We start from the raw sequence: 53,803 nt of genomic DNA, 5'->3' as shown, positions 1-53,803 counted from the left end.
GCTGTATCAATGGCGGGGGGTGGCGGAGACCGTGGGCATGCAGCACATCGTGCGCCATTACTACTACAGCCACGACACCATCAACCCGCACCGGATCATCCCCATCAATCCGGACATCGATTGGCTGGAGCCGCACCGCCGCGGCTGACCTGCCGCAAGATGACGCCAATCAGCGTCACATCGGTAAACACCGCGTCAAATTGGGAGTTCACGCACGGGCCAGGTTGCTTTATTAACCACCTTGTCTCATACGGCATCCGACCTGTTCGGAGAGAATGTTTCACCGGTGGCTACCGAGATGCTTGAACCCCTGCCCGACAATGCAACTGTGCCCCGGGATCACGGCGGCAATCTGAGCGCCGCCATGGATGAATTCGGCGGCGCCCGCAGCGATTGGATGGATCTGTCCACCGGGATCAATCCGCATCCCTATCCGCTGCCTGAGTTCACCGCCGCCGATTGGGGCGCCCTGCCCGACGCGGCTGCTTTGGCCGGTTTGGAACAGGCGGCGCGGTCGTTCTGGAGCATTCCGGATGAGGCTGCCGTGCTCGCGGCCCCCGGCGCCTCGGCCCTGATTGCTGCCATCCCCGCCCTGGCCGAGCCGCGCTGGGTGCAGATCACCAAGCCGACCTATAACGAGCACGCCGCCGCCTTTGAGGCCCGCGGCTGGATCATCCGCGTTGACGGCCCGGCTGAGGCGCGCGTTGCGGTGCATCCGAACAACCCCGATGGCCGCATGTGGAGTGAAGACCAGCTCAACGCGCCGCTCACCGTGATTGACGAGAGCTTCTGCGACGTCTGCCCCGGTGAAAGCCTGATCCGCATGGCGGCCCGCCCCGGCGTTGTCGTGCTGAAGAGTTTCGGCAAATTCTGGGGCCTTGCAGGTATGCGGCTGGGGTTTGCTATCGGTGACCCGAAGCTGATCAGGGAACTCTCAACGTGGCAAGGCCCGTGGGCCGTTTCCGGCCCGGCGCTGCGCACCGGCGCGCAGGCCCTGCAGGATCAGGCCTGGGCTGAAGACACCCGCAACCGCCTGCGGCAGGATGCGGCCCGGCTGGACGAACTGGTGCTGGCCAAAGGTGCCAGCCTGGCGGGGGGCACCGATCTGTTCCGGCTTTACAGCGTGGACGATGCCGCCGCCTGGCAGGAGAGACTGGCCCGCGCCCATATCTGGAGCCGCATCTTTCCCTATTCCAAAACTTTCCTGCGCCTCGGCCTGCCGCCCGCCAGCGGCTGGGAGCGGCTGGAGGCCGCGCTATGACCGCCGCAGCAATGCTGGCGCTTGCATTACTGCTGGACGCCGTTCTCGGCGAGCCGAAATGGCTGTGGTCCCGCATTACCCACCCGGCGGTGCTGATGGGCAGGCTAGTCGGCTTTCTCGACCGCAAGCTAAACACCGGCCCCAGCCGCCGCACCAATGGTGTGATCGCCGCCGCGGTGCTGATCCTGTGCGGTTTCGTTGCTGGCAAGCTGCTGTCGCTGCCCGGCGCGCTGGTGGAGATCCTGGCGGCCGCCTTCCTGATCGCCCAGCGGTCGCTGACCGAGCATGTGGCCGCCGTCGCCAAGGGGCTGCAGCGCAGCCTAGCTGAAGGACGCGGTGCGGTAGCGATGATTGTCAGCCGCGACACGGCAGAGATGACGGCGCCGCAGGCTGCCCGTTCGGCCATAGAAAGCGGTGCCGAGAATATGTCGGACGGCGTCATTGCCCCCGCCTTCTGGTTCCTGATTGCCGGCCTGCCGGGGCTGATCATCTACAAGATGGTCAACACCGCCGACAGCATGATCGGCTACCGCAATGACCGGTATGAGGACTTCGGCTGGGCCTCTGCGCGGCTGGATGACCTGCTGAACCTGATCCCCGCCCGTCTGACCGGGCTGCTGATCGCCCTGGCAGGCGGCCAGCTGCGCCACTGGGGCGCCATTGCCGCCGACGCCCGCCAGCACCGCTCGCCCAATGCCGGCTGGCCCGAGGCCGCCATGGCCCGTGCCCTGGGCACGTCTCTGGCGGGCCCGCGCTCCTATGACGGGCAGATGCGGGACTTTCCTTGGGTCAACGCAGGCGGCACCAAAAGCGCAAATGCCGAGACCATCACCCGGTCAGTCGCCATTCTTTGGCAGGCCTGGGCGCTGGCCTTGGCTCTGACAGTTGCCATCGCCGCAGTTTTCTAGCACATAAGGTGCTGTGGGAGCGGTAAGACCAAGGAGCGCCAGAACCATGCGCCTATTGCCCTTCGTCCTCGCAGCTGGATTGCTGCCAGCGGCGGCAGCAGCCCAATGCGGCGGCGGTTTTCAGAATTTCGTCAAGCTGATGAAGGATGAGGCGGTTCAGGCCGGCTACGACACCGCGACGGTCAACGCCTTCTTCGCAGGGACCCGGCAGGACAGCCGCGTGCTCAAGGCCGACCGCGGCCAGGGCGTGTTCCAAAAACCCTTCATCGAGTTTTCCCGCCGCCTGATCTCGCAGAACCGCCTGACCCGCGGCCGCCAGATGGCCCAGAAACACGACGGCACTTTCCAGCGGATTGAAAGCACCTATGGCATCGACCGCGGCGTGCTGCTGGCCTTCTGGGCGTTTGAGACGGATTACGGCGGCTATCAGGGCGATTTCAACACCCGCGATGCGCTGGTCACCCTGGCACATGACTGCCGCCGCCCGGAGCTGTTCCGCCCGCAGGTGTTCTCGGCGCTGGAACTGTTCAGCCAGGGCAATTTCGACCCCAAGCGGACCACCGGCGCCTGGGCGGGTGAAATCGGCATGGTACAGATGCTGCCCGGCGACATTCTGGAGCATGGCGTCGATGCTGATGGCGACGGCAAGGTCAGCCTCAAAACATCCGCTCCGGACGCGCTGATGTCCGGTGCAAGGATGCTGTCGCATCTGGGCTGGCAGCCGGGACAGCCCTGGCTGCAGGAAGTCACTATCCCGCAGGACCTGGACCTGTCTCTGACTGGCACCGCCCGCAAGAAATCCGTGGCGCAGTGGCGAGACTTGGGTGTTGCTGCCCGGGACGGGCACTTGCCTGACAAATCCATGCGCGCCTCACTGCTGCTGCCGCAGGGCCACAAAGGGCCGGCATTCCTCGCCTACCCGAATTTCGACGTCTACTTCGAGTGGAACCAGAGCTTCACCTATGTGCTGACGGCAGCCTATTTCGCCAACCGGCTGCAGGGCGCCGAAGTCTATGACGCCGGCAAGCCCGAAGGCGGCCTCTCCGGCACCCAGATGAAACAACTGCAGCAGAAATTGCAGGCCCTGGGCCATAACGTCGGCAAGATCGACGGCATCCTCGGCGCCCGCACCCGGCTGGCAGTGCAGAAGGAACAGGCCCGGCTTGGTCTGCCCGCTGACGCCTGGCCGACACCGGCACTGCTGCAGAGGCTTTAACGCACCGGGAACCGCTCGCCCTTCTCAGTAATCAGGATCACGCGGCTGCCGTTGCGGACATAGAGATCGCAACGGGCAAAGCCGTTGGCGAAGTCGACGCAAATGCTGCCGTCGGCAGCAATCCGGTAGGTGCCCCAGGCGGTGCCGCCGCCATTCTCAGGCGCGTAGGTATAGGAATAAACCCCATCGCTGCCATAGAGGGACTCGCCGCCGTCAAAAAAGCGGAAGGACTGCCCCGGCAGCGCCTCAAGCTCGTTCTGCGCAAAGGGGGTATCGCCAGGCTTCAGAGGCCACTCTCCGGCCAGCGCATGGCTTGCCATCAGGCATAGAAAAAGGGGCATGATCTGTTTCATGCCCCTTACACTAACGGCTGATCCTGCAACGCGCTGTCACGTTCCGGTGACGGCTGGGATTACCAGCCGATGAACTCCTCAAAGTCCTGCATGGCGCGGTTCCATTTGCCCACGGCCTGGGCAAAATCGTCTGGCGTCATACCCTGGTTGCCCAGGTAAATGTCCATTTCGATCCGGGCTGACCCCTCGTCGGAAATATACCCTCGGGCGAAACGGTTGTTGTTGTTCCACTCGTTGATCTTGGCCAGCCGCACGCCGCCATCGGTCTGATACCCCGAGAAAAATTGGATCTCGCTGCAATTCGCATTGTTGCTGCAGCCATAATAGTAGACCGAGAAATCATTGCCGTAATATTCGACCTTCAAGTTCGGATCGCCTACGCTGTCAGTCGTCACCTCAACCTGTGCGCCTTCATCCCTGAAGAAGCTGGCCACACTGTCGCCGGTCTTGGCCACCACATTCTGGGCCTCAGCGGCCACCGGCATCATCAGCGCCGCAGAGGCGGCAATTGCTTTCAGCATATTCATTTGTCACTCCACCAAATTTATCACTTTTCTAGGCCGCAGCGCCGATCCCCGCGGCGCTGCCCCTTCAAGCTACCATCGCCTCTGCTTTCTTCAGGTCAACTGAAACCAGCTGGCTCACGCCTTTTTCCTGCATGGTGACGCCAAACAGCCGGTCCATCCGCGCCATCGTCACCGCATGGTGGGTGATGATCAGGAAGCGGGTGTCGGTCTGGCGGCACATCTCGTCCAAGAGGTCGCAGAAGCGGGTGACATTGGCATCATCCAGCGGCGCGTCGACCTCGTCCAGCACACAGATCGGCGCCGGGTTCGACAGGAACACCGCAAAGATCAGCGCCATTGCGGTCAGCGTCTGCTCGCCGCCGGAGAGCAGCGACAGGGTCGACAGCTTCTTGCCCGGCGGCTGGCACATGATTTCCAGGCCTGCATCCAGCGGGTCGTCGCTTTCGACCATCACCAGATTGGCCTCGCCGCCGCCGAACAGATGGGTGAACAGCATGGCAAAGCTGTTGTTGACCTGTTCAAACGCGGTCAGCAGCCGTTCGCGGCCCTCGCGGTTGAGGCTGGCAATACCGTCGCGCAGGGTCTTCACCGCGCCTTCCAGGTCGAGCTTCTCAGCCACCAGCGTGTCGTGTTCGTTCTGTACGCCGCGGGCGTCTTCCTCGGCGCGCAGGTTCACCGCACCCAGGGCATCGCGCTGACGCTTGTAGCGGTCCACGTCGTGCTCCAGATCGTCCGAGGCAGGCATTTCGTCCGGCGACACGCCAAGCTTTTCCAGCAGTGCCTGCGGTGTGATCTGCTGCGCTTCGATGATCCGGCCCGCCGCCTGGGTCACCGCATCCTTGGCGGCATCGCTGCGTGCTTCGGAGCGCGCCCTTGCCTCACGTGCCTCGGAGGCCAGCCGCTCGCATTCGCGTTCCTTGTGGACCGCTTCGCGCAGTTCGGCCTCGGCTGCAATCAGTGCTTCGGTTGCGGCGGATTTGCGCGCCTCGGCTTCCGAGATCGCCCCGTTCAGCTCTTCCCGCTTTTCGGCAATCTCCGCCGGAACCGCATTGGCCTCTTCCAGCTCCTCCTGCGAGGCTTCGCGGCGCTCGGCCAGTTCCTCGATCCGCGCTTCGGCGCTTTCCAGACGGTGGCGCCAGCCCGAAAGCTCCTTGGTCACTTCCTGCGCGCGCTTGGTGCGGGCCTCGCCCTCGCGGCGCAGCTCGTCATGGCTGGAGCGGTGCGTCAGCATGGTGATCCGCGCTGCCTCAACCGCCTGTTTGATGTCCTCAACCGCAGTGCGGGCCTGATCCAGATCGCCCAGATCCCCCAGCGCCTTTTCGGCCTCTTTCAGCTGCAGGCTGGCGTTCAGCGCGTCTTCCGCATGGCGGGAGACGGCAATTCCTAAGGTCTCAAGTTTGGCTTCAGCCAAGTTGCGGTCGGCCTCCGCGCGGCTGAGGGCACGGGCTGCATCCGCCACGCGCTGGTCCGCCACCCGGCGCGCCTGGCGGGCGTTCTGGTCAGCCAGCGTCACCTCTTCCAGCTTGCGCAGCAGCATCTCATGCGCGGCGCGGGCACCGTCAGCCTTGGCGCTGACCCGCTCCATTTCCTGCTTCAGCGCTTCCAGCTTGTTGAGCTGCTCCAGCCGCAGCGCTGCTGCGCTTGGCGCATCCTCGGCCCAGGCCCGGTAACCGTCCCAGCGCCACAGGTCGCCCTCAGCCGTCACCAGCCGCTGGCCCGGGCGCAGCTGTGCCTGCAGACCTGCAGCGGCGTCGCCGTCCACCAAGCCGATCTGCGCCACCCGGCGCGACAGGGCATCGGGGCCGGAGACAAACAGCGCAAGCGGCTGCACGCCCTCCGGCAAGGGCGCATCGCGGTCATAGCCTGACAGGGCCACCCAGCCGGTCGGCCCATCCCTGTCTGCCAAAGGCGCCCGCAAGTCATCAGCCAGCGCAGCGCCCAGGGCCTTCTCATAGCCAGGTGCCACGCTCAGCTCATCCAGGACCTGGCCGCCTTCGGCTGTGTCGCGCTCCACCAGTTTGGCCAGAGCCGTCACTTCGGCCCGCAACGCGCCCAGTTCGCCTTCAGCCTCCGAGCGCTGCGAGCGTGCCTCGGCCTCGCGGGCCTGGGTCTCGGTGCGGGCTTCATCAGCCGCCGCCAGCGCCTCTTCGGCCATTTCCGAGGCTTCGCGGGCCTCTTCCTCAGCCGTCACAGCCGCATCGAATTTCTCTTCGGCCAGCTCCAACGCTTCCTGCGCCTCGGCTTGGGCACCGCGGGCTTTCTCCGCCTCGCCTTCCGAGCGGCCCAAAGCGCGCTGGCAATCCTCGACCGCCCGGCGGGCTGATTGATGCCGGGCCGCAAGGCGCGCCACATCCTCGGTCACCTGCGCCAGATGGTCTTCGCGCGCCTGCAGGACCGAACCTGCATCGCGGGCCAGTTCCGCCGCTTCCGCCAGTTTACCGTCATGCCCATCGCCAGCCTTGGACAGCTCGCGCTGCTCCCATTCCAGCCGTTCGATGGTTTCGCCCGCGTCCTTGTTCAGGCCCGCTTCGCGCTCGATGTCGTTGCCGAGCTGCACAATCCGGTTGCTGAGCCGTTCAATGGTCTGGCGCGCCTGCGCCTCCTGATCGCCCAGCGAATCCCGCTGTACAACCAGCCGCTGCAGAATGGCCGCGGCAATGGCCTCTTCCTCGCGCAGCGGCGGCAGTTTTTCCTCAAAGGTGCCGCGCTGCGCCGCTGCGGCGCGCACCAGCGCCTCCGCCTTGGCGGCCTGCTCAACCCGCACCCGCAGCTCATCTTCAGAGGCCAGCCGTGCCTCATCCGCTTCGCGCCAGCGGCGGTACAGCAGCATGCCTTCCGCCAGCCGCAGCTTCTCGCCGATCTCGCGGTAGCGTTGCGCCTGCCGCGCCTGCTTGGCCAGCTGTGCCAGCTGCGCCGCCAGCTGCTCGATCACGTCATCGACGCGCAGCAGGTTGGCCTCGGTGTTCTTCAGCTTCAGCTCGGCCTCGTGACGGCGCTGATAAAGGCCGGAGATCCCCGCCGCCTCTTCCAGAATGCGCCTCCGCGCCTTGGGCTTGGCATTGATCAGCTCGGCAATCTGCCCCTGCCGCACCAATGCCGGCGAGTGCGCCCCGGTCGAGGCATCGGCAAACAGCATCTGAACGTCGCGCGCGCGCACATCCTTGCCGTTGGACTTATAGGCGCTGCCCACATCGCGGGTGATCCGGCGCACGATCTCAAGCGCATCCGCTTCGTTGAAGCCCGAGGGCGCCAGCCGTTCGGAGTTGTCGATGTTGAGGCTCACCTCAGCAAAGTTGCGCGCGGGCCGCGAGGACGTGCCGGCAAAGATCACATCTTCCATGCCGCCGCCGCGCATCGCCTTGGCGCGGGTCTCGCCCATCACCCAGCGCAGCGCCTCGAGAAGATTGGATTTGCCGCAACCGTTTGGACCCACAACCCCTGTCAGCCCGTCGGCGATGACCAGTTCGGTAGGATCAACAAAGCTTTTGAAGCCGTTCAGCCTGAGCTTGGAAAACCGCAAAGCTGCCCCTTCGTGATTCCGTATCGAGAAAGTTCAGCGGTTCCTACCCTGCGAGTCAACGCTCCGCACCCCCAAATCGGGGCGAATTCGCCTCAATCGCCACCATATCTTGTGGATAACCCGGATGGAGCGGCGATGTTCCGCCAAGCTGCCCCGGTTCTGCCTTCACGCCGGGCTGAGCAACCGTCCCAGCCGGGCAATCCCCTCTTCAATCGCCGCATGGTTCGAATTGGAAAAGCTCAGCCGGATCGTATTGGCGCCGCTGCCATCGGCGAAAAACGCCTGACCGGGAACAAAGGCCACCCGTTCTGTCTCCAGCGAACGGGCCAGCAAAGCGGCACCGTCCGTACCCGCCGCCAGGGTCATCCAGACAAACATGCCGCCCTCGGGCCGGGTCCACTCAACGCCCTCAGGCATGTGGTCCTCCAGGGCCGCCAGCATCACGTCGCGGCGGCGCTGATAGACCGCGTGCAGCTGCTCGACGTGTTCATCGAAACAGGCCTCGGCAACTGCGTGCACCGCCATCTGGTTGATGGTCGACGTGTGCAGATCAGCCGCCTGCTTCAGCAGCACCATCTGCGAGATCACCGGTTTGGCCGCCACCGCCCAGCCCAGCCGCAGCCCCGGCGACAAGGTTTTGCTGAAAGAGCCGCAATAGATGGTGCGGCAGTCCTCGATCGAGCCCTTCTGCTTCAGTTCCAGCGCCAGCACCGGCGGCACTGGCTCGCCATCGTAACGCAGCGACTGATAGGCGGCGTCTTCGATCACAGCGCAATCCAGCGCCTCGGCCAGCTCCAGCAGCCGCAGCCGCCCGGCCCGCTCCAGGGTTTCGCCGGTCGGATTGGCGAAATCCGGTGAGAGATAGGCAAATTTCACCCTGCTGCCCGCCTCTGCCGCAGCCTCAGCATAGCTTTCGGCCAAACGGTTGGTTTTCAAGGCCAGCCGGTCATAACGCGGCTCATAAGCGTTGAAGGCCGCCAGCGCGCCCAAATAGGTTGGCCAGCCGACCAGCGCCGTGTCGCCGGGCGACAGGAACAGCTTGCCCAGATAGTCCAGCGCCTGCTGCGAGCCGGAGGTGATCAGCACGTTGTCCGCATCGCAAGTGATGCCGATCTTCGCCATCTCGCCGACGATCCATTCCCGCAGCGGCAGGTAGCCCTCGCTGACCGAGTACTGCAGCGCCAGCGCCTGCCGTTCGGGCGTCAGCGCGTTCTTGAACGCCTCGGCAAATTCATCCGCCGGAAACAGCGCCGGGTCCGGGATCCCGCCGGCAAAGGAGATGATATCCGGCTGATCCAGCAGTTTCAGCAGCTCGCGGATTTCCGACGCCTTCATCCGGTTGTTCCGGGCGGCAAAGATCTGATCTAGCTGCATGGCTCTCTCCCCGCTCATGATCTAGCGTCACGGTACGGGCACGCAAATTAATGTCAATAATACTGACCTATTGTTACAGCCTTCGTGAACGCCCCGCCTTGCGGCGCCCTGGCAAGCGTGGTCATATGATTTGACCAATTTTAACGAGCCCGCCTATGCCGTTCCAGAAAGTCCAGCCCGAGAAACTCTCCGCCTCCGTCGTCAAGCAGATCGAGCAGCTGATCCTGCGCGGCATCCTGACACCGGGCGAGCGCCTGCCGTCCGAACGCGAACTGGCCGAGCGCCTGGGCGTCTCCCGTCCCTCCCTGCGCGAGGCCATCGGGGAGCTGCAAGAGCGCGGGCTATTGACCTCCAAGGCAGGCTCCGGCGTGTTTGTGGGGGATGTGCTGGGCTCGGCTTTTTCCCCTTCGCTGATCCAGCTCTTTGCCACCCATGACGAGGCGGTGTTCGACTACCTCTCCTTCCGCCGCGACATGGAGGGGCTGGCGGCCGAGCGCGCTGCCCGCTTTGGGTCGGATTATGATCTGCAGGTGATCCAGACGATCTTCGAAAAGATGGAAGCAGCCGGCAACCCGGCAACTTCTGAGGAAGCAGCCAGGCTCGACGCCCAGTTCCACTCTGCCATCATGGACGCCAGCCACAACGTCATCATGCTGCATATGATGCGCTCGATGTTCGACCTGCTGCAGCAGGGCGTGTTCTACAACCGCCGCATCATGTTTCAGCAGCACACGACATATGAGGCGATCCTGGAGCAGCACCGGGCCATCAACACTGCTCTGCAGGCCCGTGACCCGCAAGCGGCCCGCTCCGCGGTCGAGAGGCACCTGGACTATGTGAAACAGGCCCTCACCGACCATCAGCGCGCCGAACGCAACGCCGAAGTGGCAAGGCAGCGGCTGGAGCATGAGACCGGGAAAGGGTGACGATGCAGGTTTATGACCGACAAGCGGATTTAGTTGCCATGGTTTGAGAAAACTCCAATGACTGCTTTGAAGGTTAACCTATGCAGGCTTCAGGTTGAGCGCGTTGTTCTGGGTTAGTCCGTCGCTTACACCCAGATTTCAGTTGTTGGCGCCAAGAAGACAGCCTCGCGCAAATCATCGTCCGCAAGGAACTCGCGCGGTTTTTTGTTGCCCTCAAAAATTGGTCGATTTTCTGCAGCCTCATCAATGGCAAACGACATACCATTAGAGAAAGAAATCCGCATCGAACGTTGATGTAATTCTAGCGACGTTATCTTTGAGCCGACCAGATTAGGACTGAGGTTATCAACGTCGCCGGTTATCCAAGGTTGCGGTCTTCCATAGTCCTCGAAGAAAGGGTCTTGGATGAGAATACCGTCGGCGACCATCCATTCACCGGCACCCCAAATTGCGACAACCAGCCACTCTTCTCCCAATCGTAAGCCAAAAAAACCAGGGCCACCCATGCCGTAAGTACCGACGTACGTCAGTAACTCATCAACCTGACGACCTGTAACTTGCTCAACTGAGAGAGCATTGGGAACAAACGGTATCAAATGTCCGCTTGGGCCAACTGCCCCGCGTTCGTCGTCCGGTATCGGCTGAGATGGATCGGGTATCTCAAATTCGTAGCGCATCGACGACATTGGTCCCATATCTGCCAACTGACGTTTAGAGCTCCAAGCCAAGAACTGCCGTGAAAATGGCAGTTTTCCACCAATGGCGAGACGGACCAAATATTTTCCGAAGCCTGTCACCTGATTGCTCCAATAACCAAGAAGCCGACATTTGCGCAGGTCGAAGCATTTGTCAAAATGTGCTAAAAACGCCCCCTTCCCCAAACAAAAAAACCCGGCCACTAGGACCGGGTTCTTTTAACTTGTCTGTATCAGCTCAAGCTTAGTGCAGCTTGGCGTCCACATCCGCGATGGCGGCGTCGATCAGCTTGTTGGCCTCGGTCGCGGTCATCTGCTTGGAGATCACCTGATCCGCGGCGGCAACAGCGATGGAGATCGCCTGGTCGCGCACTTCCTTCACAGCCGAAGCTTCTGCCGAAGCGATCTGCTCCTGAGCAGCCGCCAGACGGCGGGCGATGGAGGTTTCCAGATCCGCTTTGGCCTGCTCGGCTGCGCGGGCAGCTTCGTCACGGGCCGCAGCCACGATCTGATCGGCCTGGGCCTGAACTTCCTGCTGCTTGCGCTCGTAGGACGCCAGAACGGTCTGGGCCTCTTCACGCAGGGCGCGGGCTTCGTCCAGTTCCTTCTGGATGCCTTCGGCGCGGTTGTCGAGCTGGCCAGCCAGCAGCGACGGCACCTTGGCAAACAGCAGAATGCCGATGAACAGCAGGAATGCCAGCGCAACAACCAGGTTGGTGTTGGACAGGTCCATGCCGCCGCCGGCCGCAAATGCGGGCGATGCTGCGCCAAGGGTCAGGGCAAGAGCGAGAATATTGCGCATGTCCTTATCCTTTCGTCCGCTCGGCAACTGCCGCGGCAATTGCGTCTGCGTCTGCGGCACCGCCCAGCGCGGTCACCAGCTCAGCAGCGGTATCGGTGGCAACAGCCTTCACGCTTTCCAGCGCGCCGGCCTTGATGTCGGCGATAGCCTTTTCAGACTCGGCCGCCTTGGCAGCGATCTGCTCGTCTGCTTTGGCAATTGCCTCGTCCAGCCCGGCCTGGATTTCTGCGCGGGTCTCAGCAGCGATGCGCTGAGCCTCGGCACGGGCATCCGCCAGAGCTTTGTTATATGCGTTTTCGGCCTCGACAGCCTTGGCTTTCAGGTCTTCAGCCGCGGCGAGGTCGTTGGTGATGGTCCCCTGACGCTCGGCCAGCACCGCTGCAATGCGGGGCAGCGCGACGCGCGACAGGATGAGGTAGATCACGACCAGGGCGACCACGAGCCAGAAGATCTGGTTCCCGAAGGTCGAGAAGTCCAGCTGCGGCATTGCGGAACCGCCGCCGTGTGCTGCCTCTTGCGTATTTGATGCCATGTCGTCCTCCCAGGAACTTGCCGTTACACCGGGCAGCGCAGGATCTGCACTGCCCGGCCGTAAGGAAATAGGTTCCTAAGGTCTTAGACGGCGAACATCAGCAGCAGAGCGACCAGGAACGAGAAGATGCCCAGTGCTTCTGCAAACGCGATGCCGATGAACAGGGTTGCGGTCTGGCCGGCTGCTGCCGACGGGTTGCGCAGAGCGCCTGCCAGGAAGTTGCCAGCCACGTGGCCCACACCGATTGCGGCTGCGCCGGAACCGATTGCTGCCAGGCCTGCGCCGACGAACTGACCGAGTTGTGCGATATCGCCTTCCATGATTTCTCTCCTTACGATGGAATGTGGTGATTTCTAGTTTGGGCAGCCCCTTGGGGGCGCTGCCCGGTAAGCTTCCGGATCCTGGCCTTAGTGGCTCGGGTGCAGTGCGTCCTTCAGGTACACGCAGGTCAGGATGGTGAAGACGTAGGCCTGGATGAAGGCCACCAGAACTTCGAGTGCGTAAACCGCGGTGATGGCAAAGATCGGCAGGAAGCTGAACATGCCCAGTGCTGCGGCAAAGCCTGCGAACACTTTCAGAACCGCGTGGCCGGCCATCACGTTGCCAGCCAGACGGATGGAGTGGCTGACGGGGCGCACGAAGTAGGAAATCAGTTCGATGATGGCCAGGATCGGGCGGAGCGCCAGCGGCGCGCTCGACACCCAGAACAGGCCCAGGAAGCCAACGCCGTTCTTGACAAAGCCGACCACGGTCACAGTCACGAACACCAGCGCCGCCAGAACCGCGGTGACTGCGATGTGCGAGGTGGTGGTAAAGGAGCCAGGGATCAGGCCCAGGAAGTTGGCCATCACGATGAACATGAACAGGGTCATGATGTAGGGGAAGAACTTGACGCCGTCCTTGCCGGCCACGTCCTCAACCATCTTGTAGATGAAGCCATAGGCCAGTTCCGCAACCGACTGGGCGCGGCCCGGCACGATGGCGCGGCGGGAGGAGCCCAGGACCAGCAAGGCGAACACGGCGGCAACGGCCAGCGCCATCCACAGGGTCACATTGGTCGGGGTGTACCAGGAGATGTGATCGCCGAACAGCGCGCTCACCTGGAACTGATCCATCGGGTGGATCGCCAGCTTGGCTTCCGCCGGAGCGAAAATCAGACCCGACACAACTACCAGTGCCAGAGCTGCGAAAAAGAAAATTTTGCCCATCGGTCCGCTTCTCCTGTCGCCGGTGCCGGATCCCGTCGGATCAGTCCCGGTCTTGCGCATTTTTTTCGGCCTCTTCGGCCAGTTTCTCTTTCTGGATCTCTTGCGCGGTGCGAAGCATTGTCTTCACCCCAGCCGCCAGGCCCAGCATTATAAACAGCACCATGAAGATGGGCAGGGTTCCAAACAGGTGGTCCAGCCCGTATCCGATGCCAAAGCCGATCCCCAGACCGGCCACCAATTCAATCACCATCCGCCAGGCCTGATTGGCCAATGAATAGTGCTCATCCACGCGCGGCTTGGGCTCCTGGGCCTTACGCGCCGCCGCCAACTTCTCCTCCAGCTGCGCCATGCGCTGCTTTTGGTCGTCATCGGTCACGGGCGCCATCCTCACGCGAATTTCTGAGAGGTTGCTAAGGCCCTGAGGCCTAGGAGTCAATTACAAGGATTGAAGATTCAATTTCCATATAACAAGCTGAATTATAACAGTTTAATTATCATCACCGGCAAGCGCGCGGATCTGCCGCGCCAGCTGTTAGCGCCAAATCCCGGTGAATCCCATATTCAACCGAAAGGTTGATTTTGCCTGACACCGGCACTGACAAGCACTTACCCGGCTTTCCTTTACCGGCGCGGACGCATAATCTGCGCCGCGATGTCCAGCGAACTCGATACCGTCTTTGCCGCCCTGGCCGACCCGACCCGCCGCGCGATCCTGACCATGCTCCTTGAGGATGACATGGCAGTGACCGATGTGGCAGAGCCGTTCGAGATGTCGCTGGCGGCGATCTCCAAGCATCTGACCATCCTGACCCGCGCAGGCCTTATCGCCCAGGAAAAGCGCGGACGGGTGAAATGGTGCAAGCTGCAGCCCGACGCCATGCGCGCGGCCAGCGTCTGGATGCAGGGGTTCGGCCAGTTCGAACCAGTCAATCTGGATGCGTTTGAGCGCTTTCTTGAAACCGAACTGGCGGCGCAGGACAGCGACCTTCAGGGGTCTTAGCGCACGACAAACACTGATGCCTTGGAATGCCGCACCAAATAGTTGCCGTGCGATGAGAAGATGTAGTCCATAAGACGAGGCGCATGGCTGCCCACCACCACCAGGTCGGCGCCGATGTCCTCGACCGTCCGGGCCAGGATGGTGTCCACCTCCGCCGCCACGTCGTTGGAGTGCACGGAGATGCCTTCGACCCTCACTCCCTCTGTCCGTTCGGCGATCTTTTCCCCGACCCGGCGGGCGAGCGAGACAACAGCATCCGAAGCCGCCCTGCCATCCAGGGTTTCGTCTGTATGGCCGCCTGTCACGTTGACCAATGTCAGCCGCGCGCCCTCGATCCTGGCCATTTCCATTGCCACATCCATGGCCTTTGGCACCGGATCCGGCAGCCGCAGGTCAATTGGCACCATGATGTGCTTGAACATATCACGCTCCTCGCTATCCGAGCGCGTTCCCTGTCCCTGACGGTAGCAGGCACCGGGCCGTTTGCCTTGATGTCCGTCAAAGCAGAGGTTCAGGCTTTGGCACGCTGCGGCTTGGCATCTCCTTCCAGCAGCATTGCCAGGGCCACCACCGACATCGCGACCCCGATCAGCACCATGCCCGGAGGCGCGCCGCGGCCCAGCGCAATCTCCCACAGGATCACCCAGCTGGGAGTCAGGTAGGTATAGGCCATCACCTTGGCCGAGGGCAGCCGCAAGGTCGCGTATTGCAGCAGCACAAAGGTCGCTGAACTGGCGCAGACGGCCAGATAGAACAGCCCGATCCACACGATGAATGGCAGGCCGGACCAGTCTGTTGCAGTGATATCGCTCCAGCCAAAGACCAGCAGCACTGCTGCACCCGCAACCAGCATGCCAAAGGTAAAGGGCAGCGCCGGTTCGCCGCGGTTCAGCTTGCGCACCATCGGCGTATAGATGGCGTGCAGAACGCAGCCCCAGAAATAGATGATTTCGCCCTTGCCGATTTCAAAGGCCAGGAGGGTTCCGAAATCCCCGCGCACGATCACCCAGACCGCGCCCGCCGCCCCAATGGCCAGCGCCAAGGCCATCCAGCCGGAAGTGATCTGCCGCAGCAGCAGCCAGCCGAAGGCCGCGCTCATCACCGGAACCAGGGTAAAGACAGCTGCCGCGCTCACCGGAGCCGCCGTCTGCAGCCCGTAGAACATCAGCACAAAGTACCCCGCAAACAGCCCGCCCAGGACGGCAAAGCGCCAGGGCGCGCGGTAATCCTCGCGGCGAAAGCCCCGCGTGGCCAGCACTGCAGCACCGATGACGCCTCCGGCAATCAGAAACCGCGCAGCGTTCAATGCAGCCGGGGCGATTTCGTTGGCGACCATCACACCGAGCGAAAACGACCCGGCCACCAGCGCTGAAAAGGCCAGCATCGCCAGATGGCCGCGCAGCGCCTCGCTCACAGCTGCCATTCCTTGACCTGCTCCTTCAGGAACTTCAGGAAAGTCTGCACCTTGGTTGTGCGGTGCAGATCCACATGCGTCACCAGCCACAAGGTGCCGGCCCATTCCTCCAGCGGCTCCATCATCTCAACCAGGTCCGGCTGCTGGCGCGCTTCCCAGCCCGACATAAAGCCGATGCCCGCTCCGCTGCGCACAGCTTCCTGCATAGTAAACCCGTTGGTGCACAGAAATGAGATGGCTTCCTTAGGCGCGTAAGTCCGCAGCCAGCGCGAAAACGGGGCCCGGCTGGCTTCGTCATCATGGCCGATAAAACGGTGGTTGCCGAAATCCTCCACCCCTTTCAAGGTTCCGTATTTCTCCACATACGCCTTGGAGGCAAACAGTCCCACCTCCTGTGTCATGAACGGCTGCACCACATTGTCGGGCTGGTCAGGCGCGTTGCCTGCGCGGATCGCCACATGCGCCTCGCCGTATTCCAGCCGGAACAGCCGGTCGCCCGTCAGATAGCGGATGACCAGATCCGGGTGCATGTCCTGGAACTCTTTCAGCGCGGGCACCATCATCGGCGCAAAGGAGGCCAGCGATGTCACCACCAGCTCGCCCGAGACATCATCGCCCTGCCCTTTCAGCCGCCCGACCAGCTGGCTGAACTGATCATCGGTTGCCTGCGCCACCCGCAGAAGATCCTGCCCGGCCTCTGTCGGCGTGTAACCGCGGGCATGGCGCTGGAACAGCTTCACGCCCAGCCGCGCCTCGATTGCATCGATGTGGCGGATCACCGTGGCATGGTGCACGCCCAGCACCTCGGCAGCGCCGCTCACCGTGCCCATCCGGGCCACTTGATAGGCGGTGCGGACTTCATCCCAGTTTTCCATTGCGGCCTCCTAGGTATTTCCAATGGGGTATGCGCGCTGGCGCACAATTCATGTGACCAAAGCGGCGTTGCGTTCGAAAATGCAATACCCCAAATCTCTCCCAGCAACAATGCACAGGAACACGACAATGACCAGTACCGTCCTCCATATCGACTCCTCCGCCCGCGCCGAAGGCTCGGTCACCCGCAGCCTCTCCGCACAGATCGTCTCCCGCCTTGGCGCGGCAAACGTGATCCGCCGCGACCTCGCATCGCCGCTGCCGCTGCTGGACGGCGCCTGGGTCGGCGCCAACTTTACCCCGGCTGACCAGCGCAGCGACGAACAAAAGCAGCTGCTGGCATTGTCGGACTCGCTGGTTGAAGAGCTGAAGCAGGCCGACACCATCGTGATCGGTTCGCCGATCTATAACTTCTCGGTTCCCTCCACCCTGAAGGCCTGGATTGACCTGGTGGCCCGCGTCGGCGTTACTTTCCGCTACGAAGAAACCGGCCCTATCGGCCTGCTCGAAGGCAAGCGCGCCATCATCGCGGTGGCCTCCGGCGGCACCCAGGCAGGGTCCGACATCGATTTTGCCACCACCTACCTGCGCCATGTGCTGGGCTTCATCGGCATCACCGATGTCGAGGTTGTTGCGGCAGACGCCATGTCGATCGACGCGGACGGGGCACTTGCCAAGGCGCAAGGCCAGATCGAAGCCCTGGCCGCCTGACACTATCCGGACTGCGGCTCAACTCAGCACCGCCGGCCTTCCTTCCAGGGGCTGGCGGTGTTTTTACGTTTGGCCTGCCGGGGCCCGCCATGCAACTCTGCCTGAAACAGCAGATCATGGGCAGGCAGGGCGATGAAGAAAATTGGCATTCTCGGTGGTGTCGGCTGGGCCTCGACCATCGACTACTACCGCGCAATCTGCGCAGGCGCCGGGCATTTCTTTGCGGAACGCGGCGCATCCGCGCCGCTGCCGGTTCCGCCGATAACCATCGAATCCGTTGTTCAGGCGCAGACCCGGGCCTTGCGCGGCCGCCCGGGGGATGAGGCCAGCTGGGCCGCTTTTGACGCCGTCTTCCGCGAGGCCATGCTGACACTGGAACGCGCGGGCTGCGACTTTGCAGTCATCGCCTCCAACACGCCGCATGCCCGGCTGCACGCCATCCGCGACGGGGTGATGATGCCGATCCTCAGCATATTCGACGCAACGGCCAAGGCGGCAGCGCAGACCGGCGCGGCGAACGCCCTGGTGCTGGGCACCACCGTAACGATGCAGGCCCGCAACTACGCCGCTGTCCTGGCAGAGCATGGGATCACCGCCAATGAAACCCTGCCGGAAGCGGAGGTTGCCGAAATGCAGGCCATGATCGACGAGGACTTCCACGGCGGTGCCTCAGCCGGCGCCCAGGCCCGCCTGCTGCGCTTTTGCAGCAAACACGCGCAGCCCGGCACCGCCGTACTGCTGGCCTGCACCGAACTGCCGCTGGCCTTCCCCGAACACGTTGACGACGTGAGTTTTGAGGCCGGCGGCTTTCTGTTTGTGAACCCGTCAGCCGCCCATGTTGCCGCGGCGCTGGATCTGGCGCTGGAAGAGGAACGGGGCGGTTAAACCCAGCGCACCTCAACACCTGCCTTCTCAAAGAACGCCATCACATCGGCGCGCTTCATCGAGACCGTGCGGTCATTGACCAGCGGGTGCATATAGATCACGTCCGCCTCCTGCGCCGCAGCATCCATATAGAAGGCCACGCCCTTCTGCGCCCCTGTGATCATCGCCAGCGGGCTGACCGCACCGGGGCGGATACCGAGGTTCTCCAGCAGCCGGTCTGCCGAGCCGAAGGACAGATTGCCGATGCCCAGCTCCGCGCCCAGCGCCTTGAGGTCGATCTCCCGGTCCTGCTGCAGCGTCACCAGGTAGTTCCGCTTCTTCTTGTCCCGCAGGTACAGGTTTTTCAGCCGCAGCGCGTTTTCGCCCGGCACCATGAACTGGTCCTCGACCCCTTTGGCATCTTCAACCGTGCGCAGCGGCACATGGGTGTGCAGGATATAGGGGATGCCCCAGCCGTCCAGCTGCGCCAGCAGCGCGTCAGAGGAGACAGGCAGGCTGTCCTGATAAGCAGATGAGGCGTCCATGATCTTGCTCCGCAAACCGTTTTGAAGTTGCTGAGCAGATCGCGCGGAACTGCAGGGAAATGCAAGGGGCCGGGCGCCCCTTGCAAGCTGTTTTGCGTCAGGCGGGGCCTTACGCCTCGGCGAAATCGGCCCGCCGGGCTTCTTCGTAGTGGTCAAAGCCGGTGCTGAACCAGCCGGTGCCGCGGGTGTGGCTGGCCAGCGTATTGCACAGCTCATCCTGCGCCGCCATCGGCAGAAGCGTCTCAAACACATCCCAGCCGGCCACGCCGTCTTCGGCTTCAAACCCCAGGATCTGCCCCTTCATGCCGCTCACCACCGGCACCAGCCCGCCGGTGAATACGGAAGGCACATGGATCTGCACCCGCATGATCGGCTGCAGCAGCGTGGCGCCGGCTTCGGCCATGGCTTCGCGCACCGCATTCTTGCCTGCCGTGCGGAAGGCATAATCGGAACTGTCCACCGAATGGTGCTTGCCGTCCTTCAGCGTCACGCAGACATCCACCACCGGATGGCCGTTCAAGCCCTGCGCCAGCGCTTCGCGCGCACCGGCTTCGACCGAGGGGATGTAGTTCTTGGGCACTGCGCCGCCCTTCACGGTTTCCTCGAACACAAAACCGCTGCCGCGCGGCAAGGGTTTCACCTCGATCACCACATCTGCGAACTGCCCGGCGCCGCCCGACTGCTTGCGGTGGCGGTGATGGATCTGCACCGGCTTGTTGATCGTCTCGCGCAGGGCTGGCGGCACCATTTCCTCTTCGACCTCAACCCCGAACTCCTCTTTCAGCGTGTGCTTGATGCGGCGCATGTGCAGCGGCCCCTGCAGGCTCAGCAGAGCATGGCCGCTGGCTTCGTCCTGGCTCACATCCAGCGCCGGGTCGATCTCCGCCAGCCGTTCCAAGGCGCCCGACAGCCGTGCATCGTCGCGCTCATGCACCGGGGTGATCACCCGCCGGAACGTCGAAGGCCGCGGCTGCGCCCAGTCCGGCAAAGGCGCGGCACCGTCCGGCCCGTAGGCATAGCCCAGGTTCAGATGGTCCGATTTCACCGCCTGCCCCACATCGCCGGCATCGAGGTGGCCATTGGAGCCGTCGGCCACGCCGCTGAGAGAGCCCAGCGCAGCACCGCCGACCGGCACCCCGTTGTCCACTTCTGAACCCATGGCGCGCACCAGCACCGTCTTGCCCAGATGCTTGACCAGATCCGCCATGCAGCCAACCGCAACCACTTTGCCGTCCTGCGAGAGCCGCTCCAGCGCAACCCCCACATCCGGCGCCTCGTGGCGCAGCGACTTCATCAGCCGCAGGATGCCGTTCCTGTGCTCGCCAGAGCCCATCAGCGCCGGGATCAGGTCGTTGTGCTGCAGCACCCGCGTGGCCACGTCATAAACCTCCTCGGCCATCACCTGCTGATCCTCGATCAGCTCTTCCAGCAGCGCATCGTCAAAATCCGCCAGCGCCTCCAGCAGTTCGGTCCGCGCCTCCTGCTCGCGGGCATACATCGCCACCGGCAGCTCAATCAGCGCCGAGGGTTCGCCCTCCTGATACTGCCAGGCGCGCTCGGAAATCAGATCCACAGCACCCACAACCTGGCCGCCTTCGCGGATCGGCACCTGCCGCAGAATGATGTTGTGGCTGCAATAGGCCTGAAGCGCGGCTACAATCTCGGCCACCCGGTCCGTGGCCTGGTCCATGCGGTTGACAAAAATAAAGGCGGGGATGCCCGCCTCCTCCAGCTTGCGCAGATACGGCGCGCTCAGCACCGCAGCGCCGGCGTCGGCCGGAACGCAGAGGACGGCAGCGTCGCTGGCGGCCAGCGCCGGCCCCGCCTGCGAAAGATTGTCGGCCCCGCCCGCGATGTCGATCGCGGCCCAGTCCTCGCCCATGAATGAAAAAGGCTGCAAAGCGGCGACGCCTGCAACCTCCTGCCGCTTGCCCGCAGCGCTGTCCAGATTGGCCAGCGCCGTTGCAAGCGTAGATTTGCCGGACTGCGACGGTCCCAGAATAGTGAAAACGCGCATGTTCTCAGATCCTCCCATGACTGATACGGCTGCCCGGAGAGGTGCGCGGACACTGCGGTTCGCGTGATATGCCTGTGCTGAAGATCTGCCTCGGATGCTCTTCCAAGCGGCCCGGCCGGTGAGTGGACGGCAAGGGGCCAGAGTCCCGATGCTGCCCAAGCTACCCCCTTTGAGTCAAGCGTCCAGACGGCTTAGTTGCGTCACTACGTGTTCATATTTGACGCCAAAACCGCCAGTTTCCCCTCACCGGGCTTCCGCGGCCCGTTAAGCTGGCTCCATGAAGATCACGCGCAACACCCCAAAGCAGCTGATCCTCGCCGACACGCCATGGCTCATCGGGATCATGCTTGTCTTTTTCATCCTCGTCTTTGCGGGCGCAGGCCTCGGCATGCTCAGCCAAGGCGGCGATCTGATCTGGCCAGGCCTGATGTTTTCCCTGTTCGGCGGCGGCCTGGGGGCCGGCGCCTTCTGCGCCTTTGTGCGCCGGGTGCAGGTAATCTTCGACCGCCCCGCCGGTTCCATCGTGATCCGCCGCCAGTCGGTTTTTGGCTACACAGAGGTGGAGCACCGGCTGGCCGATCTCTCCCACGCCGAGCTGGAAGCCACCACCAGCCGCAGCGAGGGCCGCACGCGCACCCTCTACCGCCCGGTACTGGTGCTGGATGGCGGCATGAGTGCCGGCCGCCACCCGGTGGTCGAAGCCTTCACCAACACCCGCGGCCCGCAACGGCTGGTGGATGCCATCAACGCATGGCTGCCTGCCGATGACCCTGCAAAGGTTGACTCCGGCCCCCAATCCGCGTAACGCCTGCCCAACATCCGGAAGCAGTGAGTCTTCCGGTCCCTGCCCGTGCCAGGGATCGCCCCCCACCAGCGTGTTACGCCCGTGGGGGCATTTGCGCATGGACCGCATGTCCCCTACATACGGGGGCGCCATACAACGTAACCGGCATCAGGAGGCCGCAGGCATGTTTGAAAATCTATCCGAACGCCTTTCCGGCGTCTTTGACCGGCTGACCAAACAGGGCGCCCTGAACGAAGAGGACGTCAAATCCGCCCTGCGCGAAGTCCGCGTTGCCCTGCTGGAAGCCGACGTCTCGCTGCCGGTTGCCCGCGACTTCGTCAAGAAGGTGCAGGAACAGGCCACTGGCCAGGCCGTCACCAAATCGGTGACCCCGGGCCAGCAGGTGGTGAAGATCGTCCACGACGCGCTGGTCGACGTGCTGCGCGGCGAGGAAGACCCCGGCAAGCTGAAGGTCGACAACCCGCCGGCACCCGTCTTGATGGTCGGTCTGCAGGGCTCGGGCAAGACCACCACCACCGGTAAGCTGGCGAAACGGCTGAAAGAAAAAGAGGGCAAGAAGGTCCTGATGGCCTCGCTCGACGTCTACCGCCCGGCGGCGATGGACCAGTTGGCCGTGCTCGGCACCCAGATCGGCGTTGACACCCTGCCCATCGTGCCCGGCCAGAAACCCGTCGACATCGCCAAACGCGCCAAGCAGCAGGCGACGCTGGGCGGCTATGACGTCTATATGCTCGACACCGCCGGCCGCCTGCACATCGACGAAGTGCTGATGCAGGAGGTCGAGGACGTCCGCAACGTGGTCTCCCCCCGCGAGACCCTGCTGGTTGTCGATGGCCTGACCGGCCAGGTTGCCGTTGAGGTGGCCGAAGAATTTGACGCCAAGATCGGCATCTCCGGCGTGGTGCTGACCCGGATGGACGGCGACGGCCGCGGCGGTGCCGCCCTGTCGATGCGCGCGGTCACCGGCAAGCCGATCCGCTTTGTCGGCCTGGGCGAGAAGATGGACGCCCTGGAAACCTTCGAGGCCGACCGGATCGCCGGCCGCATCCTGGGCATGGGCGACATCGTCGCGCTGGTCGAAAAAGCACAGGAAACCATCGAGGCCGAACAGGCCGAGAAGATGATGAAGCGCATGATGAAGGGTCATTTCAATATGAATGACCTGAAGATGCAGCTTGAGCAGATGCTTCAGATGGGCGGCATGGAGGGCATGATGCAGATGATGCCCGGCATGGGCAAAATGGCCAAGCAGGTGCAGGACGCCGGCATGGACGACAAGGTGCTGAAGCGCCAGATCGCCATGATCCAGTCGATGACCAAGAAAGAGCGCGCCAACCCCGCGCTGCTGCAGGCCTCCCGCAAGAAACGCATCGCAGCCGGATCCGGCATGGAGGTTTCCGACCTCAACAAGCTTCTGAAAATGCACCGGCAGATGGCCGATGTGATGAAGAAGATGGGCAAGATGGGCAAAGGCAAGATGCTGAAGCAGGCCATGAAAGGCATGTTCGGCAAAGGCGGCATGCCGGATATGGGCGGCATGGACCCCAGCCAAATGGATCCCAAGGCGATGGAAGCAGCCGCCAAAGCGATGGGCGGCAAAGGCGGCCTGCCCGGCGGGCTCCCCGGCCTCGGCGGCGGCATGGGCCTGCCCGCAGGCCTCAGCGGTTTTGGCAAGAAGAAGTGATCTGACCCGTGGCCTCCATCCCAACCCTTCAAACCGAGCGCCTGACGCTGCGCGCACCCAAGCTTGAGGATTTCGAGCATTGGGCCGCCTTCTTTGCGTCCGAACGCGCCCGCTTTGAACGCGGTATCCTGCCCCGGGATGAGGCCTGGCGGGTCTGGGCAGCAGATGCGGCCTTATGGACGCTGCGCGGCTACGGCCCCTTCGGGCTGGAAGTCCGTGAAACCGGCGCATACGCTGGTGAAGTGGGCATCTATCAGCCTGATGGCTACCCAGGCCCGGAACTGGGCTGGTTTGTGATCCCCGAAGCCGAAGGCAAAGGCTATGCCGCCGAAGCCGCGCGCGCTGTCATGGCCTGGGCGCGCCGCGCATTCGGATGGGAGAGCCTGATTAACATCATTGATCCAAGGAATGAACGCTCTATCGCCCTGGGCCAGCGCCTGGGCGGAGTGATCGACCCCAATGCCAAAGGCGAATGCCCCGGCGATGTAGTAATCCTGCATGATCTGCGGGGGTTGGCATGATGCAAATCCCTGCCATTCCTCAGCTCGAAACCGAACGCCTGGTCCTGCGCGCCCCGGCGCTGGCGGATTTCGAGGCGCTCTGCGCGTTCTATGCATCCGAACGCGCCGCTTTCGTGGGCGGGCAGATGGACGCAGAGCAGGTCTGGCGCCACCTGGCTCTGGAGATCGGCCACTGGCAGATGCTGGGCTATGGCCGCTGGGCCGTCGAAGAGAAGTCCTCAGGCAAAACCGCAGGTATCATCGGGTTGTGGAACCCGCACGGCTGGCCGGAGCCGGAAATCGGCTGGGACCTGTTCGAGGGCTTTGGCGGCAAGGGCTATGCCACCGAGGCAGCCACCGCTGCGCGCACCTATGCATATGACACCCTTGGCTGGACCACCGCGATCAGCCTGGTGGCTCCGGAAAACCACGCTTCCGCCGCGGTGGCCAAGCGCATGGGTGCAGCCTTGGACGGCAGCTTCACCCATGACCGGTTCGGCGAACTGCAGGTCTGGCGCCATCTGAGCCCGGACGACCTGAGCGCCGGCGGGATGGAGGCTTACGCATGAGCTTTCATCAAATTGGCCCTAAGCAGGCATTTCCAGCGGCCGTTGCTGCGCCCCGCTTAACTGAAAATTACACCCTCGCCCCGATACTCCTTCATTGGATGGGTGAAATTCATGCCGGGCGGTGCGCTGCCCGGGCAAAGGGGTGTACAATGACTGACGAGCGGAAGCCGTATCCACGGCTTGTATCCAAACGGCTTATGCTGATTTCTCCGGCAGACCCGGAGTTCGACGCAAATGCAGCTTTCCTGAATCCGGGTTCGCCGCGCTTTATCGACGCGGCAGAGGATCCGGATTCGCTGTGGTGGTCGATTGCCACCATCATCGGCCACTGGCACCTGCACGGCTATGGCCTGTTTGCTGTGGTTGAGCGCAGCACCGGCACAACCGTGGGCCTGGTCGGCCCCTGGTTCCCCAAGGGCTGGCCGGAACCCGAACTGTCCTGGCACCTGATGGAGCCGGGCAAGGGCAAGGGCTATGCCAGCGAAGCGGCGCAATGCGTGCTCGACTGGCTGTTTGGCGAAGCAGGCTGGGACTCGATTGTCTCCTACGTGCCGGAGGAAAACGACGCCTCCATCGCGCTGGCCCGCCGTGTCGGCGCTCAGCCGGAGAAACCTATCTCCTTCCGCCTGCAGCCGGCGCCCAACATCCGCGCCTGGCGCCACATGCCGCCGCCGCGCGTGTCCGGCCCCCAGGCTGCTAGGGGCCTGCTCCACTGATGCGCTTCAGCGGGATCATATCCCGGCTCTGCCGCGCCCTTCCGCCGGAAGGAGCGCGCTGATGCCGTTTGATATCCCGGTGATCGAAACCGAACGCCTGGTGCTGCGCGGCCCCGAGGCGCAGGACTACCCCGACTTCAAGGCCACCTTCAGCTCCTACCGCTCGCGTTTCATGGGCGGCCCGCTGAACACTTATGAAGCCTGGATGCTTTATGCTGCCGAGATCGGTCACTGGCAGGTGCGCGGCTTCGGCATGTGGATGATCCACGACAAAGCCTCGGACGAAACCTACGGCATGGCCGGCGGCTGGCAGCCTGCAGGCTGGCCCGAACAGGAAATCGCCTGGATCATCTGGCCCGGTGCCGCCGGCAAGGGCTATGCCCTGGAGGCTTCGCACGCCGCACGCGGACATTTTTATTCAAATCTGGGCTGGGAGACCGCGGTCAGCTATATCGACCCGAAGAATCTCGACTCGATCCGGCTCGCGGAACGGCTCGGCGCCCGCAAAGACCACGAAGCTGCCACCATCGACGGCAACGACGCGGTCTACCGCCACCCCGCACCGGACGCCCTGAAGGACAGCCAGATTGCCCATGGCATCGAAATGGAAATCAGCCATTACGCCGACCCGCTCTTCAAACCGGAGGGCTGGGCTCTTGACTGATTTGCGACCGGCCACATCTGTGCACCGCCCTGAGTTTGCTGCATTGCGGAGAACCCGATGACGATTGACCACCAAGACCCCGTCGCCCGCGCAGCCGAGCTGCTCAAGGGCCACCGCGAAAGCATTGACCGCCTGGATGCGATCCTCGTCTACACTCTGGGCGAGCGGTTCAAGCACACCCAGGCGGTAGGCAGGCTCAAGGCTGAACACGACCTTCCCCCGTCCGATCCGACCCGCGAAGCGGCGCAGATCGCACGGCTTGAAGACCTGGCGGATCAGGCAGATCTGGACCCCGAATTCGCCAAGGCATTCTTGAACTTCATCATCGGTGAAGTCATCCGCCACCATAAGAAACACCAAGAATAACACAGACAACAGGAACAACCGGGGCATACCCCGGAAACGCCATCAAAGGAGATGTACCCATGGCAATGAAAATCCGTTTGGCCCGCGGCGGCTCTAAAAAGCGTCCCTTCTACCGCATCGTGGCTGCTGACAGCCGCATGCCGCGCGACGGCCGCTTCATCGAGAAGCTGGGCACCTACAACCCGCTGCTGCCGAAAGATTCGGAAGAGCGCGTCAAAATGGACATGGAGCGCGTGCAGTACTGGCTGAGCCAGGGCGCCCAGCCGACCGACCGTATCGCCCGCATGCTGGAAGCAGCAGGCGTCCGCGAGAAGGCCGAGCGCAACAACCCGAACAAAGGCACCCCGGGCAAGAAAGCTCAGGAACGCGCCGAAGAGAAAGCTGCAAAGGCTGCTGAAGCTGCCGAAGCAGCTGCAGACGCGGAATAATTCCGTGGAGCTGCGGGGCGCTTTTCCCGAAGGTTTCCGCAGCCAGCTTGATCTGCTGATGCGGCTCCGGCGCGACGTGCGCCGGTTCCGCACCGATCCGGTGGACGAGGCAGTGCTGACGCGCTGCCTCTCTGCCATTCAGCTCGCCCCCTCAGTGGGGCTGAGCGAACCCTGGCGCATTCTGCGGGTGGAAAGCGAAGCTGCCCGCGCCGCCGCCTTGAAAAATTTCGAAGCTGCCAATGCCGAAGCCCTGAAAGGCTATTCCGGCGAACGCGCCGAACGCTATGCCGGGCTGAAGCTCTCGGGCATGCGCGATGCGCCAGTGCAGCTTGCCATCTACTGCGACGATGAAACCGCCCAGGGCCACGGTCTTGGTGCGGCAACCATGCCTGAGATGCGCCGCTATTCGGTGGTCACCGCCATCACCCTGTTCTGGCTGGCCTTGCGCGCCGAGGGGCTGGGCCTGGGCTGGGTGTCCGTCCTCGACCCGGAGCAGCTGAACCGCGATCTGAACGCGCCGGAAGCCTGGCAGCTGATCGGTTATTTCTGCATCGGCTACCCGGAGCGGCTGTCGGAAACGCCGGAGCTGGAGGAACAGGGCTGGGAAAGCCGGATGGCGGACCTGCCGCTGGAAACCCGCTGAGCTGCCATGGGACGGTTGATCCGGCTTGTGTTTTTTGTTGCAGTGGCCTTTACCGCGGGCATCTTCTTTGAACGCAACCACCAAAGCGAACTCTGCGAACAATCCGGCGGCCAATGGCTGCGCGCGGGGTTTTGTGCAAAGGAAATGACACAATGAGCGACCTGATCTGCGTAGGCGCAATTGCCGGATCTTTCGGGGTGCGCGGTGAAGTGCGCCTCAAGAGCTTCTGCGCCATTCCCGAAGAGATCGAAGACTACTCGCCGCTCAGCAATGAGGACGGCAGCCAGAGCTTTTCGCTGACCATCACCCGCCCGATCAAAAATGGGTTTGCAGCCCTTCTGGGCGGTATCGAAACCAAGGAAGACGCCGACGCCGTAAAGGGCCTGCGCCTGTTTGCCCGCCGCGACCAGCTGCCCAAACTTCCGGATGACGAGTTTTACCACACCGACCTGATCGGGCTGGAGGTTTATGACACCGGCGGCACCCTGCTGGGCACGGTGAAATCGGTGCAAAACCACGGCGCTGCCGATCTTCTGGAAGTGCATGGGCCAGGAATGAAGGACGCGGTCCTGCTGCCCTTCACCCTGGCGGCGGTTCCAACTGTCGATCTGGATCAGGGCCGCATCATCGCGGACCCGCCGGACGGGCTGTTCTGAACAGAGCCTTCAGAAAAGGGGGCTTTGCCCCCTCGCGCCCCAGGCGCTCACCCCCAGAGTATTTGAAACCAGAAAGAAGCCGGCTTCCTCTGGCTGGAAATATCCCGGAGCGCGCGGCAGAGCCTCGCATTTATCCGGCTTCCCTCCGCCGCGCCCTTTGCTTAATACGATGCCATGACCGACATGCCTGCCCGCTCCCATGGCCGCAAGGCCATCCGCCCAGCCTTGAAACCGCGTGAGCTGATGACGCCGACGCCGGACCTGGCAGGCGTGTGGAAAGCCAAGATCATCACCTTGTTTCCCGGGGCCTTTCCCGGTGTGCTGGGAGAAAGCCTGACCGGCAAGGCGCTGCAGGAGGGCCTGTGGCAGCTGGAAACTGTTGACCTGCGGGAATTCGGCATTGGCAAGCACCGCAATGTGGACGACACGCCTGCTGGCGGCGGCGCCGGCATGGTGCTGCGCCCGGATGTGCTGGGCGAGGCAATCGAACACACAATGGCCGGAACAAAGGGCAACTGGCCGCTGGTTTACCTGTCTCCGCGCGGGCGGCGGATGGACCAGCAGATGATGCAGAATTTTGCCCAATGCGACGGTATCACCCTGCTGTGCGGGCGGTTCGAAGGTGTGGATGAACGGGTGCTGGAGCACTACGGCATCCAGGAAGTCAGCCTTGGCGATTTTGTCATGACCGGCGGAGAGCTGGCGGCACAGGCATTGATCGATGCCACAGTGCGCCTGATTCCCGGCGTGCTTGGCAACCAGGCCTCGACCGAGGAAGAGAGTTTTTCCTCAGGCCTGCTGGAGCATCCGCAATACACCCGTCCTGCCGAATGGAAAGGCAGGAGCATACCGGATGTGCTGATGTCCGGCCACCACGGTAAGATTGCCGATTGGCGGCATGAAATGAGCGAAGAGATTACCAAGGCACGCCGCCCGGACCTTTGGAAAACCTACAGCGCCTCAAAGGACCGCACGTAGCGCCTTCCCTCCGCAAGTGACACGCCTGCCCGGCTTTTCCCCCGAGGGAAGCCGTTGCCGCAATGGCGAAGCCGTGTTTTACTCCTCCTGCATAAGTTAATTGACAGGAGTGAACAGGGTGGCTGGGAAATTTGAACTCTACGAAGATAAGGCAGGTGAATTCCGCTTCCGCCTGAAGGCAGGCAACGGCGAGAACATCCTGGCCAGCGAAGGCTACAAGCAGAAGGCCAGCGCCGAGAACGGTATCGAGTCGGTCCGCAAAAACGCCGGCGAAGATGCGCGCTACGAGCGCAAGGAAACTTCGGCCGGCAAGCACATGTTCAACCTCAAGGCCACCAACGGCCAGGTGATCGGCACCTCGCAAAGCTATACCAGTGCCTCGGGCCGCGACAATGGCATCGAGTCCGTCAAGAAAAACGCACCGGATGCAGCCCTGGACGATCAGACCGGGTAATGCAGCTCCGGGCCCTTTTCAGGGCCCGGCCACTGCCCGCTTTTACGGCATTGCGGTGTTCTTCCAAACCGTCAGCGTTGTTCCCTGCTTGAAGGTGACATCGCCTTTGGACTGATTGCGCTCTGTTTCCCAGCCGATATCGCTGCTGCTCAGCCGGTCGTCCGGGAAATGGGTCTTGAACTTCCAGTCGCCGCTGGTGGACGAACGGGTCAGCACGACCAGACAGTGCGGCACCATTTTCACGCCGCCGCCGCCGGATTTTTCAACCAGCTTCACGTTCAGAGCCTTGAACATGTCATCGAGGCTGGATTTGCCCTGTTCAAAGTCGGACACCGCCGATTTGATGTCATTCAGAGGCACGGCCGCACCGTCGCGTTTCAGCGCATAGCCCCAGCCCGGCGCCGAAGCAGGCGGCCCCATCTTCAAAGTCAGCGACTTCAGTTCATTGTTCACCTGATTGGCCTGGCTTTCGTTGCCCGTGGCGTAATGGGTGAAGCCCTTGAATTTTGCGGCAAGGGACTTGGCCCGGTCAACGGCTTCCTTCTCCAGAACCGGCGTCGCCCACATTGAAGCATTTCCGCCGCTGTACTGCTTGCGGTCGAAGCTGGCTGCGATCTGCTTTTCGACCTCGGCCCGGTTGGAAATCACGCGTTTGCCGTCTTCCTCGGTATAGGTGATTTTCACCTGGTTCCATTTCTCGGTCACTTGTGCGGTGCCGGCCGTATTTCCGTCCTGATCCGGAGTTCTGCCGTCCTGCGAAGAGGCCCGCATGGCCTGCCGCTCCATGCCGGTCTGTGCCCCGTGGCGGCCGGTGCCGTGACCTTCGCCGCCCTCTTCCGCCTTGATGCGCTCTTCCTGCCATTGCTGTGCTTCGGCCTGCTTCTTGATCAATGCTTCGATCTGACTGCGGGCCTGGTCCACCGGCACGCTGTCCAGCATTTCATCCAGCGCGCTGATGCGGGACTTGATGTTGCCCAAAGCGGTGACAAAAGCCTTTTCCTTTTCCAGCTTCTCGGCCTTCATCTCTTCGACATTTTTCAGCAGCTGGCCGCGCGACTGCTCCAGCAGCTGCTTGGCCTTTTCCAGACGCTCGGCACTTGCATCAACCTGCTGCTGCTTCTTGCTGATATCCTTGGCCTTGGTCAGCCCTGACAAGGTCTCCTGCAAGTCCTTCAGAACCCCGGCCTCCCGGGTGACAGCGGTTTCCAGCTTGCCCAAGCGTTCAGTTTCATCCTTGATCCGGCTGGCCAGCATCCTGGCCGCTTTGCCTGCGTCGGAAGATTTGAACTCCTCCTTGCGCTTGGCCGCTTCCTGCTCGTCCGAGGCAAGGGCTGCCTTCACATAGCCGACCATTTCCTTGTCGAGCGTTTCCAGCCGGGCGTAAGCCTGCTTCCATTCGCCTTTCTCGAAATGCTCGGCCACGGCGCCGAAATGCTGGCGCAGCACCTTGCGCTCTTCGTCCATGATCTTGCCCTTGACCTTGTCGAACCGGGCGGTTGTGGCTTTGAGCCGTGTCTTGGCGTTGGTTTCCTCCTTCGAGGCCTCCTTGCCGCCGCCGATCAGCTTAATCAGCTCTTCCATCCGGGTATTGAGCGCCGTCAGGGTCTTGGCCGCCCCGGCCTGATCCGTGTCCTTCTGCTCCTCGATCTGCCCGAACAGGATGCGCAGTTCCTTGCGCTCGTCGTCGGTGATCCGGCCCTTGATCTTGTCGAACCGGGCCTCGATGGCCTGAAGCCGCTTGAGAAAGCGTTTATCCGGATCTTCCTCGCCGCCTGCATCAAGGTCAGCAGCCACAAATGTGTAGTCGAACTGCGTGCCCTTCATCAGCGGTTTCAGCTTCTTGTCGGGCATCTTGCCCTTCACAAGGCTCAGTTTGAGGGTGCTGCCTTCGACAAAACACTGGCCAACCGCCCTCTGCTTGGCCTTGGACTTCAGCTCTTTCAGCAGCGGCGCCGCGGCCTCGCCGACAATCAGGATAGATTGCGCAGAGCCATTCAGTGTGACCTCGTCGTAGAAATAGAATTCGCTCAGCGATGCATCCAGCTTCTTGAGCTCTTTCTTCAGTTCAGCCTTGTAACTCTTTTCGTCGTTGAAAACGTCTATCTTCTTGAATGGCATGCTGGCTCCCTCCCCGTTCTGAGGCACACGAAATTGACTGATTGTCTTGCCGTTAGGTAAATTCCTGATATTGAACGGTAGCCGCAGATCCGCAGCCGATCAAAACAAAAGACCGGCGCCATTCCGGCTGGAGCCGCAGAATTCCCTTGAAACATTGGCGCAACAGGCCTAAAAGCCGCTCGTCTGGCGCCGGGAATCGGCTCCGGGCCGCTGGCTGTTGGATCGTCCACCTGAAACCTTCTTCGGTTTATTCACGGGATCCGGCCTCCGGCAGCAAGGAACAGACGGCGTGATCTCTGGCGGGCGCAGCAGCGGACCCGGTGAAGACCAGGAGCTCTCATGACGGCACAAACCTCTGCGGAATGAACCGCAGGCAGATTAGGAGAGTTGCGATGGACCTGATCGCACAGCTGGAGGCGGAACAGATCGCCGCCCTGGGGAAAGAGATCCCCGACTTCAAAGCCGGTGACACCATCCGTGTCGGCTACAAGGTGACCGAAGGTTCGCGTTCGCGCGTTCAGAACTACGAAGGCGTCTGCATCAGCCGTAAAAACGGTTCGGGCATTGCCGGTTCGTTCACCGTCCGCAAGATTTCGTTCGGCGAAGGCGTGGAGCGTGTGTTCCCGCTGCATTCGACCAACATCGACAGCATCACCGTTGTGCGCCGCGGCCGCGTGCGCCGCGCCAAGCTGTACTACCTGCGCTCGCGCCGCGGCAAGTCCGCGCGTATCGCAGAAGACGCACACTACAAGCCCAAAAAAGCCTGAGGAGTGGTATCATGAAAAAAGACACCCATCCCGACTACCACTTCATCGACGTCAAGATGACCGACGGCACCATCATCAAGATGCGCTCCACCTGGGGCAGCGAAGGTGATCAGCTGGCTCTGGACATCGACCCCACCGTGCACCCGGCATGGACCGGCGGCACCTCGCGCCTGCTGGATGCCGGCGGCCGCGTGTCGAAGTTCAAAAAGAAATACGAAGGCCTGGGCTTCTAAGCTTCGCTTTGCATTTCAGCAAATTCCGAAGGCTGCCCGGGTCGGGCAGCCTTCTTTCTTTTTCTTCTGACGCCGGGGCGTGCCCCTTGCGGGAAAGACAGATCTCCTCGTGAAACAAGCCCTGGCAGACGCGCTGCAAGAACGCGGTTATGAAACCCTCACCCAAGTGCAGGAGGCCGTGACCCAGTCCGACGTGGATGGCCGCGACCTGCTGGTTTCGGCGCAGACCGGTTCCGGCAAGACTGTCGGCTTCGGCCTGGCGCTGGCGCCAACGCTGCTGGGTGAAGACGAGGCGTTCGGCGACGCTGCCGCTCCCTTGGCGCTGATCATTGCCCCGACCCGCGAACTGGCGCTGCAGGTGAAGCACGAACTGGGCTGGCTGTACCGCGGCGCAGGCGCACGGATTGCCTCCTGCGTGGGCGGCATGGATATGCGCGACGAGCGCCGGGCGCTGGAGCGTGGCGCCCATATCGTCGCTGCCACCCCTGGCCGTCTGCGCGACCACATCATGCGCGGCTCCATCGACCTCAGCCAGGTGCGCGGCGTGGTGCTGGACGAGGCCGATGAAATGCTTGACCTCGGCTTCCGCGAGGATCTGGAATTCATTCTGGGCGAAGCGCCCGAGGATCGCCGCACCCTGCTGTTCTCGGCCACCGTGCCGCCGGCAATTGCCAGCCTGGCCGAAACCTTCCAGAAAGACGCGCTGCGGATCAAAACTGCCGGCGAGACCAAGCAGCACGCAGATATCGAATACCGCCTGATGAGCGTGGCGCAGGCCGATGCTGAAAACGCCATCATCAACGTGCTGCGCTACTACGAAGCACCCAGTTCCATCGTTTTTGCCAACACGCGTGCGGCAGTGAACCGTTTGGCGGCGCGGCTGACCAACCGCGGCCTGCCGGTGGTGACCCTGTCGGGCGAATTGTCCCAGACCGAGCGCAGCCATGCCCTGCAGGCGATGCGCGACGGGCGCGCCCGGGTCTGCGTGGCGACTGATGTGGCTGCACGCGGCATCGACCTGCCGGGACTGGAGCTGGTGGTGCATGCCGAGCTGCCCTCAAACCATGAAACCCTGCTGCACCGTTCAGGCCGCACCGGACGTGCGGGCCGCAAGGGCGTCAGCGCGCTGATCGCGCCGCCCAAGGCCCGCAGCAAGGCGATGCGCCTGCTGAAGTGGGCCAAGCTGAACGCCGAGCATTGCGAGGCGCCTTCGGCCGACGATGTACTGGCCCGCGACGAAGAGCGCATGCTGGCCGATCCGGTCTGGCAGCAGCCGGTGGAAGAAAACGAGGCCGCAGGCGTTCAGACCCTGCTGGACACCTTCAGCGCTGAACAGATTGCCGCCACATACCTGCGCCTGTTCCGCAGCCGCCACTCGGCGCCGGAAGATCTGCGCCCGGCGGATGCGCAGGAGCCGCGCAAGGAACGCAAAGAGCGCAAGCCTTTCGGTCCCTCGGTCTGGTTCTCGCTGTCCGGCGGCCGCGAGGCCGGGGCGGACCCGCGCAAGGTACTGCCGATGCTGTGCAAGGCGGGCGATATCGACCGCGGCGCCATTGGCGCGATCCGGGTGCAGGACAACGAGACCTTTGCTGAGATCAGCGAAGGGGCAGTCGAGGGCTTCCTGAAGGCACTGGGCGGCAAGACCGAACTGGAACCCGGCGCAGTGCTGACCCAGCTGGCGGAGGCCCCCGAGCTGGCCCCGGCCCCGCGCCGCGGCGCCGGCGGCCCGAAGGGCGGCTTCAAGGGCGACCGCAAACCCAAACCGCACCGCGGCAAGGAAGACGGCTCTAAACCGTACCGTGCCAAACCCGAGCGCAGCGAAGACAGCCGGCCGCCCCGCAAGGAGTGGAGCGGGAAGCCTGAACGCAAGGAGCGGGGTGAAAAACCCGCGCGCAAGGATTGGGGCGACAAGCCCGCACGCAAAGATTGGGACAGCAAACCGGCCCGCAAGGATGAGCGCGGCCCCAAACCCGATCCGGCGGTCAAACCCAAGCCCAAGGGCGCCTCGGACCCGTCCAAGCGGATGACCAGGCCGGGCGCACCTGCGGCCAAGCCGTTCAAGGCCAAAGGCCCCAAACCGCCGGTCGGCAAGCCCAACAGCAAAAAGAACAAGGCCCGCGCCGCTGCAGCTGCAATGGCCCCGAAGCCGGGAAAGGGCGGCGACGCCCGTCCGAAGCGCAAACCGGCGGGGCCTTCGAAACACAGGTGAAACACTAAATTCACCAGCCTGCGCACACAGCTTTTCTTGGCCGGAACCAGAGCCTATACAGGGGCTCAAAGCTAAAGACGTGCGAAAAGCACGAACAAAGGGACCGGTACATGGCGCATATCATTGTCGTCGGCAACGAGAAGGGCGGCGCAGGCAAATCCACTGTCTCCATGCATGTCGCAACCACCCTGGCCCGGCTGGGCCACAAGGTGGCAGCGCTGGACCTGGACCTGCGGCAGCGCTCATTGGGGCGCTACCTGGAGAACCGCAAGGAGTTCTGCACCAAGGCGGGGCTGGAGCTGCCGATGGTGGAAATGCACGAGCTGCCGGAGATCGACCCGGCCAGCCTGCAGCCCGGCGAAAACATCTATGACCACCGCCTGTCCGCTGCTGTCTCGGCGCTGGAGCCCGGCCATGACTTCATCCTGATCGACTGCCCCGGCTCGCACACCCGCCTCAGCCAGGTGGCGCATTCGCTGGCCGATACGCTGATCACCCCGCTGAACGACAGCTTTGTCGACTTCGACCTGCTGGCCCATGTGGACCAGAAGGGCGAGAGCATCACCGGCCCGTCGGTTTATTCCGAGATGGTCTGGAACGCCCGCCAGCTGCGCGCGCAGGCCGGGCTGAAGCCGATCGACTGGATCGTGATCCGCAACCGTGTCGGCACCCAGCGCATGGTCAACAAGGAAAAGATGGAACGCGCCATCAAGATGCTGTCCAAGCGGATCGGCTTCCGCGTGGCGCCGGGCTTTTCCGAGCGGGTGATTTTCCGCGAGCTGTTCCCGCGCGGACTGACGCTGCTGGATCTCAAGGACATCGGTGTCAAGCAGCTGAACATCTCCAACGTCGCCGCGCGGCAGGAATTGCGCGACATGATGAAGGAAGTGAACCTGCCGGGGGTCGAGATCAGCATCTGATCCAGCCCCTGGGCCGGTCAGCCGTCGCAGCCGCAGCTGCCGCGGTAGATGGTGTACAGCTCAATCGGATCAGCCACACCGCGCAGCATGTAGCGGCCGAGCGATACCAGGTCATGCTCGGTGCCCTTGGCCGCTTTCATCACTTCTTCGGACATGATGATGCTCTGGCCCACTGAACGGTGCATGCCGGCAATCCGTGCGGTTTGGTTCACGGTCTGGCCGATCACGGTGAAATCCAGCCGGTTATTGGCCCCGATGTTGCCATAGAGGATGTCGCCGGCGTGCAGGGCCAGGGTGAAGCCTGCCGTGGGCAACCCCTCGGCCTCGCGCTCAGCATTGAAGGCGCGGACCTTGCCGCAAAGCTCGTTTGCTGCGGCAAGGGCGGCGTGAGCGTCTTCCTCGATGCTGCCAAGGTTGAACATGGTCAGCATGCCATCGCCCATGAACTTGAGGATATTGCCGCCATGGGCCTGGATGGTCGCGACCGCCAGGCCGAAGTAGCCGTTCAGCATGTCGATCAGCTCTTCACCCGGCAGCCGTTCGGCCAGCTGGGTAAAGCCTTTCAGATCGAACAGGCAGATCACGGCATCGATTTTCTGCGAGGATCCGCGCCGGATTTCGCCGGACAGAACCCGCCTGCCCGCATCGCGGCCCAGGTAGATTTGCAGAAGGTCGCTGGCAATCTGCCGGTTTGACGAAGACTTCAGCGCCAGCCCCAGATGCGGCAGCGTGGTGCGGATCAGATCCAGCTCGCGGCTGGAGAACCCGCCTTTGCGGTCGGTGGTCCAGGACACCAGGATGCCTTCACCCGGGCGCCGCGGATCCGCCGGTTTTTCCTCCGGCGGATGGAACCGCAAACCGGCCGCGAAATAATCGGTGGCGCCACCCTCGTACAGTTCATCGATCACCGGGAAGTCAAACGGCGGGCCTGCCTCCATCTGCACCCGCAGTTCCGGCAGCTCCTGCTGCAGCAAGCGGTAGAACGGGCTGTTCAGCCAATCCTCGCCCGGGTTCTCCTGATACTCGTAATGCTGGCTGGTGATGCTCTCGCCGCGGATCCAGCGGATGCCGATGCCCCCAAACTCCGGGTGATACGCCCGCTGCGCCAGGTGAAAACGCATCAGCGGAACTCCGGCTTCGGTCAGGCGCTGGCAGTAGCCGTCCAGCAGATCCTGCTGGCTGGTGCCCTGCAGGCCCTGGTCCATCAGCCAGGCGATCAGCGGTCCGGAATTGACATCAATCTGTATCATGCATTCACCTTTTGTCCCGCTGCCTTATCTGGGTATTGACCCCGGCAATGTCTATGGGTCGATCTCTGCTAAATTGCGCAGCATGTAGCGCAAAATTGCAACCTCGCCGGTGGTGAAACGGGCGCACATCTTTGCGTCAAACTCCAAGGCGTGCTCCCGCAGGTCCAGATAAGCGGCCTCTCCCGCCGTAGTCAGCGCCAAATGCTCGGCGCGGCGGTCGTTTTCGTCGCGGGTGCGGGTCACAAAGCGCTTCTCGGACAGTTTGGCCACCGCCCGGCTGATCTTGGTCTTGTGGATCTTGGCCCGCGCGCCGATTTCCTTGGCCGTCATCTGCCCGTAGTTGCCCAAGTGGAACAGCACCCGCCACTCGGTGCGCAGCATGCCGTAACGGTTCTTGTAGTGCTTCTGAAAACCCAGCGAGCTTTCCTCGGCCGCGCGGTTCAGCAGGTAGGGCAGGAAATCCTGCAGAGCAAAATCATCTTTTTTGTCCATTTGGCGTCCCCTCTCCCTTGTTAGTTACAAAAACAACTAATATTCCGCAAGCAGAGACAGGAGGAACGCGCGATGAATCGGCCAGCCGATCCCCATGAAATGATGCAGGCTCCCTCGATTGCGGGGCCGAACACGGGCTATATGCCCGGCTTTGGAAACGACTTTGAAACCGAGGCGCTGCCCGGGGCGCTGCCGCAGGGCATGAACAGCCCGCAGAAATGCAACTATGGCCTTTACGGCGAACAGCTGAGCGGCACTGCCTTTACCGCCGACCCGCCGGAGCGGACCTGGACTTACCGGATCCGCCCCTCGGTCAAGCATTCGCACCGCTATGAGAAGATCGATCTGCCGCATTGGAAGTCGGCGCCTTGTGTTGATCCGGACGTGATTTCCCTGGGTCAGTACCGCTGGGATCCGGTGCCGCATTCTGATGAGGGGCTGACCTGGCTCACCGGTATGCGCACCATGACCACCGCAGGCGACGTGAACACCCAAGTCGGCATGGCCAGCCACATCTACCTGGTTACTGAATCGATGGTAGACAGCTATTTCTTTTCGGCTGACTCAGAATTGCTGGTGGTGCCGCAGGAGGGCCGGCTGCGGTTTGCAACCGAGCTGGGCATCATCGACCTGGCACCGCAGGAGATTGCCATCCTCCCGCGCGGGCTGGTCTACCGGGTAGAGGTGCTGGAAGGCCCTTGCCGCGGTTTTGTCTGCGAGAACTACGGCCAGAAGTTCGAATTGCCCGGCCGCGGTCCGATTGGTGCCAACTGCATGGCCAACCCGCGCGACTTCAAAGCGCCGGTGGCAGCATTCGAGGACCGCGAGACCCCCTCGACCGTGACCATCAAATGGTGCGGCCAGTTCCACAAGACCAGGATCGGGCATTCGCCGCTGGACGTGGTCGCCTGGCACGGCAACTACGCGCCTTACAAATACGACCTGACCACCTATTGCCCGGTGGGAGCGATCCTATTCGACCACCCGGACCCATCGATTTTCACCGTGCTGACAGCGCCTTCCGGCGTGCCGGGCACCGCGAACATCGACTTTGTGCTGTTCCGCGAGCGCTGGATGGTGGCCGAGAACACCTTCCGCCCGCCATGGTACCACAAGAACATCATGTCAGAGCTGATGGGCAATATCTACGGCCAGTATGACGCCAAGCCGCAGGGGTTTGTGCCGGGCGGGATGTCCTTGCACAACATGATGCTGCCGCATGGGCCGGACAAGAACGCGTTCGAGGGCGCCTCAAACTCCAACCTCGGGCCGGAGAAGCTGGAGAACACCATGTCCTTCATGTTCGAGACCCGCTTCCCGCAGCATCTGACTGCGTTTGCAGCCAAGGAGGCGCCGCTGCAGGATGATTACATCGACTGCTGGAGCGACATCGAGAAGAAGTTCGACGGCACCCCGGGACTGAAGTGAAGATGGGGGCGCTGCCCCCTCTGGGCCGCTCCCGGCCCATTCACCCCCGGAGTATTTGGACAAAGAAGAAGCCCGGATGGGCTGATGACAGGAAAACGATATGCCTCTGCTGAAATCCTGGGTGGCCTCGGCCAATGATGCGAACCACCCTTTCCCGCTGAACAACCTGCCTTACGGCGTGTTTTCCGTTGATGGCGACGACCCGCGCTGCGGTGTGGCCATTGGCGACATGGTCCTGGACATGCAGGCCGCTGAAGAGGCCGGGCTGGTCCAGCTGGGCGATGCACCGCTGTTCGACGTGCCCTATTGGAACGATCTGATGGAAGAAGGGCCTGCCGTCTGGGCGGCCCTGCGCGACCGCCTGACCGTGCTGCTGTCCGAGGGAGCCGCCGAGCAGGAGAAGCTGGAACCTCTGCTGGTGCCTGCGGCGGATGCCGAGCTGCACATGCCTTTTGCGGTCAGCGAATACACCGACTTCTATGCTGGCAAGAACCATGCCTTCAACGTCGGCACCATGTTCCGCGGGCCTGAAAACGCGCTGCCGCCGAACTGGCTGCATATCCCGATCGGGTACAACGGCCGGGCGTCCTCCGTTGTGGTCTCCGGCACAGATGTGCGCCGTCCCTGGGGTCAGCTGAAGGGGCCGAACGATGCCGCCCCCCGCTGGGCGCCTTGCGCACGCTTCGACATTGAGCTGGAGATGGGCGCGATTGTCGGCACGCCCTCCGAAGGCCCGATCTCGGTGCAGGAAGCCGATGACGCCATCTTTGGCTACGTGCTGCTGAACGACTGGTCGGCGCGCGATATCCAGGCCTGGGAATACCAGCCGCTGGGACCGTTTCAGGCCAAAGCGACCGCCACCTCGATCTCTCCCTGGATCGTCACCAAACCGGCGCTGGAGCCGTTCCGCTGCGACACGCCGGAAAGGGAGGTGGAACTGCTGGACCACCTGAAAGACTGCGGGCCGATGCTCTATGACATCGATCTCGAAGTCACCATGGCGCCGGAGGGCCAAGAGGCCTCCACCATCGCGCGGACCAACTACAAGGAAATGTACTACTCCGCCGCGCAGCAGCTGGCGCATCACAGCACCTCGGGCTGCCCGATGAACGCAGGCGACCTCCTTGGCTCCGGCACCATCTCCGGTCCGGTGAAGGAAAGCCGCGGCTCGCTCTTGGAACTGAGCTGGGGCGGCAAGGAGCCGCTGACGCTGGAAACCGGCGAGGAACGCTCCTTCATCGCAGACGGCGACACGCTGACCCTGAAGGGCGCGGCCAAGGGCGATGGCTACACCATCGGCTTCGGTGATTGCACCGGAACTGTCCTTCCCGCTCTTGACGACCCCTTCGCACGATAAGGATTACCATCATGGCAAAAGCTTTTGCGTCCCAAGGGGACCTGACCGAAAAGAAGATCACCTTTGATGAGATCGGCGAGGGGCTTTATGCCTTCACCGCCGAGGGCGACCCGAACTCAGGCGTCATCATCGGTGATGACTCCGTGATGATCGTCGAGGCGCAGGCCACCCCGCGGCTGGCCAACAAGGTCATCGAATGCGTCCGCTCAGTCACCGACAAGCCGATCACCCATGTGGTGCTGACCCACTATCACGCTGTGCGGGTTCTGGGTGCCAGCGCGTTCGGCGCGCAGCAGGTGATCATGTCGAATGCCGCCTACAACATGGTGCTGGAGCGCGGACAGGAAGACTGGGACAGCGAATTCCAGCGGTTCCCCCGGCTGTTCGAAGGTCACGAAAGCATCCCGGGCCTGACCTACCCCACTACAACGTTCACCGATCAAATGACTGTCTTCCTCGGCAACCGCCGGGTCGACATCAAACAGATCGGCCGCGCCCATACTGCTGGCGACGCTGTCATCCACGTGCCGGACCAGAACGTGATGTTCACCGGCGATATCGTTGAATACCACTCGGCCTGCTATTGCGGAGACGGCCATTTCGCCGATTGGGGCCAGACCCTCGACAACATCAAGGCTTATGACGTGGACGCGATTGCCCCGGGCCGCGGCGATGCGCTGGTCGGCAAGGAGATGGTCAATGCCGCCATCGAGAACACCCGCGACTTTGTCGAGAGCACCTACCGCCCGGCGGCCCGGGTCGCCGCCCGCAACGGAACCCTGAAAGAGGCCTGGGACGCGGTCCGCGCCGAATGCGATCCCAAGTTCGCAGACTACGCGATCTACGAGCACTGCCTGCCCTTCAACGTCGCCCGCGCCTATGACGAGGCCCGCGGCATTGCGCACCCCCGCATCTGGACCGCCCAGCGCGATCTGGAAATGTGGGAAGCCCTGCAGGGGTAACCTCCGATGGGGCTGGCCGGCATCCTGTTTCTGATCCTCATGGGCCTGGTGTTCGCCGCCTGGACCGCCGCCATGTTCCTGGCACTGTGGCGCATCAGCAAGCGTTCTGAGGAAGATCTGAAACGGACCGGTGGCGGGTATTTCACCTGGGTCGGCCACTCCCTGAGAGCCTACGCGGAGTTTTTGACCTCGGACAAAGACCGCAAGGAACGCCGCCGTCTACTGTTGCTGACACTTGTTATGTTCGCCGTGATCGCAGGTTTCGCCCTGCTGGCTCCGCGGCTTTCCTGAAATCTGCCTGGGAGGAGCCCCATGAACAAGATCTTTGAAGTCCCCTTGTACCCTTATGCGCACCACGCGGATGAGGACACCGCAGCCCCCGCCCGCCGCAAGGTGGTGGTGATCGGTGCAGGCCCCGTCGGCCTGGCTGCTGCCATCGACCTGGCACAGCAGGGCACCGAAGTGGTGGTGCTGGACGACAACGACAAGGTGAGCTTCGGCTCCCGTGCGATCTGCTTTGCCAAACGGCCGCTGGAAATCCTCGACCGGCTCGGCTGCGGCCAGCCGATGGTGGACAAGGGCGTGCAATGGAACGTCGGCAAGGTGTTTTTCGACGACCGCCAGGTCTATGACTTCAACCTGCTGCCCGAAGACGGCCACAAACGCCCGGCCTTCATCAACCTGCAGCAGTATTATTTCGAAGAATACCTGGTGAAACGGGTCCGCGAGCTGCAGGAGCAGGGCGCGCCGATCGAAATCCGCGGCCGCAACAAAGTCTCGGCAATCGGCACGCACCCGGATCACGTGACGCTGGAAATCGACACGCCCGAGGGCTCCTACAATCTGGAAGCCGACTGGCTGATTGCCTGTGACGGCGCGGGCTCGCCGACCCGGCAGATGCTGGGGCTGGATTTCGTCGGCCGGGTGTTTGAGGACAACTTCCTGATTGCCGATGTGATCATGGAGGCGGACTTCCCGACCGAACGCTGGTTCTGGTTCGACCCGCCCTTCAACAAAGGCCAGTCGGCGCTGCTGCACAAGCAGCCCGATGGCGTCTGGCGCATCGATCTGCAGCTGGGCTGGGACATCGACAAGGAGCGCGAGAAGCGCCCCGAGAACGTGATCCCGCGCCTCAAGGCGATGCTGGGCGAGGATGTGAAGTTCGAGCTGGAATGGGTCTCGATCTACACCTTCCAGTGCCGCCGGATGGAGCAGTTCCGCCATGGCCGGGTGCTGTTTGCCGGCGATTCCGCGCATCAGGTCTCGCCCTTCGGTGCCCGCGGTGCCAACTCCGGCGTGCAGGACACTGACAACCTGTGCTGGAAGCTGCAGCTGGTGATCGACGGCAAGGCGCCGGAAAGCCTGCTCGACAGCTATGACGTGGAACGTGTCCACGGTGCCGATGAGAACATCCTGAATTCCTCGCGCTCGACCGATTTCATTACCCCGAAATCAGAGATGAGCCGGGTGCTGCGCGATGCAGTGCTGGATCTGTCCGAGCACTACGAGTTCGCCCGCCCGCTGGTGAACTCCGGCCGCCTGTCGGTGCCCTGCACCTACGACGGCTCGCCGCTGAACTCGGCGGATGCGCTGGACGGGCCGGAACGGACCCGGCCGGGCTCCTCCTGCCCCGACGCGCCGCTGGGCGACGGATTCCTTCTGGACCAGCTGGGCGGCAAATTCGTGCTGCTCACCATCGACGCCGATGCCCCCGATGTGATCGAGGAGCAAGGCATCGAGGTCACCCGCCTGGCGCTGTCGGTGAAGGATGACAAGACGCTGGCGCTGAAAGACCGCTACCTGGGCAAACATGAGAGCGGCGTCTACCTGATCCGCCCGGATCAGCATGTGGCCGCCCGCCGCCCCAGCTTTGACGAAAACCAGTTCCGGCACGCAATCCGCCGGGCTATCGGCAAGGAGTGATCAAGATGACCGAAGACCAGCTGATCCTGACCCCGAACATCAATGGTGCCGATGATTTCTATGCCGATCTTCTGACGGCACATGAGGGCCTCAGCAAAGCCGAAAGCGATGCGCTGAACGCACGCCTGGTGCTGGTGCTGGCCAACCATATTGGAAAACGCGCGATCCTGAAACAGGCGCTGGCGGCTGCCGCGCTGAAACCTGGGGAGGATACCGCTTGAAAATAGAACAGATCCACCACGTCGCTTACCGCTGCAAGGACGCCAAGCAGACGGTGGAGTGGTACAACAAAATGCTGAAGATGGACTTTGTCCTGGCTATCGCCGAGGACCATGTGCCGTCAACGCATGAGCCCGATCCCTACATGCATATCTTCATGGATGCAGGAAACGGCAATGTGCTTGCGTTCTTTGAGCTGCCGACCAAGCCCGAGATGGACCGCGACCGCAACACGCCGGTATGGGTGCAGCACATCGCCTTCAAGGTGAAGGACCGTGAGACGCTGATCCAGTTCAAGGAGCATCTGGAGGCCAATGGCGTCGAAGTGCTGGGTGTGACCGACCACTCGATCTTCCACTCGATCTACTTCTTTGATCCGAACGGCCACCGGGTGGAGCTCGCCTGCCCGGACCCGCAGGAAGAGGCCATGCTGGCCAAGCTTGATGCGGTCAAATGGGAGATGCTGGAGGAGTGGTCCAAGACCAAGAAAGCGCCCCAGCACGCCGATTGGCTGCACGCCAAGGAACTGAGCAAGGCCTGACACGGGCCGGCACGGAAGGCAGCCCTCACGGCTGCCTTTTTCAAAGGGGAGGACGCCGATGGGCGACACGGTTCTGTATGACTACTGGCGCTCGTCCGCCAGTTACCGGCTGCGCATCGCGCTGAACCTTGCGGGGATCGACTACGCCGCAGTCTCAGTAGACCTGGTCAAAGGCGAACATAAAAGCCCGGAGCACCTGGCCCGCAATCCGCAGGGGCTGGTGCCGGTGCTGGAGATCGACGGGCTGCGGCTGACCCAATCGCTGGCGATCCTCGATTACCTGGACGAGACACGAAATCTCGGCCTGCTGCCCAAGGACTTCAGGCAGCGCGCAAAGGTCCGGGCGCTGGCCCATTCGGTAGCGGTGGATGTGCATCCGGTCTGCAACCTGCAAGTGGCGAAACAGGCCACACATCTCAGCGGCGGCGCAGAAGACATGCCCAAGGCCTGGATGCAGCACTTCATCCGGCCCGGGCTGCAGGCGTTCGAGGTTCTGCTTTCTGAATTCGGGCAGGCGCCCTTCTGTACTGGAGAAGTACCGGGCCTGGCTGACATCTGCCTGATGCCGCAGCTTTACAATGCCCGGCGCTGGGAAGCGGATTTTGCGGACCTGCCACGGATCTGCGCAGTGGAGGCCGCCTGCGCAGCACATCCCGCATTTGCGGCGGCCCACCCGGACGAAACCCTAGCCGCCAGCAGCTGACGTGCCCACCTCAAGGCATAGCTTCAGCACATCCAGCGCGGGTGACATCTCCGCTTCGGAAAACCCGCAAAAGCCAAGCAGCAGCCCGTTGGGTCCCGCTCCACTGGCTGAAAATCTGGACAGCGGCTGCACCGTGACACCCTGATCTGCCGCGCGGCGGGCAACATCCTTGTCGTGCACCGAGCCGGGCAGGTGCAAAACCGTCTGCATGCCGGCCTGATGATCGCGGAACCAGCCAAGCCCGCCAAAGTCCTGAACCAGCCGGTCCAAAAGGAATTTCCGCCGCTCGCCGTACGTCCGCCTCACCCGCCGCAAATGGCGGTAGAACTCACCCGAGTGCATGAATTCGGCCAGGGCCTGCTGCGGCATGTAACTGGCGCGCAAGCCCGAACGGCCAATAGCGGGCCGGAACTGCTCCAGCAGATCTTCGGGCACGACCACATAGCCAAGGCGCAGGGAGTTGGAGAATATCTTGGAAAACGAGCCCACGTAGATTACCCGGCGCAACCGGTCGAAGCCTGCCATTGCCGGGATCGGCCGCCCGGCGTAGCGGAATTCACTATCGTAGTCGTCTTCGATGACCCAGCCCCCTGTGGCCTGTGCCCAGGAGATGAACTTTTGCCTGCGGTTTGGCGACATCGCACCGCCAAGCGGGAACTGATGCGAAGGTGTAAGGATCACCAGCCGGGGGGAATACTCTGCCTCCGGCAGCTTGGCCCCCTGTTCATCGATTTCCAGATAGGCAGGCTGCAAACCATGGAATTGCGCAATGTGGCGGAGCGGTGCGTAGCCGGGATCCTCCAGCCCGATCACCTCGCCCCGGCTGCTGAGCACCCGCAGACAAAGGTCAAGGGCGTCGGTGGAGCCGGCGGTAATAAGGATCTGATGCGGCGAGGCCTCGATTCCCCTCCACTCGGCCACATGCGCAGCAATGGCCTTGCGCAGCTCAAAGTTCCCGGCCGCAGTGCCGCCCATCAGCATCAGCTGCGGAGTGGTACGGCAAACCCGTGCAACCGCCTTGGCCCATTGCCGGTGCGGGAACAGGCGCATGTCCGGCTGCCCTGCTTCAAAAGGCAGCGGCAGTTTCACCTGCGCTTCGTCTTCCGTCTGGGGCCGGTGTCCGGGCTTTGCCGCCAGGTCCGCCTCGCCCACGGCACAGACCGTAAAGCCTGATCCCCGCTGACTGTGCAAATAGCCCTCTGCCACCAGCTGCTCATAGGCCGTAACCGTTGTGGAACGCGACACCCCCAGTTCCGTGGCAAGAACCCGGGTCGGCGGCAGCTTAGCCCCCTCGGCCAGGCTGCCCCCGATGATACTCTGCCGCAGCGCTTCGCAAATCTGCTCAAAGACCGGTTTCTTTGACGCCCGATCTATCGAGAAGGCCAACCAGGGAGTAGTCGTCATCGCTTTGGTATGTCCTTTTAGTTCAGTTTTGGACATTAATAACACTCCAAATCCATGGCAATCCATCCTTGTCATCAATTCGAGGAGGACCGGAGATGTGGTTCGTCATGGCTGTTCTGGATGTTCTGTGGGGCGTGCAGCGCGGGATGGTGCTTTTCCTTTGGGACTGGCCTGCACACACCTCACCGCAGTCCGCATGGCGGCCCGCGCTTGCATGGCCGTTACTGCGGACCAGGAAAACACCAGCGCCGGCACATCTCTCTCTGCAAAACGAGGAGACAGCCTGATGTCCCGGCTAGCCATGTTTTCCCTGTTCTACCTGGCGAGCTTCCTGCAGGCGGGGGCCTATGGCCTGACCTTCATGCTGCCGCGCCTGTTCGAACAATTCGGCGCCAATGAAAAGATGGTGGGACTGATGCTGTTCATCACCGCAGCCGCAACGCTGACCACCGTCTATTTCGCTGGCCATTTGTCGGACCTGTTCGGCCGGGTCCGCACCCTGGGCGCCGCCTGCCTGTCCATCGCGGCCGCTCTGGCAGCTTATGGTTTGGCTGATAGCACCGGGGGGCTGCTGGTTTTCGCAAGCCTCACGCTGGGCGCCGGCTGGGGGCTGACCTATGCACTGTCGCCGATCGTGCTGACCCGCTTGGTCCGTACAGAGGAGCGGGTGCGGTATTTCGCGATTCTTTCCGTCGCGGTGATGGGTGGTTTCGGGCTGTCGCCGGTGATGGCCGCGATGATGGAGACCGCCGGTCTCACGGTGAATGACGCCTTCTTTGCCACTGCCGGTCTCTGCACCCTGGCGGCGCTGCTGTTCTTTGCCGTGACCGGCGCAGTGCGCCGTTTTTCCGAGAGCGCCGGCCCCGGGGTCCGATCTTCCCTGTCTCTGTCCGCCGTTGCCGCTATTCTGCGCTCTCCTGCCAGATTGCCGGTCATCATGGTTTGTATCGGGGCCAGCGTCTTTGCCGGCATGAACAACTTTCAAACCGTTTTCGCCGGCGAACGGGAGTTGGAATACGCCGATTACTTCCTTGCCTATACCATTACCGTGGTAGTGTTCCGGGTGGTGCTGGCCCGGTTCAAAGGCGGCCGGAACCCCTATCTGACCATTGCGCTGCTGCAGTATGTGATGTGCGCCGCCGTGGTGCTGTTCCTTGGCAGCGGCAGCAGCCTGCCCGCTTACCTGGCCACAGCCTTCCTGTTCGGGATCGGCTACGGGGTGAGCTATCCGGTGCTGGCCGCAATGGCCGCAAATGACGCCAAGCCGGAACTGCTGCCGCAAACCCTGCAGCTCTTTGCCCTGACCTATTTCATCGGGATCTTCGGTTTCCCCCTGCTGGCAGGCTGGATGATTGTCGAGACGGGTTCTGCCGCACTGCTAGTCCTGGTGGCCGTATTGGCCGGGATCGAGGCCACCATGGCGCTGATCCGGGCGCTGTCCGCACGCACCTCTGCGGCTGCAAACGCGGCCAATCCGCGGTAATCTTCTTCAACAGGAAAGGAAGCCTATGAAACTTCTCGTCTTTCAGCATGTCGCTTGCGAGCATCCGGGCTCTCTCCGGATGTTCCTAAGGCGCGAGGGTATTGAATGGGATGTGGTTCAGCTGGACGAGGGCGGACAGATCCCCAACCTGGCGGATTACGATGCGCTGTGGGTGATGGGCGGCCCGATGGATGTCTGGGATGTCGAGGAACACCCCTGGCTGATCACTGAGAAGGCCGCCATCCGCACCTGGGTCCGCGATCTTCAAAAGCCCTATCTGGGCCTGTGCCTGGGCCACCAGCTGCTAGCCGATGCCTTGGGCGGCACCTGCGGCCCGCAGCGTCCGGCCGAGATCGGGGTGCTGGATGTGGAGCTGACAGCCGCCGGCCGCACCGACCCGCTGATGCAAGGGCTTCCGGCACAGCAGAAATGCCTGCAATGGCATGGGGTCCGGGTGGCACAGGCTCCGGACGGGGCCGAGGTTCTGGCCAGTTCCCCGGACTGTCCGATCCAGGCCATGCGGATCGGCACCAACGCCTGGTCGATGCAATACCACGTCGAAGTGGAGCCGGATACGGTGGATAATTGGGCGGCGATTCCAGCCTATCACGACGCCTTGGTGAATACCCTGGGCAGCAATGGAACTTCCGAATTGCGGGCTGCAGCCAGTGCGCAGATGCCGCAGTTTCTGAAATCGGCCGAAACGCTCTTCGGCAACTTCATGCGTGCCGTCCGCTGCTGACACGTTGCGGCGCAGGCTTTACAGGCCTGCGCCGTCCGCATGTCAGCAGCGGCTGGTTCAGCCGGCTTTCACATCGACAAAGGTCTCGTTGTAGCAGGCACCATCTTCAACATCGGTGCGGATATTGGCCGGGATCAGCGCGTTCACCGTAAATCCGGTCTCAGATGTCGCCCGCCAGGTCCCCTTGGGTGAATACAGCACGCCTGGCCGCGTGGCATCACTCACTTTCAGCTGCAAGACCACCTCGGCCTGGCCATTCCAAACGGTCACTTTCTGCCCGTCCTCCAGGCCCTTGGCCGCAGCATCCTGCGGGTTCATTTCTACAATCTCCCGCCCTTGCGAAGCGGCATTGCTGCCGAAGGTGGCATTGGTGCGCTTGTCCGAGCTGGGAGTGATCAGCACAAAGGGCTGGTCGGGCTGCACCGCCTCATACCGCGGCACGCCAAAGCCGAACCGGTCCTCGTAATCCTGGCAGAACAGCTCGATCCTGCCCGAGGGCGTGGCGGGCATCACGGTCTTGCACATGATCATCGGCTGGCTGTCTGCCGCCGTCATCTCAATAGCCTGATTGACCGGAATCTCGCTGGGCCGGCGCCCTTCAAGCTGCGGATGCGCTGCGTCTATGGCTTCATCGATCAGCTGTTTGTCAGTGGCCTTGAAGACCGGATCATCATAGCCGAAACGCGCTGCCAGCCGGCGGAAGATCTCGGTATTGGGCAGGCTTTCACCCACGCACGGGATAACCGGCTCAGCCCTCTGCAAAAAGTTCTGTCCATAAGCGCCATAGATGTCATCAAACTCGAAATGGCTGGCCGCGGGCAGGATCACATCGCACAGGGCCATGCTGTCGTTCATGGCAACGTCGCAGCCGGCAATAAAGAGATCCTCGCGCATCAGCGCCTTTATCAAGCTGGCCTGATCAGGGTGGGTGGCCACCGGGTTGTGGTTGTAGATCATCGTGGCCTTGATCGGCGGATCCAGTGTTTTGTCCTGCAGCTTTTCGGCCAGGTCAACAATGTTGAAAACCCGGGTCCCCGGTTTCATCAAGTGATTGCCGTGCAGCCGGTCTTGCGTCTTGGGCGTGGCAATGCCGGATTTGGCAAGAACTCCGGCCCCCAGCCGCCCGTGGTGGCCGGTGAGCGCAGGCAGTGCCATCGCCGCCCGCAGGCCGGAGCCGCCGGAACGGCCCCGCTCGATGCCATTGCCAAAAGAGCAGGCCATTGCCCTGGCCGCCTGAACCAGATCCGCCAGCGCGTGGAAGGTTCCGGCCTCTACTCCGCAGATGCGCTCCACCTCCTTCGCACTGTATTGCCGGGCCTGAGCCATATAGGCATCAAATCCTTCGACCCATTGGCCGATAAAGCCGTTGTCCAGCGCACCCCGCCGCTCCAACTCAGTTGCGAGACCCATGGCCAGCACCACATCGGTGCCAGGCTTGAGCTGAATATGCATGTCGCATTGCTCGGCGATCTTGATCCGTTTGGGATCGATGATCACCAGCTTGCCGCCCTTGGCGCGCATCTGCTTCAACAGCGGCGCGAGGTGCAGGTTGGACACGGTGACATTGTTGCCCCAGACCAGCACCAGATCGGACTCGAGGACCTGCATCGGCGGCATGCCGGGCGCCGCACCGAACAGGCTGTTATAGGCACCCCCCCGCACTGCCCCGCAGAGCGGTCCGCGATTGAGCATAGTTGCGCCCATCTTGTAGAAGAACCGCCGGTCCATCGAGCCTGCAGCCAGTTCGCCATGCGGCCCCGCATAGTTGAAGGGCAACACGGCTTGCGGACCAAACGCCTCAATCGCCTGGCTGAAGCCTTCGTGGATCAGATCCAGCGCCTCTTCCCAGGTGATCCGCTGATACTGCCCGGAACCCCGGGGGCCGGACCGTTTCAGCGGGTGTTTCAGACGGGCCTCCCCATGAACGAAATCGGGGTAATAGCGAGCGACCTTGTTGCAGATCACACCATCGGTAAAGGGGTTCGCTAGGGATCCCTTCACGCCGGTAATCATGCCATCCCGGGTGTGCACAGTCAGGCTGCATGTATCCGGGCAATCCAGAGGGCAAACACTGGGCAGGGTTTCTACGGAAGCTGGCTTGGTCATCACGGGCCTCAGGAAAAAGGGTTTTCCTGAGGTTACCTCTGCAAGGAGGTCCTTCCGAATATCCAAAACCTGAGAAAATGAGCAGGCCAATCTGCCTTGCCGGCCGCATTTCGGCAGCCGGCTGCAGAAATTACGAACGCAGCAGCACCTTGCTGGAATTCAGCGCCTGAGCAATCCGCTGATAGTGCACCGCAACGTCGCTGTTGCTTGCGGCCGAGCGCAGCAGCACTGTTGTCGTCTCCTCGAGAATGGCCAAAGCCTTGGCATTTGTTTCTGCGGCAGTGTCCGGCTTTACTGCGGCAACCGGCCGGCGGGATGCCTGGTTGTCGCTCTGAACAGTGATCTGCAGCCGCGGCTGGCTGTTGTCCCGGTTCCGGCGGGACAGGTCCGCCAGGCTGTCCGCCGCCTCAGCCAGTGCCTCCCGGGCCTCCGCGTAATCGCCCCTGGCCGGCAGCTGCTTCACCAGCGCCTTCAGTTCTTTGGCCAAGCAGTCGGTCCGGTAAGACGGGCCAACAGCCCCGCATGCTGCTGTTGAAACGCTGATGGCCGCCACCACACTGCTGGTGACTGAATTTGAAACCGCAGCAGGCCCTGCAGGTCCTGTGGGGCCAGTCACGCCCTGGTCAGCGGCAGTGCCGCTACCGCCGGAAACCCCTCCGCCAGAGGAAGTGCTCCCGGCCGGATCACCGCGCACCTGCGCTAGGTGCACAAAACCCGCAAACCCGTTTTCCTGTACGCCGCCTGCCGGAGCTGCCGCGGCTGCAGCCATTGCCGGCGCAAGAAAAAGCGCAGCAGAAAGCAAAGCGGAGGAAGCCACTGTGTATTTCGGTCCGTTCATAATAGCCTCATTTTCTTGTCCTGCCGCTGTCAGCTTATCCTGCAGCTATGCCTGTCCCGGCTCAAAGTGCCAAGTGGGAAACACCTGTGCTTTTGCTCAAGCTGTTTTCAGCCGACCAAGCGTCATCCTGTCCTAATCGATTCCGAAGAAGTTGCTGGACGTCAGATCATGATCGCCAAGTATCAGGATTTCAAAATCAGCATCAAACAAAGAGCGCACCGGATCCTCGCTAAGGTTCTCTGCCGTCAGCAGGATGCCGTCTTCGTGGTCCTCGACGGTAATAACGATCTCAAAAGGCGAGTCCACAATCGGCGGCGTGATGTCGAAATTGCCCTCCTCCAGAGACAGGCCGATATAGGCGTCCTCCACCGTGATCATGCTGATGTCGATCTGGTCCGTGTTGTCGTTGAAGTCTGTAATGACGTCACGCCGTGTACCGCCAGAACGACTTTCATCGAAACTGTTGAAGACAAATACATCCGCATCGGCGCCCCCGCTGAGAGTATCGGCGCCCAGGCCCCCGGTGAGGGTGTCTGCACCACCGCCGCCGGTCAGCTGATCGCCGCCCCCATCGCCGCTCAGAACATCGGCGCCGTTGCCTCCGTCCAGCTCATCCGCGTTGCCTCCTCCCGCAAGAGTGTCCAGCCCGGCCCCGCCGGTCAGGCTGTCGGCACCGGTTCCGCCTCGCAGATCATCCGCGTCGGCTCCGCCATCCAGCGTGTCGCGCCCGCTGCCGCCGGACAGAGTGTCGCTGCCGCCGCCCCCGTTCAGCACATCCTCACCGTCGTTTCCATTCAGCTGATCGCCTGCTTCCTCCCCGAGAAGCGTGTCATTCCCCGAGCCACCGATCAGCGTGTCCGCCCCAGTACCGCCCTCAAGCGAGTCGCTGCCCAGGCCCCCGCCCAGTGTATCGCTTCCGCCGCCACCGGACAGGGTATCGTTGCCCCGCCCGCCGGCCAGTGAATCCGCACCGGCACCGCCGTCCAAATCATCACTGCCGCTCTGGCCGTCCAGCGTATCGCTGCCACCGCCACCGTTCAGCGTATCAACGCCGCTTCCGCCAGAGATCCGATTGCCACCATTGCCGCCGGTCAGGCTGTCATTACCTCCGCGGCCGCCCAGCACATCCGCGCCGCCACCGCTTGATAGAACATCGTTGCCACCGCCGCCTTGCAGCGTGTCGGCCCCGGCGCCGCCGATCAGAGTGTCATCGCCGTTTTCACCCTGCAGCCGGCTGCCGCTGTCGCCCGCTGTCAGGCTGTCGTCACCGCTGCCGCCATTCAGGAGGCTTGCGCCCGAACCGCCATGCAGCGTGTCATTTCCATTACCACCAGTGAGCGTATCAGCCCCTGCGCCGCCGTTTAGCACGTCAGCGCCGCCGCCGCCTGACAGCTTGTCATTGCCATCGCCGCCGCTCAGCACATCGTTGGAATTGCCGCCTTGCAGCGTGTCGCTCCCGGCACCGCCGGTCAAAGTGTCTTCGCCGTCTTCACCCTGCAGCCGACTACCGCTGTCACCCGCTGTCACGCTATCGGCACCGCTGCCGCCACGCAGCGTGTCATTTCCATCACCACCAATGAGCGTATCAGCCCCTGCGCCGCCGTTTAGCACGTCAGCGCCGCCGCCGCCTGACAGCATGTCATTGCCATCACCGCCGCTCAGCACATCGTTGGAATCTCCGCCCTCCAGCGTATCGGCACCGTCTCCACCAGATAGAGAATCTGCGCCGTCTCCACCACGGAGGAGGTCAGAGCCTGAACCGCCCTGGAGCGTGTCCGCACCAGCCTCTCCGTTCAAAGTGTCGTTGCCGCCTTCCCCGGACAGGCTATTGTTTGCCCCCTGCGCGCCATAGATGAGGTTGTTCAGCCCATTGCCGGTTCCCTCCCGGGTTCCAGTAAGGCTTCCATTGGCCAGCAAGAAGAGAGCTTCTGAATTTTCGGTAAGACGGTAGCTCGCCAGCGAACTGCGGACTTCATCATACCCTGCCGTCAGCCCTTCTGTTACCAGATCGTCTACGGAGTTGACAAAATAAGTATCGTTGCCGGAACCGCCGGCCATCCGGTCCCCGCCGGCGCCGCCTGCCAGCACATCATTTCCGGCACCGCCATCCAAACTGTCACTGCCGGCACCGCCTTGCAGCACATCGTCTCCCAGCCCGCCGGTCAAGCTGTCGTCCCCGGCACCGCCCTGGAGCAAGTCATCACCCGACAGGCCGTCTATCGTGTCATTGAAATCAGACCCTATGAACGTGTCAGAACCGCCATAAAACAGTTCCAGGAATGCCTCTGTGGTGATATCCGGATCCGCGACTACAGTATTTGCATCAAGCGACAGCCCGGTTACCGTGAAAACCGGTTCAGTCCAGCTGAACGGCTGGTACTGCCGGTAGGAACCGATTGTGCCAGTTATCGAAAAGGCAGAGCCGGGTCCTGGGATCAGTTCAAAGGATGATCCTTCAGCCGCCAAGTACTCGGCCCGGAATCCATTCTGGCCGGTAAACCGGATGCTGCTGCTGGTGACCGTGAACTCCGCCACGATTTCCGTGCCGATAGTAAAAGGTTCAAAAAATCTAATCGTCGCCATTCAGGCCTCGCCAAGGTTTGCACGGTGCAAATTCCGCACCCTTCGGAGCTCCCGGATGCAACCGGGAGAAAAAACACAAGATAATATTCCGGCCGCAGCCGTCGATACTTCAAGCAATTTTAACCGGTAAAACCGCAGTCCTCCACGCAATGAGGCTGATCTGGCCTCGCAGCCGGCTAAGAGATGCAAAAAGAGCACCACAAGCTCGTGAGGCGCATCCGCTCACTCCTCCTGGTTGGAGGTGAATGCTTCCGTGTTTGTATTCGGCGCCTCTGGCGGTTTGGCCCGGAAGGCATTGGAGTGCCCCATCTGAATT

General features: G+C 62.6%; 55 protein-coding genes and 1 pseudogene. 34 read left to right on the top strand and 22 right to left on the bottom strand.

All coding sequences use genetic code 11. The annotated features are described in order from the left end of the window. The 4 genes and pseudogenes from RA20_RS26200 to RA20_RS18515 form a co-directional block, all read left to right on the top strand. Nucleotides 1-148, top strand: a pseudogene (locus tag RA20_RS26200) (glutathione S-transferase family protein); the annotation flags it as partial. A gap of 150 nt (nt 149-298) precedes the next feature. Next, nucleotides 299-1,261: a threonine-phosphate decarboxylase gene (locus RA20_RS18525; protein WP_039132181.1), complete on the top strand. Its 963-nt coding sequence runs from the start codon at nt 299-301 to the stop codon at nt 1,259-1,261. Beyond that, nucleotides 1,258-2,169, top strand: coding sequence for an adenosylcobinamide-phosphate synthase CbiB (gene cbiB / locus RA20_RS18520; protein WP_039132179.1), 912 nt, complete (start codon nt 1,258-1,260; stop codon nt 2,167-2,169). Before RA20_RS18525 ends, cbiB begins: the two co-directional genes overlap by 4 nt. Before the next feature lie 46 nt (nt 2,170-2,215). Then, nucleotides 2,216-3,385, top strand: coding sequence for a lytic murein transglycosylase (locus tag RA20_RS18515; protein ID WP_039132176.1), 1,170 nt, complete (start codon nt 2,216-2,218; stop codon nt 3,383-3,385). Here RA20_RS18515 and RA20_RS18510 read toward each other — a convergent pair. The 4 genes from RA20_RS18510 to RA20_RS18495 form a co-directional block, all read right to left on the bottom strand. Then, a complete protein-coding gene (locus tag RA20_RS18510; protein ID WP_342586155.1) occupies nt 3,382-3,726 on the bottom strand; it encodes a hypothetical protein in 345 nt (114 codons plus the stop codon). The two genes, RA20_RS18515 and RA20_RS18510, sit on opposite strands and share 4 nt — an antisense overlap. Before the next feature lie 71 nt (nt 3,727-3,797). Further along, complete coding sequence (locus RA20_RS18505) at nt 3,798-4,265, bottom strand: YbjN domain-containing protein (RefSeq protein ID WP_039132171.1); 468 nt, start codon at nt 4,263-4,265, stop codon at nt 3,798-3,800. A 64-nt stretch (nt 4,266-4,329) separates the two neighbouring features. Further along, nucleotides 4,330-7,785, bottom strand: coding sequence for a chromosome segregation SMC family protein (locus RA20_RS18500; RefSeq protein ID WP_039132169.1), 3,456 nt, complete (start codon nt 7,783-7,785; stop codon nt 4,330-4,332). Between the two features lie 165 nt (nt 7,786-7,950). Then, entirely contained in the window at nt 7,951-9,159 is a 1,209-nt protein-coding gene (locus RA20_RS18495) for an aminotransferase-like domain-containing protein (RefSeq protein WP_039132166.1), read from the bottom strand. A 155-nt stretch (nt 9,160-9,314) separates the two neighbouring features. Here RA20_RS18495 and RA20_RS18490 point away from each other — a divergent pair, with 155 nt between their 5' ends. Further along, a complete protein-coding gene (locus tag RA20_RS18490; RefSeq protein ID WP_039132164.1) occupies nt 9,315-10,085 on the top strand; it encodes a FadR/GntR family transcriptional regulator in 771 nt (256 codons plus the stop codon). A 125-nt stretch (nt 10,086-10,210) separates the two neighbouring features. Here the strand turns inward: RA20_RS18490 and RA20_RS24775 are convergent, their stop codons facing one another. The 6 genes from RA20_RS24775 to RA20_RS18460 form a co-directional block, all read right to left on the bottom strand. Continuing rightward, nucleotides 10,211-10,882 (bottom strand): hypothetical protein, encoded by a 672-nt coding sequence (locus RA20_RS24775; protein WP_152618547.1) that lies wholly within the window; start codon nt 10,880-10,882, stop codon nt 10,211-10,213. Between the two features lie 142 nt (nt 10,883-11,024). Continuing rightward, the gene (locus RA20_RS18480; RefSeq protein WP_039132162.1) at nt 11,025-11,582 is read right to left on the bottom strand and encodes a F0F1 ATP synthase subunit B; all 558 of its coding nucleotides are present in this window, start codon (nt 11,580-11,582) and stop codon (nt 11,025-11,027) included. A gap of 4 nt (nt 11,583-11,586) precedes the next feature. After that, nucleotides 11,587-12,114 (bottom strand): F0F1 ATP synthase subunit B', encoded by a 528-nt coding sequence (locus tag RA20_RS18475; protein WP_039132159.1) that lies wholly within the window; start codon nt 12,112-12,114, stop codon nt 11,587-11,589. An 83-nt stretch (nt 12,115-12,197) separates the two neighbouring features. Then, the gene (locus RA20_RS18470) at nt 12,198-12,434 is read right to left on the bottom strand and encodes a F0F1 ATP synthase subunit C (protein WP_008553903.1); all 237 of its coding nucleotides are present in this window, start codon (nt 12,432-12,434) and stop codon (nt 12,198-12,200) included. Between the two features lie 87 nt (nt 12,435-12,521). Then, nucleotides 12,522-13,322, bottom strand: coding sequence for a F0F1 ATP synthase subunit A (locus RA20_RS18465; protein WP_039132155.1), 801 nt, complete (start codon nt 13,320-13,322; stop codon nt 12,522-12,524). A 40-nt stretch (nt 13,323-13,362) separates the two neighbouring features. Further along, on the bottom strand, nt 13,363-13,707 hold the full coding sequence (locus RA20_RS18460) for an AtpZ/AtpI family protein (protein ID WP_446720158.1): 345 nt from the start codon (nt 13,705-13,707) through the stop codon (nt 13,363-13,365). A 267-nt stretch (nt 13,708-13,974) separates the two neighbouring features. Between RA20_RS18460 and RA20_RS18455 the strand changes: the two genes are divergently transcribed. Beyond that, a complete protein-coding gene (locus RA20_RS18455) occupies nt 13,975-14,322 on the top strand; it encodes an ArsR/SmtB family transcription factor (RefSeq protein ID WP_039132151.1) in 348 nt (115 codons plus the stop codon). Here the strand turns inward: RA20_RS18455 and RA20_RS18450 are convergent. The 3 genes from RA20_RS18450 to RA20_RS18440 form a co-directional block, all read right to left on the bottom strand. Beyond that, on the bottom strand, nt 14,319-14,744 hold the full coding sequence (locus RA20_RS18450; protein ID WP_039132150.1) for a universal stress protein: 426 nt from the start codon (nt 14,742-14,744) through the stop codon (nt 14,319-14,321). The genes RA20_RS18455 and RA20_RS18450 overlap by 4 nt on opposite strands. Nucleotides 14,745-14,833: 89 nt before the next feature. After that, nucleotides 14,834-15,745 carry a DMT family transporter gene (locus RA20_RS18445; protein ID WP_193748871.1) on the bottom strand — a complete coding sequence of 304 codons (912 nt, stop codon included), beginning with the start codon at nt 15,743-15,745 and terminating at the stop codon, nt 14,834-14,836. After that, nucleotides 15,733-16,611: a LysR family transcriptional regulator gene (locus tag RA20_RS18440; protein ID WP_039132149.1), complete on the bottom strand. Its 879-nt coding sequence runs from the start codon at nt 16,609-16,611 to the stop codon at nt 15,733-15,735. Before RA20_RS18440 ends, RA20_RS18445 begins: the two co-directional genes overlap by 13 nt. A gap of 127 nt (nt 16,612-16,738) precedes the next feature. On the opposite strand from RA20_RS18440, the gene RA20_RS18435 reads away from it, so the two are divergent. Both RA20_RS18435 and RA20_RS18430 read left to right on the top strand, forming a co-directional pair. Next, a complete protein-coding gene (locus tag RA20_RS18435) occupies nt 16,739-17,320 on the top strand; it encodes an FMN-dependent NADH-azoreductase (RefSeq protein ID WP_039132148.1) in 582 nt (193 codons plus the stop codon). Nucleotides 17,321-17,452: 132 nt separating this feature from the next. Then, nucleotides 17,453-18,205 (top strand): aspartate/glutamate racemase family protein, encoded by a 753-nt coding sequence (locus RA20_RS18430; RefSeq protein WP_039132147.1) that lies wholly within the window; start codon nt 17,453-17,455, stop codon nt 18,203-18,205. On the opposite strand, the gene RA20_RS18425 is transcribed toward RA20_RS18430, so the two are convergent. Then, on the bottom strand, nt 18,202-18,729 hold the full coding sequence (locus tag RA20_RS18425) for a prolyl-tRNA synthetase associated domain-containing protein (protein ID WP_039132193.1): 528 nt from the start codon (nt 18,727-18,729) through the stop codon (nt 18,202-18,204). The genes RA20_RS18430 and RA20_RS18425 overlap by 4 nt on opposite strands. Before the next feature lie 109 nt (nt 18,730-18,838). Next, on the bottom strand, nt 18,839-20,746 hold the full coding sequence (locus RA20_RS18420) for an elongation factor G (RefSeq protein WP_039132145.1): 1,908 nt from the start codon (nt 20,744-20,746) through the stop codon (nt 18,839-18,841). Nucleotides 20,747-21,023: 277 nt separating this feature from the next. On the opposite strand from RA20_RS18420, the gene RA20_RS18415 reads away from it, so the two are divergent. The 12 genes from RA20_RS18415 to RA20_RS18360 all read left to right on the top strand — a co-directional run bounded on the left by RA20_RS18415 (nt 21,024) and on the right by RA20_RS18360 (nt 29,209). After that, nucleotides 21,024-21,551, top strand: coding sequence for a hypothetical protein (locus RA20_RS18415; RefSeq protein ID WP_039132144.1), 528 nt, complete (start codon nt 21,024-21,026; stop codon nt 21,549-21,551). A gap of 163 nt (nt 21,552-21,714) precedes the next feature. Further along, a complete protein-coding gene (ffh, locus tag RA20_RS18410; RefSeq protein WP_039132143.1) occupies nt 21,715-23,235 on the top strand; it encodes a signal recognition particle protein in 1,521 nt (506 codons plus the stop codon). A gap of 8 nt (nt 23,236-23,243) precedes the next feature. After that, nucleotides 23,244-23,756: a GNAT family N-acetyltransferase gene (locus RA20_RS18405; protein WP_039132142.1), complete on the top strand. Its 513-nt coding sequence runs from the start codon at nt 23,244-23,246 to the stop codon at nt 23,754-23,756. Then, nucleotides 23,753-24,304, top strand: a complete 552-nt coding sequence (locus RA20_RS18400; RefSeq protein WP_039132140.1) for a GNAT family N-acetyltransferase — start codon at nt 23,753-23,755, stop codon at nt 24,302-24,304. The genes RA20_RS18405 and RA20_RS18400 overlap by 4 nt, the downstream gene beginning before the upstream one ends. Before the next feature lie 149 nt (nt 24,305-24,453). Further along, nucleotides 24,454-25,020 (top strand): GNAT family N-acetyltransferase, encoded by a 567-nt coding sequence (locus RA20_RS18395; protein ID WP_039132139.1) that lies wholly within the window; start codon nt 24,454-24,456, stop codon nt 25,018-25,020. A 61-nt stretch (nt 25,021-25,081) separates the two neighbouring features. Continuing rightward, nucleotides 25,082-25,684 carry a GNAT family N-acetyltransferase gene (locus RA20_RS18390; protein ID WP_039132137.1) on the top strand — a complete coding sequence of 201 codons (603 nt, stop codon included), beginning with the start codon at nt 25,082-25,084 and terminating at the stop codon, nt 25,682-25,684. Nucleotides 25,685-25,741: 57 nt separating this feature from the next. After that, the gene (locus tag RA20_RS18385) at nt 25,742-26,050 is read left to right on the top strand and encodes a chorismate mutase (protein WP_039132134.1); all 309 of its coding nucleotides are present in this window, start codon (nt 25,742-25,744) and stop codon (nt 26,048-26,050) included. 59 nt (nt 26,051-26,109) lie between these two features. Next, nucleotides 26,110-26,478, top strand: coding sequence for a 30S ribosomal protein S16 (gene rpsP / locus RA20_RS18380; protein ID WP_039132132.1), 369 nt, complete (start codon nt 26,110-26,112; stop codon nt 26,476-26,478). Between the two features lie 4 nt (nt 26,479-26,482). After that, nucleotides 26,483-27,121: a 5,6-dimethylbenzimidazole synthase gene (bluB, locus tag RA20_RS18375; protein ID WP_039132129.1), complete on the top strand. Its 639-nt coding sequence runs from the start codon at nt 26,483-26,485 to the stop codon at nt 27,119-27,121. Between the two features lie 152 nt (nt 27,122-27,273). Next, a complete protein-coding gene (gene rimM / locus RA20_RS18370; protein ID WP_039132126.1) occupies nt 27,274-27,777 on the top strand; it encodes a ribosome maturation factor RimM in 504 nt (167 codons plus the stop codon). 174 nt (nt 27,778-27,951) lie between these two features. Further along, nucleotides 27,952-28,755 (top strand): tRNA (guanosine(37)-N1)-methyltransferase TrmD, encoded by an 804-nt coding sequence (gene trmD / locus RA20_RS18365; RefSeq protein ID WP_152618546.1) that lies wholly within the window; start codon nt 27,952-27,954, stop codon nt 28,753-28,755. A 118-nt stretch (nt 28,756-28,873) separates the two neighbouring features. Beyond that, nucleotides 28,874-29,209, top strand: coding sequence for a YegP family protein (locus RA20_RS18360; RefSeq protein WP_039132124.1), 336 nt, complete (start codon nt 28,874-28,876; stop codon nt 29,207-29,209). A gap of 42 nt (nt 29,210-29,251) precedes the next feature. Here the strand turns inward: RA20_RS18360 and RA20_RS18355 are convergent, their stop codons facing one another. Then, complete coding sequence (locus RA20_RS18355; protein WP_039132121.1) at nt 29,252-31,327, bottom strand: hypothetical protein; 2,076 nt, start codon at nt 31,325-31,327, stop codon at nt 29,252-29,254. 392 nt (nt 31,328-31,719) lie between these two features. Between RA20_RS18355 and rplS the strand changes: the two genes are divergently transcribed. The 4 genes from rplS to RA20_RS18335 all read left to right on the top strand — a co-directional run bounded on the left by rplS (nt 31,720) and on the right by RA20_RS18335 (nt 35,456). After that, entirely contained in the window at nt 31,720-32,094 is a 375-nt protein-coding gene (rplS, locus tag RA20_RS18350; RefSeq protein ID WP_039132117.1) for a 50S ribosomal protein L19, read from the top strand. A gap of 11 nt (nt 32,095-32,105) precedes the next feature. Next, the gene (gene rpmE, locus RA20_RS18345; RefSeq protein WP_039132115.1) at nt 32,106-32,327 is read left to right on the top strand and encodes a 50S ribosomal protein L31; all 222 of its coding nucleotides are present in this window, start codon (nt 32,106-32,108) and stop codon (nt 32,325-32,327) included. Nucleotides 32,328-32,436: 109 nt separating this feature from the next. Beyond that, nucleotides 32,437-34,536, top strand: coding sequence for a DEAD/DEAH box helicase (locus RA20_RS18340; protein ID WP_039132112.1), 2,100 nt, complete (start codon nt 32,437-32,439; stop codon nt 34,534-34,536). 110 nt (nt 34,537-34,646) lie between these two features. Next, nucleotides 34,647-35,456, top strand: a complete 810-nt coding sequence (locus RA20_RS18335; RefSeq protein WP_039132110.1) for a division plane positioning ATPase MipZ — start codon at nt 34,647-34,649, stop codon at nt 35,454-35,456. Nucleotides 35,457-35,473: 17 nt separating this feature from the next. Here the strand turns inward: RA20_RS18335 and RA20_RS18330 are convergent, their stop codons facing one another. Together RA20_RS18330 and RA20_RS18325 are read right to left on the bottom strand one after the other, a co-directional pair. Next, nucleotides 35,474-36,706, bottom strand: a complete 1,233-nt coding sequence (locus RA20_RS18330; protein ID WP_039132108.1) for an adenylate/guanylate cyclase domain-containing protein — start codon at nt 36,704-36,706, stop codon at nt 35,474-35,476. Between the two features lie 51 nt (nt 36,707-36,757). Further along, the gene (locus tag RA20_RS18325; protein WP_039132105.1) at nt 36,758-37,198 is read right to left on the bottom strand and encodes a MarR family winged helix-turn-helix transcriptional regulator; all 441 of its coding nucleotides are present in this window, start codon (nt 37,196-37,198) and stop codon (nt 36,758-36,760) included. Nucleotides 37,199-37,270: 72 nt separating this feature from the next. On the opposite strand from RA20_RS18325, the gene hmgA reads away from it, so the two are divergent. From hmgA to maiA, 8 genes are all read left to right on the top strand, one after another. Next, a complete protein-coding gene (gene hmgA, locus RA20_RS18320) occupies nt 37,271-38,626 on the top strand; it encodes a homogentisate 1,2-dioxygenase (RefSeq protein WP_039132103.1) in 1,356 nt (451 codons plus the stop codon). A 100-nt stretch (nt 38,627-38,726) separates the two neighbouring features. Continuing rightward, on the top strand, nt 38,727-39,983 hold the full coding sequence (gene fahA / locus RA20_RS18315) for a fumarylacetoacetase (protein ID WP_039132100.1): 1,257 nt from the start codon (nt 38,727-38,729) through the stop codon (nt 39,981-39,983). Nucleotides 39,984-39,994: 11 nt separating this feature from the next. Next, entirely contained in the window at nt 39,995-40,945 is a 951-nt protein-coding gene (locus RA20_RS18310; RefSeq protein ID WP_039132097.1) for an MBL fold metallo-hydrolase, read from the top strand. Nucleotides 40,946-40,951: 6 nt separating this feature from the next. Beyond that, complete coding sequence (locus RA20_RS18305) at nt 40,952-41,236, top strand: hypothetical protein (RefSeq protein ID WP_039132095.1); 285 nt, start codon at nt 40,952-40,954, stop codon at nt 41,234-41,236. Nucleotides 41,237-41,257: 21 nt separating this feature from the next. Continuing rightward, nucleotides 41,258-42,868, top strand: a complete 1,611-nt coding sequence (locus RA20_RS18300; RefSeq protein ID WP_039132092.1) for an FAD-dependent oxidoreductase — start codon at nt 41,258-41,260, stop codon at nt 42,866-42,868. Nucleotides 42,869-42,873: 5 nt separating this feature from the next. Next, nucleotides 42,874-43,089, top strand: coding sequence for a DUF2783 domain-containing protein (locus RA20_RS18295; RefSeq protein ID WP_039132189.1), 216 nt, complete (start codon nt 42,874-42,876; stop codon nt 43,087-43,089). Next, the gene (locus RA20_RS18290; RefSeq protein WP_039132090.1) at nt 43,086-43,628 is read left to right on the top strand and encodes a VOC family protein; all 543 of its coding nucleotides are present in this window, start codon (nt 43,086-43,088) and stop codon (nt 43,626-43,628) included. The genes RA20_RS18295 and RA20_RS18290 overlap by 4 nt, the downstream gene beginning before the upstream one ends. Nucleotides 43,629-43,686: 58 nt before the next feature. Then, complete coding sequence (gene maiA / locus RA20_RS18285) at nt 43,687-44,331, top strand: maleylacetoacetate isomerase (RefSeq protein WP_039132088.1); 645 nt, start codon at nt 43,687-43,689, stop codon at nt 44,329-44,331. Here the strand turns inward: maiA and pdxR are convergent. Then, entirely contained in the window at nt 44,314-45,735 is a 1,422-nt protein-coding gene (gene pdxR / locus RA20_RS18280) for a MocR-like pyridoxine biosynthesis transcription factor PdxR (RefSeq protein ID WP_039132086.1), read from the bottom strand. The genes maiA and pdxR overlap by 18 nt on opposite strands. Nucleotides 45,736-46,021: 286 nt before the next feature. On the opposite strand from pdxR, the gene RA20_RS18270 reads away from it, so the two are divergent. After that, nucleotides 46,022-47,218: an MFS transporter gene (locus tag RA20_RS18270; RefSeq protein WP_039132082.1), complete on the top strand. Its 1,197-nt coding sequence runs from the start codon at nt 46,022-46,024 to the stop codon at nt 47,216-47,218. A 25-nt stretch (nt 47,219-47,243) separates the two neighbouring features. Next, nucleotides 47,244-47,960 carry a type 1 glutamine amidotransferase gene (locus RA20_RS18265; RefSeq protein ID WP_039132080.1) on the top strand — a complete coding sequence of 239 codons (717 nt, stop codon included), beginning with the start codon at nt 47,244-47,246 and terminating at the stop codon, nt 47,958-47,960. 57 nt (nt 47,961-48,017) lie between these two features. On the opposite strand, the gene RA20_RS18260 is transcribed toward RA20_RS18265, so the two are convergent. From RA20_RS18260 to RA20_RS26315, 3 genes are all read right to left on the bottom strand, one after another. Continuing rightward, nucleotides 48,018-50,066, bottom strand: coding sequence for a molybdopterin-dependent oxidoreductase (locus RA20_RS18260; protein WP_039132077.1), 2,049 nt, complete (start codon nt 50,064-50,066; stop codon nt 48,018-48,020). A gap of 130 nt (nt 50,067-50,196) precedes the next feature. Then, the gene (locus RA20_RS25475) at nt 50,197-50,553 is read right to left on the bottom strand and encodes a hypothetical protein (protein ID WP_152618545.1); all 357 of its coding nucleotides are present in this window, start codon (nt 50,551-50,553) and stop codon (nt 50,197-50,199) included. Between the two features lie 483 nt (nt 50,554-51,036). Next, complete coding sequence (locus RA20_RS26315) at nt 51,037-53,487, bottom strand: calcium-binding protein (protein WP_052249062.1); 2,451 nt, start codon at nt 53,485-53,487, stop codon at nt 51,037-51,039. Nucleotides 53,488-53,803: the final 316 nt, after the last annotated feature.

This window comes from Leisingera sp. ANG-Vp (genome assembly GCF_000813725.1).
Lineage (GTDB): Bacteria > Pseudomonadota > Alphaproteobacteria > Rhodobacterales > Rhodobacteraceae > Leisingera.
Note: the sequence above shows the minus strand (reverse complement) of the source record. Positions and strands in the feature narration are given on the sequence as shown.

Bases quoted from the DNA above. Each gene is read 5' to 3' on its own strand.
- RA20_RS18525 (WP_039132181.1), top strand. From the start codon at position 299: ATGCTTGAACCCCTGCCCGACAATGCAACTGTGCCCCGGGATCACGGC.
- cbiB (WP_039132179.1), top strand. From the start codon at position 1,258: ATGACCGCCGCAGCAATGCTGGCGCTTGCATTACTGCTGGACGCCGTT.
- RA20_RS18515 (WP_039132176.1), top strand. From the start codon at position 2,216: ATGCGCCTATTGCCCTTCGTCCTCGCAGCTGGATTGCTGCCAGCGGCG.
- RA20_RS18510 (WP_342586155.1), bottom strand. From the start codon at position 3,726: ATGCCCCTTTTTCTATGCCTGATGGCAAGCCATGCGCTGGCCGGAGAG.
- RA20_RS18505 (WP_039132171.1), bottom strand. From the start codon at position 4,265: ATGAATATGCTGAAAGCAATTGCCGCCTCTGCGGCGCTGATGATGCCG.
- RA20_RS18495 (WP_039132166.1), bottom strand. From the start codon at position 9,159: ATGCAGCTAGATCAGATCTTTGCCGCCCGGAACAACCGGATGAAGGCG.
- RA20_RS18490 (WP_039132164.1), top strand. From the start codon at position 9,315: ATGCCGTTCCAGAAAGTCCAGCCCGAGAAACTCTCCGCCTCCGTCGTC.
- RA20_RS18480 (WP_039132162.1), bottom strand. From the start codon at position 11,582: ATGCGCAATATTCTCGCTCTTGCCCTGACCCTTGGCGCAGCATCGCCC.
- RA20_RS18475 (WP_039132159.1), bottom strand. From the start codon at position 12,114: ATGGCATCAAATACGCAAGAGGCAGCACACGGCGGCGGTTCCGCAATG.
- RA20_RS18470 (WP_008553903.1), bottom strand. From the start codon at position 12,434: ATGGAAGGCGATATCGCACAACTCGGTCAGTTCGTCGGCGCAGGCCTG.
- RA20_RS18465 (WP_039132155.1), bottom strand. From the start codon at position 13,322: ATGGGCAAAATTTTCTTTTTCGCAGCTCTGGCACTGGTAGTTGTGTCG.
- RA20_RS18460 (WP_446720158.1), bottom strand. From the start codon at position 13,707: ATGGCGCCCGTGACCGATGACGACCAAAAGCAGCGCATGGCGCAGCTG.
- RA20_RS18455 (WP_039132151.1), top strand. From the start codon at position 13,975: ATGTCCAGCGAACTCGATACCGTCTTTGCCGCCCTGGCCGACCCGACC.
- RA20_RS18450 (WP_039132150.1), bottom strand. From the start codon at position 14,744: ATGTTCAAGCACATCATGGTGCCAATTGACCTGCGGCTGCCGGATCCG.
- RA20_RS18445 (WP_193748871.1), bottom strand. From the start codon at position 15,745: ATGGCAGCTGTGAGCGAGGCGCTGCGCGGCCATCTGGCGATGCTGGCC.
- RA20_RS18440 (WP_039132149.1), bottom strand. From the start codon at position 16,611: ATGGAAAACTGGGATGAAGTCCGCACCGCCTATCAAGTGGCCCGGATG.
- RA20_RS18435 (WP_039132148.1), top strand. From the start codon at position 16,739: ATGACCAGTACCGTCCTCCATATCGACTCCTCCGCCCGCGCCGAAGGC.
- RA20_RS18430 (WP_039132147.1), top strand. From the start codon at position 17,453: ATGAAGAAAATTGGCATTCTCGGTGGTGTCGGCTGGGCCTCGACCATC.
- RA20_RS18425 (WP_039132193.1), bottom strand. From the start codon at position 18,729: ATGGACGCCTCATCTGCTTATCAGGACAGCCTGCCTGTCTCCTCTGAC.
- RA20_RS18420 (WP_039132145.1), bottom strand. From the start codon at position 20,746: ATGCGCGTTTTCACTATTCTGGGACCGTCGCAGTCCGGCAAATCTACG.
- RA20_RS18415 (WP_039132144.1), top strand. From the start codon at position 21,024: ATGAAGATCACGCGCAACACCCCAAAGCAGCTGATCCTCGCCGACACG.
- ffh (WP_039132143.1), top strand. From the start codon at position 21,715: ATGTTTGAAAATCTATCCGAACGCCTTTCCGGCGTCTTTGACCGGCTG.
- RA20_RS18400 (WP_039132140.1), top strand. From the start codon at position 23,753: ATGATGCAAATCCCTGCCATTCCTCAGCTCGAAACCGAACGCCTGGTC.
- RA20_RS18395 (WP_039132139.1), top strand. From the start codon at position 24,454: ATGACTGACGAGCGGAAGCCGTATCCACGGCTTGTATCCAAACGGCTT.
- RA20_RS18390 (WP_039132137.1), top strand. From the start codon at position 25,082: ATGCCGTTTGATATCCCGGTGATCGAAACCGAACGCCTGGTGCTGCGC.
- RA20_RS18385 (WP_039132134.1), top strand. From the start codon at position 25,742: ATGACGATTGACCACCAAGACCCCGTCGCCCGCGCAGCCGAGCTGCTC.
- rpsP (WP_039132132.1), top strand. From the start codon at position 26,110: ATGGCAATGAAAATCCGTTTGGCCCGCGGCGGCTCTAAAAAGCGTCCC.
- rimM (WP_039132126.1), top strand. From the start codon at position 27,274: ATGAGCGACCTGATCTGCGTAGGCGCAATTGCCGGATCTTTCGGGGTG.
- trmD (WP_152618546.1), top strand. From the start codon at position 27,952: ATGACCGACATGCCTGCCCGCTCCCATGGCCGCAAGGCCATCCGCCCA.
- RA20_RS18355 (WP_039132121.1), bottom strand. From the start codon at position 31,327: ATGCCATTCAAGAAGATAGACGTTTTCAACGACGAAAAGAGTTACAAG.
- rplS (WP_039132117.1), top strand. From the start codon at position 31,720: ATGGACCTGATCGCACAGCTGGAGGCGGAACAGATCGCCGCCCTGGGG.
- rpmE (WP_039132115.1), top strand. From the start codon at position 32,106: ATGAAAAAAGACACCCATCCCGACTACCACTTCATCGACGTCAAGATG.
- RA20_RS18335 (WP_039132110.1), top strand. From the start codon at position 34,647: ATGGCGCATATCATTGTCGTCGGCAACGAGAAGGGCGGCGCAGGCAAA.
- RA20_RS18330 (WP_039132108.1), bottom strand. From the start codon at position 36,706: ATGATACAGATTGATGTCAATTCCGGACCGCTGATCGCCTGGCTGATG.
- RA20_RS18325 (WP_039132105.1), bottom strand. From the start codon at position 37,198: ATGGACAAAAAAGATGATTTTGCTCTGCAGGATTTCCTGCCCTACCTG.
- hmgA (WP_039132103.1), top strand. From the start codon at position 37,271: ATGAATCGGCCAGCCGATCCCCATGAAATGATGCAGGCTCCCTCGATT.
- fahA (WP_039132100.1), top strand. From the start codon at position 38,727: ATGCCTCTGCTGAAATCCTGGGTGGCCTCGGCCAATGATGCGAACCAC.
- RA20_RS18310 (WP_039132097.1), top strand. From the start codon at position 39,995: ATGGCAAAAGCTTTTGCGTCCCAAGGGGACCTGACCGAAAAGAAGATC.
- RA20_RS18305 (WP_039132095.1), top strand. From the start codon at position 40,952: ATGGGGCTGGCCGGCATCCTGTTTCTGATCCTCATGGGCCTGGTGTTC.
- RA20_RS18300 (WP_039132092.1), top strand. From the start codon at position 41,258: ATGAACAAGATCTTTGAAGTCCCCTTGTACCCTTATGCGCACCACGCG.
- RA20_RS18295 (WP_039132189.1), top strand. From the start codon at position 42,874: ATGACCGAAGACCAGCTGATCCTGACCCCGAACATCAATGGTGCCGAT.
- maiA (WP_039132088.1), top strand. From the start codon at position 43,687: ATGGGCGACACGGTTCTGTATGACTACTGGCGCTCGTCCGCCAGTTAC.
- pdxR (WP_039132086.1), bottom strand. From the start codon at position 45,735: ATGACGACTACTCCCTGGTTGGCCTTCTCGATAGATCGGGCGTCAAAG.
- RA20_RS18270 (WP_039132082.1), top strand. From the start codon at position 46,022: ATGTCCCGGCTAGCCATGTTTTCCCTGTTCTACCTGGCGAGCTTCCTG.
- RA20_RS18265 (WP_039132080.1), top strand. From the start codon at position 47,244: ATGAAACTTCTCGTCTTTCAGCATGTCGCTTGCGAGCATCCGGGCTCT.
- RA20_RS18260 (WP_039132077.1), bottom strand. From the start codon at position 50,066: ATGACCAAGCCAGCTTCCGTAGAAACCCTGCCCAGTGTTTGCCCTCTG.
- RA20_RS26315 (WP_052249062.1), bottom strand. From the start codon at position 53,487: ATGGCGACGATTAGATTTTTTGAACCTTTTACTATCGGCACGGAAATC.